The organism is Photobacterium sp. R1, from assembly GCF_054600795.1.
Genome location: NZ_BAAHZP010000024.1, coordinates 1 through 47,405, shown reverse-complemented (window position 1 = coordinate 47,405; position 47,405 = coordinate 1). Strand labels below are relative to the sequence as shown.

The following is a 47,405-nucleotide window of genomic DNA, read 5'->3' as shown; positions in this document are numbered from 1 at the left end:
GTTTTGTCATTGAACACCTCATTTACGGTGGAGACTTTACCACCTAATTTGGTGTCCGGGATCATTAAACCACTACAGTCTGTCCTTGTAACTAACAATGCCTGTCCCTGTAAAGTTCTTTATTCCTTTACTCTGTTGTAACATCAAACTATAGCTTCACGCTCTAAAGAACACAGGTCTGGGTCTTTTTCTTCTAGCAAATCTTCAAAACTTTCCCAGCCATTTTTCTCGATGTATTCAGCTTCGCTACTATGGATTGGCAACACCCAAACCATAACCGTGGAGGGTGAAGTTTCATCGTAACTATAAAAATCATCCTCAAAAAAAACTGGTATTGTGCAATATACGAACTCAAATCCAATTCTCTCGGCTAGTTCAGATGACAACGGAATTACTTCTCCACGAAGCACAGCCTTACCTCTTCCGAGTATGGCTTCGCAAAGCGACATGAGAAACGAAACCATCAAGCTTGGAACCGCAACAGTGTAGGCAGAAAAAACAAGCTCCTGCCTCACTTTTCGGGTGTTATTCATTCCCAGTACTTGATGACTCATACCCAGAGATAAAAAGGTTGAAACAGTCTCTCCCGGACAATCAAGAAAAGAAACTATCTGTATGCTTTCCTCACAAGCATTATCTTTCCAGCCTCTATCAATAGGACCTAAGTGATTTTCAACGTGTTGAATTAAAGACATTCATACTCCTACTGATTATCAGCTCTATTACAGCTAGAACACCGTAACCGTGTGTTTTTGTTGTATTCATCCAAAACTTGCTTACGATCCATACCTGTAAGGTCACGATCTTTCCACTTTGGCTGATGGTCATTATCCCAACCATCAGGACCATTTCGCTTTTCGCCCTTATACGGATCGCCTTTTACGTCCTTGCCACAAGTCGGACACCGTTTTGTACCTGATGTTGAACCACCTGCTGCATTGTCCCAAGAATCTTTTAAAGTCTGCTTCCTGAAGCTACCTGGTCTCTTTGTAACTTTATCTTCGACATTTTCAACCTTTTGTTCAACTTTTTCTACCTTTTCTACTGCTTTAGCGGTTGCATTTAAAACTTGCTTTGTTCGACGAAAGGTCATCAACTTTTCACCAACATAAACAACCCCCTTCACAGCATACATCCCAGCTCTTGTAATAGGTATACTAGTTGCGAGTGTAGCAGCGGCTTCCTGTCTTTCTTCAGGTGTCGAATTGTTTACCATTTGCTCATTGCCCCATCGGAAATGAGCTTCAGGCTCTGGAGACTTATTACGTTTGCCCGTATTTCTGTCTAAGCCATTCTTCTCTCTATTTCTTTCTCGTCGCTGGTCTTTTTCACCACCAAGATCCACACTTGATTGGCCTAAACCATCATCACTTGTTCCAGCCCCCTCAATATGCCTGAATCCTGTCGGATCAATATACTTCAGCGGGTTATTCCACGTATACGTATAGCGGTTGAAGCTGCCTGTGACATAAGGGGACTGCACCAGCGGATCTGCACTCAGGAAGCGGCCCAGTGCCTGATCGTACACCCGGCCATTCATGTGGATCAGGCCCACTTCTTCAATATGCTCGTGTCCGGTATAGCCCCGATTGGTCACCGCGTCCTGCACCACCGCTTGCGGGTTCGATTTCTCCTGCCACTGAACCGCACGCATCCGGCCCCAGACGTCGTAACTCCGGCGTGTGACAACCTCTCCATACCCATCGGTGATCATGTCAACGGAATTCAGCGCATCGTAATGCAGGTAGCGAACCTGTTTGTCTTCCAGTTGGTTCTCTGCATTTTTTACCTGGGTGTTCAGCGCGATCAATTTGCCATCGGCATAGATATAGTGCTGATGTTCAACCTTACCTGTTTTCGTGTCAGTGACCCGCTCGTAAAAATGACCGAAGTAAAACGTCTGCTTTCCATCGCTGGATGTTTTCAGATAACGCTGATGATCGGCATCATAAACGAACGTAACGGTGTGATGATCACGCGTGATCTTCACCGGTTTATTGAATGCGCTCCAGTCCACGGTACGCTCAGGCACCGTCGCACTGCCCGCCACAGCACGGACCATATTCCCGACACCATCGTACTGATACGTCAGACCATTGGCCTGCGTGACCGCATGGGGGCCGGCATTTTTCTGGTCGTAATTGTAATGGCCGATACCGGTTTTGCCCGTGATATTGCCCAGTTTGTCGTAATCAAAGATGAACGGACCGGCAAAATCCGGATGATTCGGACCATGTCTATCCGGTGTATCCAGCACAACACGATTACTGATGACCCGGTCTAAGCCGTCATAGGTATAGCTATCGGTAATGCCCAGCTCACTGTCATTCCGGTAGACCACATTATTGTGGTTATCGTACTGATAATGCAGAAAACGAACATTGCGGCCTTTGCCTGTCGCACCCGGCAAAGCTGAATGAAACAGTGTGTTTGCACGATGCGTGGTGATGAAGTCCGGACGGCCGGTGGCCGGGTTATGGCTGTAGGTATTCACCAGGCCATTCCCCAAGGTCTCCGACAAAGTGTGGTCAAATGCATCGGTATCACGCCGCTGCCAATAGTAAATAAAGGCCGGATTATCTGCTGAGGCTTCCAGTTCTGACTGCGTCAGAATGGTATTCAAATGGTCCGCCTGACCAAGCTGATCGGTGTTCGTACATTGACTGTCTTTACCATACTGTATCTGCTGACCACCCATCTGGTTTGCGTATGTACAGTACACACCGGTCAGATCCGCCACGCGTTCCGACAGAGCAATCAAATCATTGGCCAGATCCGCATAGAATTTGTAACGCTGTCCTGAAATCCGGGCGGCTTCTGAAAGGTCTTCTGCCGTAAAGAGCAACGCTTCGCGCGTTTCAGTATCCGCTTGCGCGACATAGATGTCCTGATTGCTCATTAAATCTTTCTGGCCGTTGTTGTCATAATCAGCCAGCAAGAAGTCATGAGAAGCCGTCAGCGGCAGTTTATCGAATTCCGCCTTGGAGAACGTATGAACCGAAGCATCATAATTGCGCTTCCCATCGCTGATACCCGCTAACTTGGTTTCCAGCTGGTAGACTGCATCGCCAAGGGTAATATCCAGCGGAACGCTCACTTCGTCATGCAAAATTACCCAGGTTGCCGGGCGTAAATAGCATTGTCCCTGACTGTCGCACCACTGTTTAAAGCGATATCCATCACCCAACAAGGCCGCAGAAGATGCATCCAACTGGTGAATATTGAGGGTTTTCTTTTGATACTCAGCGGCTTTGTTCTGAAAGAATGCTTCACGGGCAGCATACTTTTCTGCTGTCACCAGATACTGAGATGCCTGCGCTTTGGCCTGATTTAATAAATTCTTGATCTCTTCCCGGAAGCTCGCACTGGTAAAGACCTGATCTGCGTAAGTCTTCGGACTGCGCACCGCCGACATGTAGCCATAAGGGTTGTAAATATATTCAACCGCTAAGCGATCCAGCGTATTGTCTTTATCATTGATCTGGTTCACAAGTCCCACAGCGGAACTGTCGACACCATTCGGACGGACTTCCCGGCGAACGCGTTCATAGTCATCATAAAAATAATGGGTACTGAACTTTTCACCACCGGTCTGCACTGCAACCTCTTCGGTTAACCCGGCAGCGTTGTAATAATAGTCGGTCCGTTTACCGTACCCTTCAGATGAAGACAGCATGCCAATCGAACGGGTGTCATAAACCCAGTGTGATGTCTTGCCGCCTTCGGTCTGTTGAATTTTACGGCCCAGCGCATCGTATGCTGTCGTGGTCACAATGCCGTTGGCATCTTTCTGAACGATCTGTTCACCCAACGCATTGTAGGTATAAGTCCACGGGCCCAGATCCGGGTCAACCAGCATGCTTCGGTGGCCCAGATTGTCATAATAAACCCGGGTCTCATTCCCCTCGGCATCTGTCGTCGTGCGCAGCAGTCCGTCCGGATAATAGGTATACCTTTGCGAAGCCCCTTCCGGCTCATTTTTTTGCAGAATATGCCCCATCAGGTTTTGCACTGTGCTGTGCTGATATCCCCGGGCATCGGTCATGCTTGTCGTCCAACCGATATAAGTAGTTGTGAAAACTGCACGGCCGCCATGACTGGCCGGTTCCGACTTCTTCACCTCGCGGTTCAGGGCATCATAGTCAATGGTGACGAAGGGTGCCGGGGTCCGCTTCGACAGAAACTGCGGCCGCGTGACCTTCACCTTCCGACCATTGCGGTCCCATGTCGTATCCACCACAACCCACTGCCCGTTAAACGCACGATGCAGACGGCGGATTTCACGACCGGCATAATCATACTGAGTCGCCACCTCACCACCGGCAGCCGCTTTGGTCACCGTACAAGCCACCGTTTTCACGGTGCGATACGCACAGCCTTCATTCAGCTGATACGCATAAGCTACGGTGTTGCCGGTGCCCGGCAACGTCTCGGTTTTCAGGCGATTAAAGGCATCGTACACATAGCGTTGGGTACGCCCCTGCGGAGTGGTGGTTGAGAGCAGCACCCCATCATTGCTGTACGTCACCCTCGTTTCATGACCCAGCGCGTTGCGGAGCCGGTCAGCAAACCGTCCATGGCTGTCATAAACCGTTTCGGTTTCGCGGACTGGCACATCCGTCCCCGAGACCGATTCCCGGATCAGGTTCCCCCAGTTGTCATAACTGAACGCTTTCGTCAGCGATTTCCCCGCGCTGCCTGTCGCGAAACTGGCCTCATAATCACTCGACGTGGTGATCGACGTACTCACCAGGCCGCGGGAGGTATAGGTCAAGGTGTTGGTCACCGTACGCGTCAGGTCAGCCGTCACATCGGTCAGCGTGGTTGTGGTCGATTTCAGCGCACTGGCCTGCCAGTAGCGATCGCCGGCATTCGTAATGAGCTGTACCACGGTGCTGGCGCTGGATGCGAACTCTGCGTTGCCGTCACTGTCGGCATCTTTGTAAATAAAACTGCCGCCACAGGATTTCGGCGACGCCTTGTTAAAATCAGCCGCTGAAATATTGACCAGCTTGCCGCGGTAAGTGGTGACACCGGTTGAGCTTTTCGATGACGACGCGCCGTCATACCGGTAATAATTGTTGTATTTCTTCAGCAAAATCGGTGTGTCGATCTCCCCGTGAATCAGAATGATGTGATCACCGGGTTTAAAGTACGTTTTCCCATCGCTGCCGCAATACTGTTGCATTCCGGCCTGAAATGATGACAGCGTGTTATCGCTGACACCTGTCAGCGCTGTAAAATCATAAATCTGATGGCTTTGCAGCGTCCCGGCTGGCATATACGTATTCACAACACGCTGAGTAAAGTGCCCTGCATTGACATCAGTGCCGGTCAGGGTTGTGTTTTCTTCCGTAACATTGCCGAGGGCATCCACTTGCCGGGTGATCACTTCTTTTCGGGTGATCAGGGAAGCATCTTTCAGATCATATTGGATGGATTCTGATTGCTTGGCATAAACCTGATAATTTTGGCCTTTTTTCTCAGCGACATAAGTATTTTGGCTATACGAAACTTTCTGACCATCTTTCAGCACCGTCACGCTTTTCACTTTACCGGCTTTGATGCCATCGGTGTTTTCAAACTCGGTCACCCGGACCGTTTTGACATCTGCAACTTCTGTTTCAGTGATTTTTGCAAAACCGAGGAAGCCATAACCTTCCCGGTGAGATTTGGCCCCTTCATACACATAGTTGTAAGTGGTTTTCTCATAGCCTCGCGGCGCTTTAACCACGTCCGAGACTAAATACCGGCGTGGTGTGCTGTTCTCGACTGGGTAATGGAAATATTTCTGCTGCTTAAGAACAGATATGTCTGAAGCAGGCTTATAAGCCATGGTGTAGTCAACCCCGTACTCTTCAATTTTTTTAATTTTATCCTGAGCAAAAGGGATCGTTCTTTTTATATTTCTGGAATAGACGAAATCTGGCCATCCATCGCTATTTGTATCAACAACATTTGTCAGATTTTTAGCGTTTTCGATATACTGCGGCGTCAATTCACCAAAACCATTCTTCAATGATGTTGAAGACAGATAACCACCATGATTTAAAAATACCAAATCACGGTATAAGACATCCAAATAACCATCGGAATTATAGTCTGCTACTGATAAGCCATTGGGTGTGTAAGTGTAAGTTCTTTTCGTACATGCACTCCCGTCACTACCACCACACGTTGTATTTGTTATTTTGGTCACTCTGTAATGGTATTTTACAGAGAAAGTCTTATGGTGCTGGAAAGTCACGCCATTAAAAAAGTATATTTTAACATCTTGGTTGATATCTCGCTTCGCATAACGTTCATGAGAACCAAATTGATCACTGAATACCCGGGTATAATTTTTTTTAGAAATAATTAAATCAGGATATCCATCGTTATTTAAGTCCGCGACTTCTCTAATTTGTGCATCATCAGCTATCTTTTGTATAAATTTGCCATCTTTATACAGTTCAATTTTCCCATCAGTTTCTTTTAGATATTCATTATTTATTCCATTATTATCGAAATCATTAAATTGACATTCAGAACATTTCTCTTCAACTTTGTATATTCCATTACCATTTTTATCAAATGGATATTTACTTGAGCTTGCCCATGGCCAATGTTTTTCATTAATCGTACCAGTGAAAAACGGTTCACTTTTACCATTACCGACATGGTAAGCAAGCAAGGAACCAAATGGTTTTGTTCTATCCGTTACATTCTTGGGCCAAGCACAAAAGCTTCTGAATATAGGCTTATCATTTCCATCCCAGTCCGCCACTGCAAAGTCATGACAAGTTGCATCTTTCTGATTTGAATAAACATATGCCCAACCACTAACTTTTGATTTGGCATCTGAGTTGGTATAAACCGTTTTCCGATTAGTTGATAACGCAAGGATTTCAACATTTCCATCACGCTCCACGTCAAAAAACTTGTGTTCAACAACATCTCCAGGGAATATCGACTTTGTAGACTGATAAATAGGATGAACCTGCGATTGCCAGGTAAAAGTCACAGGCGTACTACAGATCCCATTGGCACACTGCTCAATCTTTGTCAGTAATGAACGCTGCGTGCCTTCTGACGATGTATATTTCAGCTGATAAGTTGTGTACTCCTGTTGGGTACTGTTTCTGGCGCCGCTACGTGTCACCACAGATTGAATGCGGTGTACCTGATTCAACCGGCTGCCTTTCAAATAAGAAAAGGTCTTGTCGCCCCGTCCTTCATAATTAATCTCGACAGAGCCACCTTCATAACTGACCTGAGTCAGTCTGTGGGTACCGCCCTTGCTATCTTCTGCATAGGTATAATCAATCGGGTTTGTCCGGGTTTTATCGACTGACTTGTTCAAAGCCCATTTGTAAACCTCATTTTTCCCGGGTAATTCAACGCGTGAATCTGTGGTCACCCCATACTCAAAAAGCTGGCCGGTTTTACTCCACACTTTGAAATAGGCAGGCCCGTTGCCTTGCTTCCCGACAGAGATAATCTTGCGGTAGTCGTTAATATGGGTCCGGTATTCGGTTTGATCCCCGCCCGGACTGCCCGAGATGGCGATCAAGCGTTCCCCATCAAGACAATATTGATCATTCGCATCGAAATTCACGCCGCCCCAAACGCCATCAATCGCCCGGTTCTTCCCGCAACGGTAAATCGCGGACAATCCTTTCAGCTGCCAGCCGACCCCCAACGGGCCATTGCCGCTGTTACTGCGATATTCAAAGCTGAGATTCGGTTGCTGTCCGGCACGCCCGGGCGCCACGGCTATAGGCAACGAATAGGAGGCTTCACCGCCCGAGGTCTGGTATTCACCACTGAGTACCAGGGTTTTCCCATTCCCGGAAGTCAGTGCCATTGCTTTTGCAGGCACAAGCCCCACCAGCATGCCGAGGAAGAAACAGGAGGTAATCGTCAAAGTTTTGACTTTTTGGCGGTTAATATATCCGTATGTCATGAGCATGGCCTGCAAATATTCGTTCTTATTGTTCTGATGGATTCGATGTCAGCACGTGATTCAACGCATCCAAACGTTGCTTCAGTGCATTTAATGCTTGTGCTTTTTCTGTATCCAGGACCACATCGGATGCCTGAATATTTTTCTGAGAAAACTGATCCAATTCACCTTTCAGTAAAGGTAAATTCGGTGCGTCCTGATTCACCAGCCCGTAAGCAACCGTCTGTTGTAACTGTTGTACCGGAGAAGGATAATTTGCTGTTTCACTGAGGATTGAAGCCGGTTTATCAGAGACAGGATGAGATTCTGTGACATTAACTGGTTTATTATTCTGTACTTTATCAGGCTGAACTAAATCAGCTGATAATACAAGATAACCCATCACGAACATCATTATCCCCAGAACAATAATTACCATTCTGATTATTTTCTTGGAATGACGTCTCACTTGATTCCCTCAGGATATATTGAAATTCAAATATGGCATTACCAAATGGTCGAGACCGATTCAATACGTATTCATAACGAATCAGTAATGAATATAAAATCTGGCTATGATTGATCAGGCGTATATTATACATTTCTAAGCAATAAACAATCAGTTGCAACCCATATTAACTAAAATGTGCTTCAAAGCACAAAATCACCACCTCTTTCATCGTGTTCTTGACTGATAATAAGTGAAATCCGGCGTTGAATCGTTTTATTCAATCATCTTATTTGTCTTTACAGATAAAAAGATATCACTTCACTTCAGGCTGCTTGTATCCAGCAAGAAGACATCACAGTCAATGAGTCCCGTTCGAACATCCTCATGTCTGGCGAAATTCGAAATACAAAAAAGCCCTGCATCGCAGGGCTCTCATTATTATTTCTTGATTTCTTGTGATTCACTCACACATGCTGACCGGCGACAAAGCCAGAACTCCAGGCCCACTGGAAGTTATAACCGCCCAGCCAGCCGCTGACGTCCATCACTTCGCCGACGAAATATAATCCCGGCACCGTTTTGACTGCCATGGTTTTCGACGACAGGCCATCGGTATCTACGCCGCCAAGGGTGACTTCAGCGGTGCGGTAACCTTCGGTACCGTTCGGGGCAATTCGCCACTGATGGAAATAATCGTGAAGTGCCTGCACCTCTTTCGGGTTCAGTTGCTTGAGTGGCTTGTCTTCAATATCACCACGTTCAAGCATGGCTTCGATCAGACGTTTCGGTAGCAGTCGGGACAGAGAATTCTTCAGGCTCTGGTTCGGATGCTTGTCGCGCATAGCCTGCAGGGTCTCATCCAGACTCAGCGTCGGCAGCAAATCAATCGAGACCGCCTGCCCCGGTTTCCAGTAAGACGAAATCTGCAAAATCGCCGGGCCAGACAGGCCACGATGCGTAAAGAGAATGTTTTCTTTAAAACTGGTGCCATCTTCTGCGGTGACGACCGCTGGCACCGCAATCCCGGAAAGATCGGCAAAAGCGTCTTTATCTTCCACATGCAGCGTGAACGGCACCAGCCCGGCCGTGGTTGGTACCATCTTCAGGCCAAACTGTTCCGCGACCTGATACCCGAAAGGCGTCGCTCCCAGTTTCGGCATCGACAGACCGCCGGTCGCGATCACCAGAGATTCACAGTGCACAATGTCAGTATTGAGCATCAGGGTGAAACCGTCTTCGGTTTTCGCAATGTCATGCACATCACAGCGATAACGTTGTTGTACCGTAGGCAGGTCGCATTCTTTGAGCAGCATCTCCACAATGTCTTTGGCAGAATCCAGACAGAACAGCTGGCCATGGTCACGCTCTTCATAGGCAATCTCATATTTAGACACCATGGCGATGAAATCCCACTGGGTATACTGGGCCAGTGCAGACTTGGCAAAATGCGGGTTGCGGCAGACATAGTTCCCGGCCGTCACATCGTAGTTGGTGAAGTTGCAGCGACCACCACCGGAGATCAGGATTTTCCGGCCCGGCTTCTTCCCGTGTTCCACGACTAAGACAGAGCGCCCGCGCTTACCCGCCTCAGCGGCACACATCAGCCCGGCGGCACCAGCGCCAATCACCACTACATCAAACTTCTCTGCCATTGTCTTTCCTGCTCTGCGACCTGTGCGTAAACCAAAGAAAAAGGATGCGGTAACCCATCTGGTTACCAGGCATCCTTTTCTAGTGCGCGTATTTTACTCATCTGTCGCCGGAATACCAATCTCAGAAAGCGGGTGGCAGAAGTCAGATACCGAGATAGGCGACCACGAAGATGGTAATCAGGAAAACCATCAGGCTGGTGCTGGCGAGAACAAACAGCTTGCGTACCTTTTCGCACTTGGCCATGAATATTTCATCATGATGCTTCTGGTACTGCTGACTGCGGATATAGTGGAAGAGCCGGATCTGCTTGTTCACATTCCCCTGAGAGGAGAAAAAGCCCCGGCCGTCAACCTGCTGATATAAGAGCGGATCGCATTCACGCATGACCACCAGCAAGGTTTTCAGCGTACTGACGTAACGAGAAATGTTGATAATGGCCACTAAAAACAGTGCCATGAGGATTGCATCGCCACTAAACATAGTACCCCCCCGAACAACGGCTATTGTTCAATGCTGGCCGGGATAAGCCGGGAGCTGCAATCCACAGCGGCGAACTTTCGGAGAGGAACGCCGCCGTGATCCCCTGTGCCTGTCAGCCGGCCTGCTGACCCATGACAGAGCTGGATTCCTGCTTCGCCATGGCGGCAAGATCTTTATCGATGAAGAACAGAGCTTTACCGTCTTCACCAACCAGTTCGATCTTGTCCAGAATACCTTTGAACAGTTTCTCTTCTTCGTGTTGTTCTGCAACATACCACTGCAAGAAGTTAAAGGTTGAGTAGTCCTGAGTGGTGAAAGCGACATGCGCCAGCTTATTAATACATCCAGTGATCAGACGCTCATGTTCGTAAGTGGCGCGGAACACTTCACCCAGAGAACCAAACTCATGCTGCGGTGCTTCAATGCTGCCCAGAATCGGCATCGCACCCGTCTCGCTTACATAGGTAAACAAACGCTGCATATGTTGCATTTCTTCTGCCGCATGCATGCGGAGAAACTCTGCCGCTCCTTCAAAGCCCTTATCTTCACACCAGGCACTCATCTGCAAGTACAGGTTTGATGAAAAGAACTCCAAGTTGATTTGTTCGTTCAGTTTATCAACCATTGCTTGAGCTAGCATCGCACTACTCCTTTCCTAATCAAGTGTAATCAACACATTGTCACTATGCATAACTGAGTTTGCAACTCACCTGACAAGGTATCATGCTTATCCTGACGGCAAATCATAAAAAAGCTAAAAAGATCCAACTGCTTGGCTACAGAGCTCGCAGAATTTTCCGTCGGTGTACGCAATGAGATCAGCACAGCATTTTTCCCGAATACGCCATGCTAGCATACAAAAAACATACAGGAGAGCAGGTTATGACCTATCAACATATTTTGGTTGCGGTTGATTTATCTGAAGACAGTCACATTCTGGTCAGCAAAGGCGCAGCACTGGCGCGGACACTCAATGCCAAGCTGTCGTTGATCCACATTGATACCAACTATGCCGAACTCTACACCGGTCTGATTGATATCAATCTGGCTGAAGCTCAGTTCCGTATGGCCGATAACGCAAAGGAACAGCTGCAGGAGCTGGCTAAAAAAGCAGAACATCCGGTCACGCATACCTTTGTCGGCAGCGGTGATCTGAGCGATGAAATCTGCAATATCATCAAAGAGTCGGATGTTGACCTGATGATCTGCGGCCACCATCAGGATTTCTGGAGCAAAATCCTCTCCTCCACCAAGCAACTGATCAACCACACCCCGGTTGACCTGCTAATGGTCCCGCTGCACTAAATCTTTTCTCTGGCTGACGACTGTGAGCGTCAGCCAGTCTCCCGCAACATCAGACCAGCCCACCCATTGGCTCAGCACTGATTTCGGTTACACTAGGCGGCCGAAATTCAAAGGACACTGTCAAATGGGATACTTAACTGCGATAACGCTGCTGTGGGCGTTTTCTTTCAGCCTGATTGGAGTCTATCTGGCCGGACAGGTCGATGCCTGGTTCTCCGTCCTCACCCGGGTCGCTCTGGCTGCACTGGTCTTTCTGCCATTTCTGCGTCGCCAGCACCTGACACTGAGACTGTCGCTCAAGCTGATGGTCGTCGGGGCTTTCCAGCTCGGGATCATGTACTGCTTCTACTATCAGTCTTTCCTCTATCTGACGGTTCCGGAAGTACTGCTGTTCACCATCTTTACGCCGATTTACGTCACCCTGATTTACGACCTGCTTCAGCGCCGCTTCTCGGCCTGGTATTTGGTCACTGCGGTCATTGCGGTACTGGGTGCTGCGGTGATCAAGTTTGAAGGCATTAACGAAAACTTCATTCTCGGTTTCCTGATTGTTCAGGGGGCAAACCTGTGTTTCGCCATCGGCCAGGTGGGCTACAAGGTGATTATGGAAAAAGAACAAGCCGATCTGCCTCAGCATACTGTTTTCGGTCTGTTCTATCTCGGTGCAGCCTGTATTGCCCTGCCGATGTTTCTGATATTCGGCAACATGGAAAAACTGCCGACCACCAACACTCAGTGGAGTATCCTGATCTATCTGGGGATTGTGGCTTCAGGCCTGGGATATTTTATCTGGAACAAGGGGGCAACCCTGGTCAATGCCGGGGCGCTGGCCATCATGAATAATGCACTGGTGCCTGCGGGTCTGATCGTCAACATCGTGATCTGGAACCGGGATGTCGACTATCCTCGTCTGCTCATCGGGGGTGCGATTATTCTGCTGTCACTGTGGATCAATGAGACCTGGGTGAAACGCCGGGTCGCTGCAGCACATGCCTGATCAGCATTGCTGAAATACAAAACCACCTCGCCATCGGCATTGGTTTCGTGAGAACAATAGAAAGCCCCTGCGATTGAGGTAATCACAGGGGCTTTTTTATTCCGACTGAACGAATCAGATAAAGGCGTAAGCATCCGCGAACATCCGCTCACGGTCTGCACCTTTTTCAGCGGTGAATAGTTCGCGGGCGGCGCCAGCCATTTCAAAACGGCCACAGATATAAATATCGTACGCAGACAGGCTGACAAAATCCTCGCTGACAGCTTCCAGTACGTTCCCAAGCTTGCCCTGCCAGCCTTCAGGGGCAGTTTCAACCACAGGGACATAAGTCAGGTTCGCATGTTTGGCTGCCAGCTCGACCAGCTCATCATGAGCATACAGCTGACATTCATCACGACCGCCCCAGTAAACAAAAATCGGCTGTGTCAGCCCGCGGCTCAGGCAGTTATCCAGCAAACTCCGCACATAAGAAAAGCCGGTTCCACCGGCAATCATCAGCAAGGGTTTGGTGCTGTCTTCACGCAGCCAGGCATCACCCATCGGCGCTTCAATGTCAAACAGCTGGCCGTCTTCCATGGCCTGACGCATGGCCTCCACCACCTCAATGGCAAACGGGTTATGATCCGCCGCACCAATGTGCAGCTCCAGCTCCTGGCCACGGCAAGGACTGCTGGCAATGGAAAACGGACGCTTATCCTTTTCACCCATGACCGCCAGCAGATACTGGCCAGCCTTAAAATCTACCGCCTGCTGAGGCTTCAGCAGGATACGGTAGGTATTGCATGCCAGTGACTCGACTGACTTCACTTCACATTGAATCGACATTCTGTTCCTCGTTATCCATAGTCAGTACCAGATCGCTGCGGGCCATCGCCAGGCAAGGGAAAATCCATCCGGCAGCCTGCTCTTTCCCGGTCAGCATCGGCGCCAGCTGATAGGCCACCTCGCCCGACAGTTTACGACACAGGCAGCTGGCGCAGGCCCCGACCTGACAGCGGTGGGGAAAGGCAAGTCCCGCCCGGCGTGCCGCACTCAAGAGGGTTTCTTCCTCACCAGCATCGAAGTCAACCTGTTCTGGCAACAGTCTGATCCGGTACGTTGTCATGACTTGTTTTCTCTGGCTGCTATTTCGCCAGAATTCCCAGCTCATCCCAGAGAGTATCCACCTTCGCAACCACTTCCGGGTCCTTCACGATAGGCGTGCCCCATTCGCGCTGAGTCTCACCTTCCCATTTGTTCGTCGCATCCAGCCCCATTTTGGAGCCCAGTCCGACCACAGGCGACGCAAAGTCCAGCGAGTCAATCGGGGTGTTTTCAATCATCACCGTATCCCGCGCCGGATCCATCCGGGTGGTAATGGCCCAGATCACATCGTTCCAGTCACGAGCATTGACATCATCATCACAGACAATCACGAACTTGGTGTACATAAACTGGCGCAGGAAGGACCATACGCCCATCATCACCCGCTTGGCGTGACCCGGATACTGCTTCTTCATCGTCACTACAGCCATACGGTACGAACACCCTTCCGGCGGCAGATAGAAATCGACAATTTCCGGGAACTGCTTTTGCAGGATCGGTACGAATACTTCATTCAGCGCCACGCCCAATACCGCAGGCTCATCCGGCGGACGGCCAGTGTACGTGCTGTGATAAATCGGGTCTTTGCGCATGGTGACATGGGTGACGGTAAATACGTGGTGGCGCTCCACCTCATTGTAATAACCAGTATGATCCCCATACGGCCCTTCATCCGCATACTCGTTGGGATCAATATAGCCTTCCAGCACGATTTCTGCGCTGGCAGGCACGTCCAGATCATTACTGATGCTCTTCACGACTTCCGTTTTGCTGCCCCGCAGCAGACCCGCAAACGCGTACTCTGACAAGGTATCCGGCACCGGGGTCACCGCACCGAGAATGGTGGCAGGATCAGCACCAAAGGCGACCGATACCGGGAATTTTTCGCCCGGATGCGCCTGCATGAATTCCCGCAAATCCAGTGCGCCGCCGCGGTGAGCGAGCCAGCGCATGATCACTTTGTTCTTGCTCAGTTTCTGCTGACGATAGATCCCGAGATTCTGGCGTTTCTTTTCCGGACCACGAGTGATGGTCAGACCCCAGGTCATCAGTGGTGCCACATCCCCCGGCCAGCAGCTCATCACCGGGATCTTATCCAGGTCAACCTCATCGCCCTGCCAGACAATCTGCTGGCACGGTGCTTTGCTCAGCCGCTTGGCCGGCATATTCAGCACTTGTTTAAAGACCGGCAGTTTATCGATGGCATCGCGGAATCCCTTTGGCGGCTCCGGCTCTTTCAGATAGGCCAGCAGCTTGCCGACTTCCCGCAGCTCCAGCACATCTTCGCGGCCCATCCCCATGGCCACCCGCTCTGCGGTGCCGAACAGGTTTGCCAGCACAGGCATGTCGTAACCCGCCGGATTTTCAAACAATAATGCCGGGCCGCCCGCACGCAGGGTACGGTCACAGATTTCCGTCATCTCATACCGGGGATCGATCGGCTGCTTGATACGCTTGAGTTGCCCACGCTCTTCCAAGTAGGCAATGAAGTCGCGCAGATCGTTGAATTTCATTCCTGCACCCTATCTGTCAATTCGCCCGGCCCATTCAGCAGACCGGGATGAAAATAGGACACATTATATACGTCTCATGACCAAGATGCTTGTTTCGTGGGAAATTATTGACCGTTCGTTATTTCAATACGCCAGAGCCACTAAGGTGCTGATGCGGACAAGGCCGTTTCAAGGTTTCGCTTCAGGGTATAACTTTTCGATCCGGCCGCCAGCTTGGCTAACCAGCCGGAATGGCCCTGACTGACCAGCTGGCTGGCCACCAGCCCGCCATCTTCCGGCTCCGACAGCTTACTGAGCAGAAAAACCTCCACCCGACTCGGTAGTGGTTTCAGCGTAGCGAGTGCCTGGTATGCCTGATCCTTCAGCGACGGATTCCGTGTCGCTTCAATCAGCTGGGTAATGGCTGCCGGCTTAGGCAGCAGATCAATTAAGCGATTGAGTTCTGCGCGACTGTAACGATCGGTCCGGCGTCGCCAGAGTTGCTCATATAATCCCTGATCACCGCTGATTTCTGCCAGCCGGGACAACAGGCCATTATCCGGCAACCATAACAGATGCCGGTCAGACAGGAATTGATCGGCCAGGTAACGTACGCCGGATTCAGACAGCTCAGATAACTGAGCCAGTGCAATATCGCGCCGAGTCCGCTGGATGTTCAGTTCATCCCCCAGCCAATCGGTCAGCACCAGCGTGCCGGCTTCAACCTCGCGGACAAAACGCTGCGCCAGTTGTTCACTTTCCCAGTGTTGCAGTAATTGCCGGGCCTGAGGGCCGTAGTTGAAAGCAGATCGGGTTACCGTATAGCCGTCGCCCTGCTCTGTCAGGGTAAACCGGGGATTGCGGGAGGCCAGTGTTTCCAGCCAGCCAATCTTTTGTTCATCCAGTTGCTTGAGGCTTTGCGCGTAATCCACCAGCGCAGCACGAAGGGCTTCCTGTTCCAGCACAGGAAAATCGGTCAGCTGTTGATCCAGCCGGGAAATCTCACTTTCACGGTAGAGGTTTTTGAGCGGTTTCAGTTCAGATGTGATAGCTTCAGTCACCTGCCGGTATTCCCGCTGACTGATTTCATCAGCCTGAACAGGTAAGGCAAGCCAAGCCATCCACAACCCGAGCCACATGCCCCATCCTTGTCGCATGTCGTTATCCTCAGTGCCATCACCGGCACGTGTTATCGTCAGATAAGTTATGAGAGCCGCCATCCTGGCAGGCCTGCTCCGTTGTGAGTCACAACCATTCATACCGCATGAATTGAATGCTGTATAAAACAGTTTGATGAATATTATCAGCAATAAAAAACGCCACACAAGGTGGCGTTTTTGTGAACTGTGATGTGAAGCCAGAGATATCAGGATTTCTGGCGACGCATGGCCTCGAAGAACTCGTCGTTGGTCTTGGTCATCGACAGTTTGTCGATCAAAAATTCCATACTGTCCGTTTCGTTCATCGGGTGAACAATCTTACGCAGGATCCACATCTTCTGCAGCTCATCCGGCTTCGCCAGCAGCTCTTCACGACGGGTACCTGAGCGGTTGAAGTCAATCGCCGGGAAGACACGCTTCTCAGCAATCTTACGGGACAGGTGCAGTTCCATGTTACCTGTACCTTTAAATTCTTCGTAAATCACTTCATCCATCTTCGAACCGGTATCCACCAGCGCAGTCGCGATGATGGTCAGGCTGCCGCCCTCTTCAACATTCCGGGCCGCACCGAAGAAACGCTTCGGACGATGCAGGGCGTTTGCATCCACACCACCGGTCAGAACTTTACCGGAAGATGGCACCACGGTGTTGTAGGCACGTGCCAGACGCGTGATGGAATCCAGCAGGATCACCACGTCTTTTTTGTGCTCAACCAGACGCTTGGCCTTTTCGATCACCATTTCTGCAACCTGAACGTGACGGGAAGCTGGTTCATCGAACGTTGAAGCAACCACTTCGCCTTTGACCAGACGCTGCATTTCGGTGACTTCCTCAGGACGTTCGTCAATCAGCAGCACCATCAGCTCACACTCAGGGTGATTGTAGGCAATGCTCTGCGCAATGTTTTGCAGCAGCATGGTTTTACCCGCTTTCGGCGGTGCCACAATCAGACCACGCTGACCTTTACCAATCGGTGAGGCCAGATCCAGAACACGTGCGGTGATATCTTCAGTAGAACCGTTACCGCGTTCCATACGCATACGGTCGTTTGCATGCAGCGGGGTCAGGTTTTCGAACAGGATCTTGTTGCGGGCGTTGTCAGGTTTATCGTGGTTAACTTCGTTGACTTTCAGCAGGGCAAAGTAGCGTTCGCCGTCTTTTGGTGGTCGGATTTTACCTGAAATGGTATCACCGGTACGCAGGTTGAAGCGGCGAATCTGGCTTGGCGAGACATAGATGTCATCCGGGCCGGCCAGGTAAGAGCTGTCTGCGCTGCGGAGGAAGCCAAAACCGTCTTGCAGAATTTCCAGAACCCCGTCGCCGAATATGTCCTCACCACTTTTCGCGTGTTGTTTGAGAATGGCGAAGATAATGTCCTGTTTTCTCAAACGCGCCAGGTTTTCGAGTCCTAAGCTTTCGCCGAGCGCAACCAACTTGGAAATAGGCTGGTTCTTCAGTTCTGTAAGATTCATAGTGGTGGGTTTCTTGTCAGTCAAATTAGGGGTTCTATAGGTTAATTGAGAAAAGCTTTGACCAATGGGGCTGGTCAAGAAATGAACTGTCGTATAATTTACGTGCAATAACTTAGCACTAAAGCCAGCGTCCGTCTAGTACGCTGAAAAGTCACCGCGCACAATAAAGTATTGTACGCGGCACAGGTCTCAATTCTGCTAATTACAGATTAGCGTCCAGAAACTCTTTCAATTGCGTCTTAGACAGCGCGCCCACTTTGGTCGCTGCCACTGCGCCGTCCTTGAACAGCAGCAGGGTCGGAATACCGCGGATACCGAACTTCGGTGGCGTCGCAGCATTGTGATCAATGTTCAGCTTACCAATCGTCAGTTTGCCTTCGTATTCTTCTGCGATTTCGTCAAGAATAGGCGCGATCATCTTACATGGTCCGCACCACTCGGCCCAAAAATCGACTAAAACAGGGCCTGCAGCGTTAATCACATCGTTATCAAAACTTGCGTCTGTCAGCTGCACAATCTTGTCGCTCATCTTCCACTCCAATGGTTGATTTTCAACGCTGATTCTATTTTAACCAGCAAATCGATGCCCTATTTGAATTGAATACGTTTCGTATTGCAACCCTAAGCTGATATTCTATACGAATGAAGACGACTCATATCACAGAGCAAAAATTTGCCGACCTGGGGCTACACCCTCAGGTTTTACAAGGGCTGGAAGAGAAAGGGTTCCATTATTGTACCCCAATCCAGGCCCAGGCATTGCCGGTAGTGCTCTCCGGCCGTGACATTGCCGGTCAGGCGCAGACAGGGACTGGCAAGACCCTGGCTTTCCTGACGGCCACCTTTAACCATCTGATGCTGACGCCAGCACCTGAGGAGAGAAAGACCAATCAGCCCCGTGCAATCATTATGGCACCTACACGGGAACTGGCAATTCAGATATACAACGATGCTGCGCCACTGCTGAATAGCACCGGCCTGACCGCAGGTCTGGCTTACGGTGGCGAAGCGTATGAAAAACAGAAACAGCACCTGGAAAACGGCGTCGACATTCTGATCGGCACCTGTGGCCGGATCATCGACTTTTTCAAACAGCGCGTGATTGACCTGAAAGGCATTCAGGTGGTGGTTCTGGATGAAGCCGACCGGATGTTCGATCTGGGCTTTATCAAAGATATCCGCTTCCTGTTCCGCCAGATGCCAAACCCGAAAGCACGCCGGAACATGCTGTTCTCTGCAACGCTGTCTTACCGGGTGAAAGAGCTGGCGTTCGAGCACATGAACACCCCGGAAAACGTTGTCGTTGAGCCGGATCAAAAAACCGGTCACCGCATTCAGGAAGAACTGTTTTATCCGTCAAATCAGGACAAAATGCCCCTGCTGCAGACGCTGATTGAAGAAGACTGGCCAGATCGTGCAATTATTTTTGCCAACACCAAGCACAGCTGTGAAAACATCTGGGCACACCTGGAAGCCGATAATCACCGCGTCGGACTGCTGACCGGCGACGTGCCGCAGAAAAAACGCGTGCGCATTCTGGAACAGTTTACCCAGGGCGAGGTCGACATTCTGGTGGCGACTGATGTGGCTGCACGAGGTCTGCATATTCCTCAGGTAACGCATGTGTTCAACTACGATCTGCCTGACGATGCCGAAGACTACGTACACCGGATTGGCCGGACGGGCCGTGCAGGAGCCAGTGGTCATTCCATCAGCTTTGCCTGTGAAGCCTATTCGCATAATCTGCTCGCGATTGAAACTTATATCGAGCATACCATTCCACGTTCGAATTACGACCCAAGTGCAATGCTGGAAGACCTGCCGCCGCCGGTCAAAGTTCAGCGCGCACCGCGTCAGGGCAGCCGTCGCAGCAGTGGATCCCGTCAGGGTCAAGGACAACAGGGACGTCAGCGGAGCCGCCGCCGTTCTCCACAGAAAACGCAGTAACTGAAGAAGACGCTATGGAAAGTTGTGTCGTATCCCCACTGTATGCAGCCATCGATCTGGGCTCTAACAGTTTCCACATGTGGATCGTGCGTGAAGTGGCCGGCAGTGTGCATACTCTGGCGAAAATCAAACGCAAAGTCCGCCTGGCAGCTGGCCTGAACAGCCAGAATGAACTGAGTCAGGAAGCCATGCAGCGCGGCTGGGAGTGCCTGTCACTTTTTGCTGAACGCCTGCAGGATATCCCGGCCGAGCGGATCCGGATTGTAGGCACGGCTGCGCTGCGCACAGCTGTGAATGCTGACGACTTTCTTTCCAGAGCTACGGCTATCCTCAATCATCCGATCGACATCATTCCGGGAGAAGAGGAAGCCCGCATCATCTATCAGGGTGTCGCACATACATCCGGCGGACTGGGTAAGCGACTGGTGGTCGACATCGGTGGCGCCAGTACCGAAGTGATTATCGGCGAAGGCTTTGAAGCCCGGGCGCTGACCAGCCTGAAGATCGGCTGTGTCACCTGGCTGGAAGGCTATTTCAAAGACCGCCACCTGACGACCGAAAACTTCAGTGCCGCAATTCAGGCAGCCAAAGAAGCGATCGCGCCCATCGTCGAGCCTTACCGTGACCTGAGCTGGGATCATTGTGTCGGTGCCAGTGGCACCGTACAGGCACTCCAGGAAATCATGGTTGCTCAGGGCATGGACGAGCTGATTACGCTGTCCAAACTGAAAAGACTGCAGCGTCAGGCGATGCAGTACGAGCGCCTGGAAGATCTGGATATTGAAGGTCTGACGCTCGAGCGCGCACTGGTCTTTCCGAGTGGTCTTTCCATTCTGATCGCCCTGTTTGAAACCCTGGAAATCCAGACCATGACGCTGGCCGGCGGTGCCCTGCGCGAAGGTATGGTGTACGACATGATGAGCCGGCAGATGCGCCACGATGACGTGCGTACCCGCACGCTCAGCAGTCTTCAGTATCGTTTCCAGATTGATGCCGAACATGCCGCCACGGTGGCAGAAACAGCCATGACCCTGCTGGATGACTGCCAGCCCCTGTGGCAAACCGATGCCCAGACCCGCTCGCTGCTCCATGCCAGTGCCATGCTGCACGAAATCGGCACCGGGATTGGCTTCAAGCAAAGCGGCGACCACGCCGCCTACCTGATTCAGCATCTGGATCTGCCGGGGTTTACCCGCGCCCAGAAACACCTGCTGGGGGAAATGCTACGCCGTTACCGCGACAACCTGACCAGCCTGCCGGAGCAACATGCCCTGCCGGCCGCGAATGCAGTCCGGATTCTGCGCCTGCTGCGGCTGGCCGTGATCCTCTGCCACCGCCGCGACAGTCAGCACCAGCCACCGGCCCGTCTGTCTGTTGACGACAGTCAGCTCACTCTGGAATTACCGCAAAGCTGGCTGGCAGCCAACCCGCTGACCGATGCTGAATTGCATCAGGAAGCACACCGCCAGACCGATCTGGGCTGGCCGCTGCACATCAGTCAGACCAGTTGATCAACATCGTCTGACTCACATGAAAAAAGGCTCCCGAGGGAGCCTTTTCAGTTTCAGCACAGCAGTGCTTAGCCAGTAATACCGCTGTGACGCAGTAATGCATCAATTTTCGGCTCCCGGCCGCGGAAGCGTTTGAACAGATCCATCGGCTCTTCACTGCCGCCGCGTTCCAGCACGCAGTCCAGGAAGTCGGCGCCGGTCTGCACATTGAAGATCCCTTCTTCCTCGAAACGGGAATACGCATCAGACGACAACACCTCAGCCCACAGGTAGCTGTAGTAACCGGCACTGTAGCCCCCGGCAAAAATGTGGCTGAAGCTGTGCGGGAAACGTCCCCATTCCGGACTTGGTACCACAGAGACCTTCTGCTTGATAGACGCCAGCGTATCCAGCACCTGTGCGCCGATTTCCGGATCGTAATTAGTGTACAGACTGAAATCGAACAGGCCGAATTCCAGCTGACGCAGCATGCCCATCGCCGACTGGAAGTTCTTGGCTGCCAGCATTTTTTCCAGCAGTTCAGACGGCAGTGGCTCTCCGGTTTGATAGTGACCGGAAATGAAGGCCAGCGCCTCTTCTTCCCAGCACCAGTTTTCCAGGAACTGGCTTGGCAGCTCAACCGCATCCCAAGGCACGCCATTGATGCCGGAGACTGCTGATTCATTCACCTTCGTCAGCATATGATGAATGCCGTGGCCGGTTTCATGGAACAGAGTCACCACCTCATCATGGGTAAACAGCGCCGGTTTATCACCGATCGGCTTGTTAAAGTTGCAGGTCAGGTAAGCCACCGGACGCTGCAGGCTGCCGTCCTCACGCACACGGCGCACGATGCACTCATCCATCCAGGCTCCGCCGCGCTTGTGCTCTCGGGCGTAGAGATCCAGATAGAAGCTGCCGCGCAGCTCGCCGCTGGCATCAAAGATATCGTAGAAACGTACGCTCGGGTCCCAGACATCCACGCCTTCACGCTCAGTCACGGTCATGCCGAAGACACGCTTGAGCACTTCGAACAGTCCGGACACCACTTTGTGTTCAGGGAAATAAGGACGCAGCTGCTCATCAGAAATGCTGTAACGATGCTGCTTCAGTTTTTCGGCATAGTAAGCAATATCCCAGGGTTCCAGTGCTTCTGCGCCGAATTCCTCCCGGGCAAAATCACGCAGCTCAGCCACTTCCCGCTCTCCCTGAGGTTTCGCACGGGCAGCCAGATCGTTCAGAAAGCCCAGCACCTGCTCGGTCGATTCGGCCATCTTGGTCGCCAGTGATTTTTCACTGTAGGTATTGAAACCCAGCAGGCGTGCCAGTTCATGACTGAGCTTGAGTTTCTCTGCGATGATCTCGCTGTTGTCCCACTGACCGGCGTTCGGACCCCGATCTGAAGCACGGGTGACGAATGCTTCATACATCTCGCGACGCAGTTCGCGGTTGTCTCCGTAAGTCATCACCGGCAGGTAAGACGGGATCTCCAGTGTCAGCAGATAACCGGTTTCACCTTTGGCTTCCGCCGCAGCTGCAGCGGCCTGCAAGGCTGACTCAGGCATCCCGGCTAACTCTTTTTCATCTTTGACCAGCTTGGTCCATCCCATGGTCGCATCCAGCACATTGTTGCTGAAAGTGGAGGACAACTCAGACAAACGCTTGCTGATTTCACCATAGCGATGCTGTTCTGCCGCAGGCAGGCCAATGCCCGACAGCTCAAATTCTTTCAGTGCATCCGTGATCGCTTTTTGTCTTGCTTTCGACAGTTCAGCAAATGACTCGCTCTGACGAATACTTTTATAAGCTTCATACAGGCCTTTGTGCTGTCCCAGCCAGGTGCTGTATTCCGACAGCATCGGCAGGCAGCTTTCATAGGCTTCACGCAGTTCCGGGCTGTTCTTCACCCCGTTGAGGTGACCGACCGGCGACCAGATACGGCCCAGGCGATCATCCGCCTCCGCCAGTGGCGCACAGATACTGTCCCAGCTCGGCGTCTCACCGCTGGCCAGAACTTCTTCTACCTTGGCCCGGCAGTCTTTGATGGCCTGCTCAACGGCAGGAAAGATGTGTTCGGGTTTGATTTGTGAAAACGGCGGCAGATCCGTCATGGTCAGTAATGGGTTCGACATCAGCGTATCCTTTTTGAAGTGATTCCAGAATAAATGCGTCTGAACGACGCCTTTTTCAATCCCTTAGCGCAATTTTGGCGGGCTGCATCCTCTATTTTAGTGGCAAGCTTTGTGAACAGGCCACATACACGCTGGATATTCCGACTGATTCGGCGATAATAGCGCCCTTCACCGACTATCACAGAGTGACCCATGCTGAGTTATCGCCACAGTTTCCACGCTGGCAACCATGCCGACGTGCTCAAGCACATCGTCCAGAGCCTTATCCTTGATGCCCTCAAGCAAAAGGACAAAGCCTTTGTCTATCACGACACCCATTCCGGGGTCGGCCGCTATGATCTGCAGGACGAGCGCAGCGAGAAAACCGGTGAGTTCCTGCAGGGCATTGCCCGCCTGTGGCAGCGCGACGACCTGCCCGCCGAGCTGGCTTCTTATCTGGATGCAATCCGGGTCCTAAATCAAGGTGAATCCCTGCGATACTATCCGGGTTCACCGAAAGTGGCCCGGGCACAAATCCGCGAGCAGGACCGCATGGTACTGACTGAGCTGCACCCGACCGATTTTCCGTTGCTGTTGCAGGAATTCCGCGGCGACCGTCAGGTCCGCATTTATAAAGAAGACGGCTTTGCCCGCCTGAAAGCCAGCCTGCCACCGAAAGAACGTCGCGGACTGGTGCTGATCGACCCGCCGTATGAGCTCAAACACGAGTACATGGACGTGGTGAAAGCCATTGGCGAAAGTGTCAAACGCTGGGCAAACGGCACCTATGCCATCTGGTATCCGGTGGTTTACCGCAGCAACATCGACGCCATGCTGGAAGGGCTGGAAGCACTCGGGATCCGTAAAATCCTGCAAATCGAGCTGGGTGTGGAGCCAGATACCGAAGAGCGCGGCATGACCGCCTCGGGCATGATTGTCATCAACCCGCCCTGGAAGCTGGAAAGCCAGATGGAAACCCTGCTGCCTTGGCTGCAATCCGTGATTGCCCCGACGCGCGGCCACACCACCCTGCGCTGGGTGGTGCCGGAGTAATCAGCAATCACACACCAACCGGTGACCAACCACACTTTCCGGTCACCGGTCTCCTTTCCCTGAAAGCACATCCCAGGCGTCCATTTCGCCGCACCTAGCATCTGACGGTGACTTAGGTATACACTGTCCGCCAGCTAAGATTCCACAGCATAGAGAGAAAAGTCATGGCAACGCATTTTGATTACATCTGTATTGGCGGCGGCAGCGGCGGGATTGCATCGGCAAACCGCGCAGCAATGTACGGCGCGAAAGTCGCGCTGATTGAAGCCAAAGCCCTGGGCGGGACCTGTGTCAACGTCGGCTGTGTGCCGAAAAAAGTGATGTGGCACGGCGCTCAGATTGCAGAAGCCATGCATCTGTATGCCAAAGACTACGGCTTTGATGTGGAAGTGAAAAACTTCAACTGGTCTACCCTGGTTGAAAGCCGGGAAGCCTACATCGGCCGTATCCACCAGGCGTATGAAAACGTCCTGGGCAATAACAAAATTGAAGTCATTCACGGCTTTGCCAAGTTCGTTGATGCCAAAACCGTCGAAGTGAACGGTCAGCAGTATACCGCCGACCACATCCTGATCGCCGTGGGCGGTGAGCCGACTATTCCGAACATTCCGGGCGCCGAGCACGGCATCGATTCCAACGGTTTCTTCGAGCTGAACGCACAGCCAAAACGTACCGCCGTGATCGGTGCTGGCTACATTGCCGTTGAGATCGCCGGTGTGCTGCATGCGCTGGGCACCGACACCCACCTGTTCGTCCGTAAAGAATCGCCGCTGCGCAGCTTCGACCCGATGATTGTCGAAACGCTGGTGGAAGTGATGAACAATGAAGGCCCGACGCTGCACACCCATTCTGTGCCAAAAGAAGTAGTGAAAGAAGCCGACGGCAGCATCACCCTGCACTTCGAAAACGGCGAGTCTCATAACACCGACCTGCTGATCTGGGCCATCGGCCGTAACCCGGTTACCCACAAAATCAATCTGGAAGCGACCGGCGTTGCAACCACTGACAAAGGCTACATCAAGGTTGACGAATACCAGCAGACCAACGTGCCGGGCATCTACTGCGTGGGCGACATCATGGAAGGCGGTATCGAGCTGACGCCGGTGGCTGTCAAAGCAGGCCGTCAGCTGTCTGAGCGACTGTTTAACAACAAGCCGGACGCCAAGATGGATTACAAGCTGGTGCCAACCGTGGTGTTCAGTCACCCGCCAATCGGCACCATCGGCCTGACCGAGCCGGAAGCCATCGCTCAGTACGGCGAAGACAACGTGAAAGTGTACAAATCCGGCTTCACCGCCATGTACACCGCCGTTACCAGCAACCGCCAACCATGTAAGATGAAACTGGTGTGCGCCGGCCCGGAAGAAACCGTGGTCGGCCTGCACGGCATCGGCTATACCGTCGATGAAATGATCCAGGGCTTCGGCGTCGCCATGAAGATGGGCGCAACCAAAGCCGACTTCGACAGCGTGGTTGCCATCCACCCAACCGGCTCGGAAGAGTTTGTGACCATGCGTTAAGCGCCTGTGTACTTTCATTGAGGCCGCTGCTCCTGCGGCCTCGGTTTCAATGAGACTGTCCCAAACTTAAAACTGAATGAAACCGTCACGCCATGTCACGTCCATAGCAATAGCTCCATGGATGAACTGACAAAACCTGCGATTTATGTTATTCAGGTTGCTTATAAAAATCAGCCGGGTTTCAAGCACTTCCATGACACTGCCAGACATCAGTCAGCTTCTTTCAGAATACCGTAAAGTACAGCCAAACCGGGCCACCGGGGGCATCTATGCAATTGCAGGATTTGATTATCAGCTCCGTCTGTATGTTGCCGAACTGACCGAAGCGCTGGCCAAGAAACCCGATGATGTCCGCCAGGCCGGACAGGTATTTCTGGAAGCTCTGTCTGACCATGCCTCACAAACGGATGATCAACATCTCATCTGTATTCAGGCCAAACGCACCCTGACCAAAGAGACCCTCAAAAGTGCAGCCATAGACATTGATGCCATTGAAACCTTTCTGGCACAGCACTACCCCGGTATTCAGTCTCAGGTCAGCTTTGGGGTTGTCGCCGCCTTCGGAGATGATCCCACACTGGACTGGAGCCACCTGAGTCAGAAGCATGCCACCCGAAGAACAATCGATCGTCTGCTGACAGAGAAGCGACTGGAACAGCCACGGCTGGAGCCGGATCCGGAGTGGCGTGCCATTACCACAGCCTGGGCGCATCTTGATCAGCCTTACGAGTTTATCCGGTATGCGCTGGATCGTGCCCTGACCAGAAACACCTCACCGGAAGATGCACAGCATATCCGAAACGATATCTGTGAACGCTTCACGGCCTTGCGCGGTACAGGCACAACCGTGGGACAAATGTTATCTCCAGAGGATTTTCAGACGTCACCAACCACCAGCAACCGCCTTGATATCGGCCAGCAGATCACTCTGGCACGATTACGTGATCAGCAATATATGCCGCGGCCTCAGCCGCTCGCCAACCTGCTGAGCTGTCTTGCTGCACAACAGGAACAAAGCCAGCACACCTTCAGTCCGGAAGCTCATGTGTTCTGGATTTCCGGGCGATCCGGCGCTGGTAAAAGTGTCTTGCTCGTACAGACAATTGAACAGCTGGTGAAAGACGGACACCGGGTCCTCTGGCTCAGCGGCGCTTCTGAACATTTGGAGCCTGCGCTGCGTGAGATTGCCAATGCGCCGGAAGCCCAGCGTCCGGATTTCATTGCCATCGATGACCTGTACGACCGGGATGCCCGTACCCGCATTGATATCGCTCGCTTAGGGACCTTCATCGATGAATCGGAGCATCAGCACTGGCCCATGATCCTGACCTGCGGTCCGCAGGAATTTGCCGATGCGTTTGAGGAAGACTCCCGTTACCGGGGGTTCCGCGTTCACCGAGAAACCGTTCAGCCCGTCGCCGCCGATGAAGCCAGTCAGCTGGCAGACTGGTATCACACCCGAACCGGGAAAAAACCCGTGCTGGGTTCAGCATTTCAGCAGACCCGAGAGGCGGACGGCGGCCTGTTTATTTCACTGGCAATGGAACTGGTGCAAGGGGATTTACGCAATTTCGCTCACCGCTTTGCCGAGCGTGTCAGAGTCAATCAGCTAGAGGCGGCATTACAATTACCCCTCGCTCTGAACCGATTGTACATGCGTGCCCCTTTCGACTGGCTCACCAAAGACGACCGGGAAAAACTGGCGACCCTGAATGCAGAGGGTGATTTCAAACTGCTGGAGCCCGGTGAAGCCGGAGAGATCGTTCGCCTGACCCACCCTCATCTGGGTGATGCGCTCTATCTGGCCTTGCGTAAACCCGGCAATGCTATGGCCTATACCAACGATCTGGTCAACATTTTTCGACGGGCACTTGAGGAACAGAACCACAGCATTGTCTCTCAGCTTTTACGGCTGTTCTCCTCTCCCCGCGAAGCAATGATCGCCGAACGTCTGAGCATTATTGATGATGTTCAGCTCGCCAGAGAGTGCGCGCAGGTTTGGCTGTCTTGCCAGACACAGTGCCGGTTTGACCCAGACCCAGCCGCCGACATTGCCACCAGCTGGGCCTGCTGGGCCTGCCGATCATCTGAAATCAGAACGCAGCTTGGCGGTCACCTGCTTGAGGACGCCCTGGCAAAAACCACCGGCGCGCTCAAGGTCTGGTCCGGTAACTGGCAGCGTCTGGAAGGCTGTTACCCGCATCACCCTAGTTTGATTCAGTGGGCCAAAGCGCATCTGGGCCAGGAACAGTACATTTCTCACCCCACCTGGTCTTTTGTCTGGGAGTACTGTCTGCAAGCTGAATCACAGCAGCGCGTGTGGAGCGATCTGGGACTGAACTGGCTGCAACTGCACTTACGGCGGCCAGACTGGCACTTTGTCTGGAAAAAACTGCTGCCGTCAGACGAAAACGCCGACTGGCAAACAGAACCCGCCCTTTTGTTAGGGTTACGCCGCTTGAACGCTGAGCAGGATGGTCCTGCCTGGGCCTATGTCTTACAGGATCTCTTTCGTTTTACCGCCGCACGTCCGGATAAATTTGCCGAACTGGTCTCACTGGCGCAAGCCTGGCTGCAAGACCGGGAAGAACGCAGTGAATGGCCATATATCTGGCAGGCCTTACTGAAGCACGCCGCAACCAATCCGACACACCTCTCGCAAACAGATCTGCTGAATCTGGGTATCGACTGGCTGCAAGGCCGGGAAGCACGTTCTGAATGGCCATATATCTGGCAATTACTGCTGGCTCAAGCAACTGAATATCCAACCGTTTTACCACCAGTAGACCTGCTGAATCAGGGCATCGTCTGGCTGCAAGGCCGGGAAGCACGTTCTGAATGGCCATATATCTGGCAATTACTGCTGGCTCAAGCAACTGAGTATCCAACCGTTTTACCACCAGCAGACCTGCTGAATCTGGGCATCACCTGGCTACAGGGCCGGGAAGACCGCACCGAATGGAACTTTGTCTGGCAAGCCTTGCTGAAGCACACAGCAACATGTCCGGCAGCGATCTCACACACAGACTTGCTGAATCTGGGTGCTGCCTGGCTGCAGGACCGCGAAGAACGCGCTGAGTGGGCATTTATCTGGCAACAACTTCTGGATAAAGCAACGTTATATCCAGATGTTTTACCGCAAGCAGAGCTGCTGAATCAGGGCATCGCCTGGCTGCAGGGCCGGGAAGAACGTGCTGAGTGGGCGTTTATTTGGAAAACCCTGCTGAATCAAGCGCAAACAGAATCGGCACTCCACATTCAGGAAAAACTGCTCACGCAGGGTCTCGTATGGCTCAAAGGACGCGACAGCCGCTCTGAGTGGAACTTCATCTGGCAAACCTTACTGGAAATGGCAGATGTATTCCCGAATGTCATTCCGAGAATGACCCTGTTCAATCAAGGGATTATCTGGCTGAAAGGACAAAAAGATCGCCCTGAGTGGAATTTCATCTGGCAAGCCTTACTCAAACAAGCTGAAAAATTCCCGAAAGATTTCTCGCAAACCGATCTGATCCATCAGGGCAACAACTGGCTTCCGGGCCGAGAGGACCGCTGCGAATGGCCCCACGTCTGGCAGGCCGTGTTCAGACACATCCATGAATTACCTGAGCACAGATTGCAGGAAACGCTGCTGAATCAGGGGCTGAACTGGCTCCCGGGCCATGAAACACAGCCGGACTGGGCGCATCTCTGGCAAGATTTACTGAGGAAAGCCGAGACTTTCCCGACAATCATCCCGCAACTGGATCTGCTGCATCAGGGTACAGCGTGGTTATGCCTGAACACACATCTGGCACAACCTGAGGCCAGCTGGTGTATTGAAATGATGTTAGACATGCAGCATCAGGAGCCAACGTTTCTGGCGGTGGCATCGCAATGGATGCTCAGTGAAATGGAGCAACAGCCCTGGACGGTGAATGCCGTCAAGTTTATTGCGCTGGTTCCCAGACACCCCACCTCAGCAATACTGGCAAACGAACTCAACCAACGGATCAGTCTGTCTGTGAACAAAAGTATCTGGCGCAAATGCGAACCACTGATCGCGCCTTTGTCACATCATCAAACAGCACTCAGCGCTCCCATTCGTCAGGTCATCAATACCCTGATGTCACGGCACCGGGCACCGGTCTGGACGCAAGCCCAAACCATCATGGCCGAAAAACAGCAAGTTCATGGCCGGGTCACCGTCATCAAGAAAGCCTACGCCAGAGTTGAATTAGACCTGGGCCTGCTGGCAATCTGGCCCAAGGAAAATGAAGAGTCCCGACAAACCGTCGGGATGAGAGGCTCTTTCTACATTTCAGAGATGCTGCCAGAAAAAGGGCGGCTCATTTTAAGCCTGAGCTTACCAGAAACGATTCAGGCCGGAACATCCACAGAAGGAATTGTGACGGGACATCCCCATTTCGGCCTTTTTGTCCAGATTGGCTCCCGGCAAGGTCTGTTGCACCATTCGAAATCCCGGAATATTAATCAGTTGAAATCCAACTACCCTGTCGGGAGCAAGATTCAGGTCGAAATAGTGAGTATCAATCCAAAAGGGTTGAAGTTAAGGCCCGCAGATCCCGCACTCCAAGCCATTGAAGCCGCAATGACGCTGAATATCGGAGACCGCTTTCAGGGGATCATTACCAACCGGATGGATTACGGCTGCTTTGTGAATATCGGGGATTTTACCGGCTTGCTTCACCGCAGCAAACTGCCTGCAACCACAGCGGCGCAAACTGATTTTGATGAAGGACAGACGGTCGAAGTTGAAATTGATGATATCAGGCAAGACGGCAAAATCTCACTGAGTCTGGTCTGAGCAAACAATCAAAGGAAAACGGCTAGACTGAATGTGCCGTTTTCATACTTCCCAGTGACCCATCTTGCCATACAAGAAACACCAAAACTGCCTAAATCAAAATCCATTGTTCGATTGTATTGGCACTCGGCTTCCTGCGGATACAAGGATAAGGAAGCCGAAAAATCATCGGTGGTCCACCATTACACCAAAGACAAGTCTGCTGTCTCTGCCCGAATCGACTGTTCCAGATAACGCCTGAGCAACGCCTGGTTAAAAACCGGTTCATGAATGTGGCTGCCTTGCAGGAAACGCTTCACGTTGCGGCAGTCCCACTGATAGGTTTTCTGATACAGCTCAACCGTCGACTGTCCCTGATACACCCGATCTTTGAACATGCTGAGCAGCGGATAGAGCGGCGTCTCAGGTTCCGATTCCCACAACGCCAGCCAGTTTCGGTAAGGCAAGACCTGAAAATCGGTGCCGCAGGCTTCCCCCAAACGACGGAAGAATTCCGGAAGCTTCAGGTTGTTCATTGCTTCATGAACCAGATTAAACTTCAGCGACAGTGCTTCCGGGTTCCGGCTGATATGTGCAATGACAGCGGCCATGTAATCCACCGTGGTCAGGCCCTCATGAAAATCTCTCAAATCCGGCACACAACCGGTCTTCAGACAGGTTTTTACCAAGCGTCCCCACCACTGATAATCTGCAGTCACCCCGGTTTGGCTGTGCGTCGTCGCATAACCCAGCCGAAAGGTCATCAGCGGCAGTCCCTGTGCCGCGGCCAGATCCGCGACCTTTTCCATCACCCATTTACTGCGCACATAACCGATATCCTTCGCCACTGCCGGCAGATTCTGGTCGATGTCATCCGCTTCATACATCACGGTTTTGCCGGTGAATAGGTGTCCCCAGCTGTAAACCGAAACCGTCGACAGCAAAATCAGAGGCTTGGTTCTTACGCTCGATGCAAACCGGATGACTTCTTTCAGCCCCTGCACATTGTCATGCCTCATGTAAGAATACGGCTGGATGAAATTCACGGCACTGGCCGAGTGATACACCAGATCCACCTGCTGACATAAGGCTTGATATTGCTCTGAGTCCATTGAGAAATCAGGTTCAGCCAGATCACCCGCAACAGCCTGAATCCGCCGTCGCTGGGGTTCTGTCAGTTCGATCCGGTACTGCGTCAGGACAGAGAGCAGCCGGGCCATCGCAGTTTCAGCGGACGTCGCCCGCACCAGGCAGACAATCTGACTGGCGGTCGTTCGCAGCAATTTCGCCAGCAGATGAGAGCCGACAAAACCCGTCGCTCCGGTCAGCAGGATGCTCTGAGGTGCGATGATCTGCTTCAGCTCAAACATCGGATTGATCTGCACATCCGATGGCAACTTCACGTCCTGATGCAGTTCACGGACGGGCTCGCTGTCCACTTCCGATGGCGTGGCGCCTGCTCTGCGGGCCATAGCATGCGCCAGCTGCTGTAAGGTCGGAAAATCGTAGATATCCCTGACGTAGGTCTGAACCCCCAGCCGGTTGCTGATCAGCGTCGCCAGCTGCACGGCCTGTAAAGAGTCGCCCCCGACATCCAGAAAAGCATCGCCGGACAAAAACGTCCGGTTCCCAAGCAGTTCGCACCAGATCGCAGCAATCTGAGCCTCCGCCTCAGACAGATGAGACGTGTTAGCCTCTGCTTGTTCCAGTTGTGCGAGGTATTGATTCAGCAGTTGTTGCTTGTCGATTTTGCCATTGGAAGTCAACGGGAAATGCATCACCGGTACAATCGCGGCAGGCTGAAAATATTCAGGCAGCGACTTGTCAATCTGTTGCCGGACCAAGGCAATCAGCGCGGAACTCTCTTTAGTGTCAGCAAGCAGAAACACCAGGATTTTCTTCAGAGCGGGATTACCCGCATGGGCAACTAGGGCAACCGCCTGTTTGACCTCTTCCAGCTCCTGAATCACCCCTTCCAGCTCGCCCAGTTCAATCCGGTTGCCACGGATTTTGACCTGATCATCCAGCCGGCCTAGATACTGAATCCGTCCATCCGGCAACATGCGTGCCCGGTCGCCGCTGCGGTACAACCGCTGATCGGACACCCGGAGCAGCCGGACAAACTTCTCTGCGGTCAGTTCAGGGGCATTCAGGTAACCCGCGGCCAAACCAGGACCGGCAATGCAAAGCTCTCCCGACTGACCGGCTTTGACTTCCTGTTGGTCGGTGTCGAGAATGAAAACTTCAGCGCCTGCGATCGGCCGGCCAATTGACTCCGGCTGTTGCAAACTGCGGCACGGCACCTGCTGGCAGGTTGCAAAAATTGTCGCTTCGGTCGGACCGTAATAATCAATCAGGGTGTAATTCACCCCGGATAAATCCACCGGACTGAGTTTTTCACCGGCCGTAAACAGATAACGCAGCACCAGATGCTCTGGCTGAGGCTGCGAAACGATCGCCTCGATATAGACCGTCGGCACAAAAGCATGCGTGATTTGCTGATCCGCGAAAAACTGCAACAACTGATCAGGCTGCTGACGAATCGCTGGCTCCGGAATAAACAGGGTCGCCCCGGAAGTCAGTGCCGACCAAATTTCCCACTGAGACACATCGAAGCTGATCCCGGCAATCCATGGCATCCGGGCGGCTGCCGTCATGTCAAAATGCGTGTTATGCCAGGCAACCACATTCTGTAAAGCCGAATGTGGGATCATCACACCTTTCGGACTGCCTGTGGTACCTGAAGTGAAAATGATATAAGCCAGATCATCCGGGCTGATGTCACTTTTCTCGTGTTCCTGACTCATCATTTCTTTTGCTGTTTCTATATTGACGAAACAGTAAGGCACAAAGTCTGACGTCAATTCTGAAAATAAATCCGTGGTCAGAACAACGGTTGCATTCACCTGTTCAAGAATATCCTGAATTCGCCGTTGCGGATAAGAGGCATCCACCGGAATATAACTTGCCCCCGCTTTCATGACAGCCAGAATACCAATGATTAAATTGGGCGTTCGCTGCGCAATAATGGGAACCATCTGACCGGCTCGCACGCCTTTTGCTTTTAAAAAGTAACAAAGCTGATCACTGAATTCATGAAGCTGCTGAAAGGTGAGCTGCTGATTTTGATACACCACCGCTGTTTTATCTTTATTTTCAGATAATTGCTGATAAAACCCATCCAACACAGTCCTAGCCATAATAAGCACCTGAAAGATTTCGCAAAAATGCACAGACAGAGATTAAAACCAGCCCTCTTCTTCTCTGCCGCCCCATTTGTATATCAAAACCTATGTATAGCCGCTGATTCATTTGAAAGCGTGATTCACAGCCGAAAACCAGAAAACATCCAGACCGAACAAAAATAAAAAAATTGACTTTAACAGACGAATATTTTTCAGATCGATATAAAAATAATTGAATAAATATAAAACATAAAATCACTCAATCTCATTTTGTTTATGCATCTCCTTTTTTATTTCACAGAATAAAATGGTTCGTCTTTATTATTCTTCCCGGGGTGAATTGTTTCTCATACCTTTCTCCGCGCCTCCCGTCTCAGAAAAACAAACCGGGTCGGGTCGTGACCTGATCCGCCCGGCAGATTACAATCACTGACATTCTCCCCGGACAATCACTTGCAGGCAAAACCATGGCCCATCAGCTCGATGCACTGGATCTCAATCTCATGCGCTTACTCAAAGCCGTGGTCGACCATCGAAGTATTAAAGTTGCTGCGATGCATCTGGGCATGTCGCAACCCAGTGCCAGCCGGGGCATTGCACGCTTAAAAGCGACGCTGAACGACCCTTTGTTTGTGCGGAAACCGCACGGCGTAGAGCCTTCTCCCATGGCATTACGGCTGGCGGAAGAATTTGACAACATTCTGGCCCCCATCGATAAAGTGCTGAAAGAGTTTGAAGACTTCAGTGCCGGGGCATACGACGGCCATTTGTCACTGGTGATTGACCCCTACCTGCTGGACGAACAGGGCCAGCAATTATTGCGCGTCTGCCATCAGGCATTTCCGAAGGCAACTTTTACCTTTTCCAACTGGAACAGCTACAGTCAGGACGAAATGCTTGAAGGTCAGCACGACTACTGCATTCTGGACCAGGAGACCGAGCTGCCAAAAGATCTCTATATGCGGCCGCTCTTTACAGAAAAGCGGATGATTGTGGCACGGAAGTACCACCCAACATTATCGCAACATAAAGACGTCAACGAATGGGAAACTGTCGCTCAGTTGCCCATCATTTCCCTGCCCGCGCCCGCCTCATACAACCCGCTGTGTACCGTCGAATCGGAATATCAGCGTATGGGCTATCAGCCAAATGTTCTGCTGAAAACCTATAACCTGCGGGTCGCGGCACAGATGCTGCTGGATACCGACGCCATTATGTACTCGAGTCAGAGCACCATCCGGTTGTTTCCTGAACTGGCCACCTACCCGATGCCGACGGTTAACCGCGAATTCAGTGATTTTGTGATTTCCGGTGGATTCTTACAGTCCAACCGCAATCACCCGCTCCATCAGCATTTGCATCGTGTGATAAAGAAATGCTTTCAGGCCGGTCCCAGCCGACCAAAGTGATATTCATAATTGAATATCTCATATACCTGTCCACCCGACAGACCAACAGCTAACCTTGCCTTGTATTGCAAAGCATTGCCCGTCATTCATACCTCAGACTTTTCTTTGTCTCGACCAGCCTTATGACCCGGCAATCCTTTGCTATCCATTTATGTTCATTCATTGGCAGGTATAGCATGTTTATTGCACGAATCTTTCTGCTGCTGGCAATTACCTCTGAGGTCGCCGGCACCAGCACGATGACTTTCATTGGTCAGCAACACTCACTCTGGGGCTACGGAGTCATGTATTTGCTGATCACTGTGTCCTATTACTTTCTCTCTTTAGCTGCCAAGAAAATTGCGATTGGCGTAGCGTATGCCGTATGGGAGGGGCTGGGAATCGCACTGATCACGCTGGCATCCCTACTGCTGTTTGACGCCGATTTAAATCCGCAGGAACTGCTTGGACTGGGCCTGGCGGTGGTAGGGATTGTGATGGTCACGCTGGGCGAGCAACAACAGAGTTCAGACAAGGCCATCGCCGAAGAACGCCCTCAGTCTCACACGTCCTCAGGGAGTTGGTCATGAATCAGTTTTTTACTCTGTCATTTGGTTTTGTTGTGCTGGCAGCTGTCGTGGATATTGCAGCCAATATGGCGCTCACCCGCTCCGACGGATTCAAACACCGGATTTGGGGAGCCACTTCTATTGTGCTGGTCCTCACTGCATTTACCCTGCTGGCCCAGGCTGTCAGAGAGATTGATCTGGCGGTTGCTTATGCGTCATGGGGTGCCATCGGAATTCTGGGCACAGCCATCGGCGGTTCGGTGCTATTCAAACAACGGCTGACGCCGCTGGGATGGACCGGCATCTTTGTCGTCATTGCTGCAGTGGTGGTTATGAAAACGGCCTGACCGGTCAGGGCAACAACGAGTAATCTCTCCGCTGCAAAACAAAAAGCCAGAGGTTATTCCTCTGGCTTTTTTAGCTGCTTCCCAACAGTTATGTTGCTTACAAACCCTGCTCACGCATCTCCAGAGCACCCACATATCACCTGAGAGAAAGCTTCCGGACCAGACACATTAAGGCTGAACCGCGGTGACATAAGGGTCCCAGTTAATTTCGGCGATACATGTATCATCTTTAAAGACCTTAACCCAGAATGTATACGCGGCTTTTTGTTTTGCCCCTGGATTTGGACGACCTGGCAACGTCGCTTCAGCCTGAACATATGGCTGGTAAGCTGTTTGGCGTTGATAAGAAAGATGTACTTCATCACTCATTGGAATCGCATCGCTTTCGTACACAAAGACTTGGGTATTTCCCTGATACGCGGTCCAGTCTTTAATCAGCGTGCTGTCATTCCACTCATGTTCCGCATCAATCAGCACTGAATAATGGTGGCCATCCTCAGACTCAATCACTTTCGGAAAAGCTGCCCAGCGCATAATGTCGCCATTACTCACCAAAATACTTAACTCATAAGAACCTTGCGAGTTATCTATCACAATATCCGAATCAGCAAACATTTGGACGGCCTGATACCCCTGCGCACCGTGTTCAACGGCTTCACAGTCAATAACGATTTCTACTTTGTGAATTGTCGACATAGGAAGTTTCCTTGTTGTTTCTGAAAATAATTTCCATTTTGAGAGCACGTCGATACTGCCACTCGTGGTTTCAAATACACCGGAAACTGTAAATAAAGAAAGCGTTGAATGTTGCTCAAGTTACTACTTCAATGAAGTCTCTCTCCATTGCCTATGAGACTAGTCAAGATTTCAGTGAGATCGAATTTCATGCATGAAAAGACACAATAAATTGTCGTTGCATTTCATGGCTTTATTTTTTGGTTGTTATTTTCTGTCCTTTTTACGATTCACCACACACTCTCATGTAATTAATTTCTTGGTTACATAAAAAAACCCGTCAAACTTGTGACGAGTTTTTTCAGAACAGAGAGCCACCTTACATGGTGAAAGCAAACTGCAGGGCTGCGCCGTAGTTGTTGTCCTGACCATATTGCAGCGCCAGATCAACCGCCATCACCCCAAACGGACTCAGACCCAGACCGGCACTCATGGTGTCTTTCGCAGAATCGGTCAGACTCAGGCTGTAACCGGCACGCATCTGTATCCAGTCCCAACCGTTCAGTTCCATCCCGAAGCGGGCATACTGAGTCGCCAGATCGAACTCTTTGAAGTATTTCTGCTCGTTCAGATCGACATCCGCGGCTGCGGTAAACCAGCTGTTGCTGTAAGCCACACCCAGGGTGTACTTCGGCTCAACCACCAGTGTTTTGGCCGTAAACTTCTCAGTTTTGCCTGCAGGGGACACCGGAGTATTGGTTTCCAGCTCCTGTTTGAACAGGTTGCGGCCGCTGAAGCCCACCGTAACAGCAGGGATTGGCTGATAAGCCAGACCGAAATCCAGGTTAAAAGCGGTGTCATCGCGATATTCTTCCTGGAAATCAAAGTCACTGTCGTCGAACTGACTGACCGTGTTCTGGAAACTCACAGCAATCAGTTGCTGAATTTTCGGTGATACCCCGACAGATACGCGCTGCTCCGGCAGGGAAACCATCGGCAAATCAAACGACTTACCCATTGCCAGACCCACATCCACAATACCACCAGCAACACCCAGTACATCAGACTGCAGGTTATCCATATCCGGCGGGTTCGAACCGTCCACGCCAGCCAGATCAGCCGGGTCGATATTCGCTTTTGCCAGACTGACAATCTGCGCCTGTGTAAAGAGGCTCATGCTCAGATAACGGTTCGGAACCGCCACGGCTGCACCGACACTGATATCAGCTTTCAGCTTCCCTTCATCCATTGCCATCAGCGCCGCTTTCCACTTATCGACCAGAGCGTCTGAGACCGGTGAACCGTTGCTGCTATTAATGGCCGCTTCCAGCTGATCATTCACTTTCTGGAAATCGTCCACTTTCTGATTCAAGTCATCCGGATCATGCACGCTGATCCCAACAGCTGGCAGAAGCACGCCAAAATCATCGTTCTGTTTGTAATGGGCAACCAGCGCCGGGTTATAAAAGCCAGCGGTCAGATAACTCGCTGAAGCAACCCCCGTGCCTCCCATCCCAACACTTCGTGCGTCAGCTCCGTTAACAGCGGCCTGACTCGAAAAAGTGCTCACTGAAAGTGCTGCCGCAACAGCCAGTGAAAGTCCCTGCAATTGTATTTTCATCATGTCTGGTAACTACTTGCTGTGAGTATGTCAAAAAAGTAATAAAGAGAGGTCATTATATAAGCAGAAGCCTGCTAAACAATGACAAAATCCCGGACAGTGAGGTTGTCCCAAAAACTTATTGAGCAACAACACAACAGCAGAATGTAATGCAAGATCTATCGTTGTTAAACGTGAGTTACTTATCATAACCTCTAATTTACAATGAATAATTAGACGATCCTTTCAGCAAAGTATTCCATTGCAGCAATAAAAAATGTAACCTGCGTTTGAATAATATTACCAATAACTGCATGTTCATGCTGGCCCCATTCACTTAGCCATCATAAAAACACGTTGTATCAGTTACTTAAAGGTCAATTATGTCAGAACAAGTGATAACTGGCGCAAAAACTCATAAAGCGCCTTGGCTCATGTTTATTCTGCCGTCTCTCATTGGTGTCCTGCTCTTTATGGCGCCTCTCAGTATCAATGGCGAAATTACGATCCCGATTGCCCTGATGGCCAAAGCCATTCAGAGCCTGTTTGAAGGCAGCCTGACGGCGATTGTCACAACCGTCATTACCATGACAGCATTGTGCTCAGTCTTGGTCCGCCTGACCAAGCCTCGCTTTATTGAACGCAAACCTTTTCTTGCCAACCTGTTTAAACCAAGCCTGCCTTGGTTCATCGTTCAATTAATGGGTGCAGTCTTTGCGAACCTGACGTTCTTCGAAGTCGGTCCGGCTGAGATTTACAATGGCAATACAGGCGGTCTGGTCCTGAACGACCTGCTGCCGGTTCTCTTTGCTGTATTCCTGTGTGCAGGTTTCTTCCTGCCGCTGCTGACCAACTTCGGTCTGCTGGAATTTTTCGGTGCGATGCTGACCAAAATCATGCGTCCGCTCTTTAAGCTGCCAGGCCGTTCAGCCATCGACTGTATGGCTTCCTGGCTGGCGGACGGCAGTGTGGGTGTACTGCTGACCAGCAAACAGTATGAAGAAGGCTTTTATACCAAGCGTGAAGCGGCCGTGATCGGAACTACCTTCTCCGCCGTCTCCATTACCTTCAGCCTGGTGGTCATTGCACAGGTGAAACTGGAGCACATGTTCCTGCCATTCTATGCCACGGTCTGTCTGGCCGGTGTAGTTGCAGCGATTGTTGTGCCACGTTTACCACCACTGAGCCGCAAGCGTGATGAATACGTGTGCGGTACTGCTGCACCGGAAAACATGGATGCGCTGCCAGACGGCCACACGGTGATGAGCTACGGCCTGGAAAAAGCGTTTGAGCGTGCCGAGAAAGTCACCAGCATGCGCAAAGTGGTCAATGATGGTGTGAAAGCAGCGGTTGATATGGTCTTCGGCGTTCTGCCTGTGGTCATGGCGATTGGTACGCTGGCACTGGTGATTGCTGAGTACACTCCTGTCTTCAACTGGCTGGGCAAACCATTCATCCCGCTGCTGGAACTGCTGCAAATTCCTGAAGCGGCTGAAGCCTCAAAAACGATTGTGGTTGGCTTTGCGGACATGTTCCTGCCTGCAATTCTGGCAGCCGATATCCAGAGCGATCTGACGCGCTTTGTGATTGCCGCCCTGTCGGTCACCCAGCTGATTTATATGTCTGAAATCGGTGCTCTGCTTCTGGGCAGTAAGATCCCGGTCAAAGCCTGGGAACTGTTCGCCATTTTCATCCTGCGGACCCTGGTTACCCTGCCGGTTATCGCACTGATGGCACACCTGATTTTCTAATCAGACCCGGACTTCAGAACACATCAAAAGCGGCTGACCTCAGCCGCTTTTTTTTATGCCCTGTGCCCGTCATTGCAGCTTACGGGTTGTGTTCCCATGGCGCCACAATCCGCTTGAAAGCATTTCAGTTTGTTCTGCTGCACCACAAGCTGGGTAGCGCCCAACGCAGCAACAGCTGCCCCTCCTATTTCCCTGCCCAGGCATCTAACCTTTTCATCAGCCATCTAGTCGAACCTCACTGCTTCTGTCACACCGCACTGCAGGCTACAACTTATATATCCAGTTCAATCACCGACGCCGGGCAAACTATTGTCCCTAGCTCAGTGCTTATTCTCATATCCTTATCTTCATGCCTGTGTTCCATCCGGCGAACACCAGTACGATGATGGATATGGCGCACTGATGCTTTTAAGCCCGTACCGGCTTGCTCAGGCAACGCCCTGATTCTCTGAGTCCGCAGATACATACGCCTTGCCGATTCAACAAATACATCCGCTTCCGGGGAAGCTCAATTTGATAGGGTGACACCAATGCTGTCGTCGTACCCAAACCCAGAGAAACTGAGAACAGTTTCAGCAGCCAGAAGAAGCTAGTCCGATGAAACGACCGGTATAAAAAAGCCCCTGCTGAGCAGGGGCTGGAGGAAGGAAAAATCGGAGGTAAAGTTTAGCCTTTGTAAACTTTCGGGTTGAAGACATCCCGCAGCCAGTCACCCAGCAGGTTAATCACCAGAACCAGCGTCACCAGCACAATGCCCGGGAAGGCCGTAATCCACCAAGAGCCGGAGAAGATGTAGTTGAAACCGATGCTGATTAAGGAACCCAGCGATGGCTGATCCACCGGCATGCCCAGTCCCAGGAAGGACAGCGCCGCTTCCGACATGATGGCATTTGCCACTTGAACCGTGGAAATCACCAAAATAGGTGACAGACAGTTCGGCAGAATATGACGGAACATGATACGCGGCGATTTCAGGCCCATCACCCGAGACGCTTCCACGTACTCTTTCTTCTTCTCGGCCAGAACCGATGCACGAACAGTCCGCGCATACTGCGGCCATTCCGCAATCCCGATGATCACCACCAGCATCACAATCGCGTACTGGCTGTAGAAATCACTGCCGAAACTGGCTTTGAAAATCGCCGAGACAATGATGGCCACCATCATGGTTGAGAACGACAGCTGAACATCCGCAATCCGCATCAAGAAACTGTCAATCCGGCCGCCAAAGTAACCGGCACACAGGCCGACGATAATGCCGATAAACAGCTGCAGTGCGACAGCAAACAATCCAATCGCCAGTGAGATCCGCAAGCCATACATAATGGTCGACAGAATATCGCGGCCCTGATCGTCGGTCCCAAGCAGGAAGCGGGCATCCCCCATGTCCATCCAGGACGGCGCCAGCTCGGCATCCATAATGTCGATACTGTTCAGATCGTACGGATTCGTCGGCGAAATCAATGGGGCAAATACAGCCGCCAGCACAAAGAGCATGAACACCGCAAAGCTGCCCATCGCCACTTTGTCTTTCTTAAAGAAATAAATGAAATCCGAGTGCATAAAACGCTGCCAGCGTGAAGGCGCGTCGGTCGTCTTAGTCGTCATGATTACGCTCCTTTGCCAGTCAGGTTCACAGTTGGGTTGATCAGACCATACAGCAGGTCGACCAGGGTGTTGGTCACCACGAAAATCAGACCCACAAAGATGACGTAGGCAGTAATCAATGGCGTATCAACCCGGTTGACCGCTTCCAGGAACAGGAAGCCTGTGCCCGGCCACTGGAACACCGTTTCCGTCAGAATGGTGTAAGCCACCATGGTACCAATCTGGACACCGCCGACAGTGATGACCGGCAGCATGGTGTTTTTCAGCGCGTGCTGATAGTACACCTTGTTTTGCGCCAGACCCTTGGCACGGGCAAATTTCACGTACTCGGTACTCAGCGCTTCCAGCATTTCAGAACGGACCAGACGGATAAAGAGCGGCAGCATAATCGAGGCCAGCGAGATACTCGGCAGGATCAGGTGCGCCAAACCATCCAGGGTAAAGAAACCGGAGTTCCATCCCAGCAGGTTCGCCGTTTCACCCCGTCCGAATGAAGGCAGCCAGCCTAGTTCAATCGAGAAAACATACATCAGCATAATGGCCGTCAGGAACACCGGGACCGATATCCCCACGATACTGAAGCCCATGATCACTTTCGTCAGGGCGCTGTTCGGATGTATGGCCGAATAGACCCCAAGCGGGATCGAGACCACCACAATAATTAATGACGCAGCAAACACCAGCTCCAGGGTTGCGACCAGTTTATCGAGGATGACGTCCACCACAGGACGCTTAAAGAAATAAGAGTTGCCTAAATCCCCGTGTACGGCTTTTGAAATAAAGCGTCCATACTTCACCATAAAGGGATCATTGAGGCCCATTTCAGTCCGCAGCGCATCACGCTCGGCTTCCGACACAGACTGCCCCACCAGCTCACGCAGCGGGTCGCCTAAATTGTCCTGGATAGCAAACGCCACCAGACTGATCACAAACATCACTACCAGTGCCTGCACCAGGCGCTTGACCAAAAACGTAAACATTCCTTGCCTCTTTCGACTTCCATAAGGAGGCCCCGGCTGATGCCGGAGCCTGAGTTACGGAGGGGATTACTTGATCACCAGATCGCCCAGGAACGGGGTGTCCATACCATTCACAATCGGTTTGATGTCCACATTCTTCTTGGCTGCCCAGGATGGGTCCTGCCAGTACAGAGGGACAAAGGCAGCATCGTTATACAGAATCTCTTCAACTTTCTTCAGCATTGCGCTGCGTTTTTCCAGATCTGTCTCGGTGTTTGCCGCTTCGACCAGTTTATCCACTTCTGAGTTTGAGTAATGACCGCAGTTGTACTGACCTTTACCGGTTTCAGCATTTCGCGTCATGGTCAGGAACTCAGTAAAGTTCGCTGAATCTTCTGTATCCGGGTGCCAGCCGATCATCAGCATTCCTGCTTCACACTTATCAAACTCAGGCCAGTATTGCGCCTTCGGCATGGTTTGCAGGTCGACTTTGATCTTGATTTTCGCCAGCATCGCCGCCACAGCCTGAGCGACTTTCTCGTCGTTCACATAACGGTTGTTTGGCGCAATCATCGTAATTGAGAAGCCATTTTCATAACCGGCTTCTTTCATCAGCTGCTGGGCTTTTTTCAGGTCATAACGCGGTTTCAGAGACTCATTATAGCCCGCATAACCCACCGGGCTCTGCTGAGCCGCAGGCGTTGCCGAACCTTTCATGATTTTCTTCGCGATCCCTTCATTGTTTACGGCATAAACAATGGCCTGACGAACACGGGCATCACGCAGCGGCTCTGCAACTTTCTGGTTCATCTGGAACGTAATCACACGGGTACCCGGCATGGTCACCAGATCCAGCTTGTTGTTGCTCTGGATACGCTGATAATCGTTTGGCGATACCGGCGCAATCATGTCTACGTCGCCAGACAGCAGGGCTGCAACCCGGGTCGCATCTTCTTTGATTGGACGCAGGGTGATGTGGTCGACGTTGCCTTCACTGTCTTTGTCCCAGTAATCGGCATAACGCTCAAACTCAACTTTCACGCCCTGTTCGCGGCTGACCACTTTGAAAGGACCGGTCCCTGAAATATGCGTTGAGGCAAAGGTCGAACCGTTTTTCTTCAGCTCAGCTTTGTCTTTTCCATCTGCGGTTTTACCGGTGTAGAACTTGCTGTCCATTGGGAAAACATACGTCATCACGTTTTCGATCAATGGATAAGTCCCATCCGTCACCACGTCCACTGTGTGTGCATCGACTTTCTTGATTTCCACGATCGGGGTAAAAATCCCTTTGAAGTCGGCCGAAGTTTTCAGACGATTGAAAGTCCAGACAACGTCATCTGCGGTAAAGTCATTCCCGGAGTGGAATTTCACGCCTTCACGCAGCTTGAAACGCATGGTGGTGTCGTTTACACGCTCCCAGGATGTTGCCAGGCGCGGTTCGAATTCCATCGACTGAGTAAAACGGATCAGTGGATCAAAAGTCATGTGAGAAAGTTGCAGCGTACCGCCGGACAGTTGCTCATGCGGGTCCATAGACACAGGGTCCGCATCATAAGCCAGATTCAGATTCGCGGCGGCAGCACCGAAGCTCAGACCAGCAGCCATTAAAGCAACGGCTAACTTGCTCTTGAAGGTTTTCATTCGCATAGCTCCTTTATGCAGGGAGTGAACTCCCAGATGGTTATGTTTGCTTATTATTGATTTAGGTAAGCAACAAAAGCCCGGCTCCCGAAACAGAGCCATGCCGGCCACTACATTAGCGGCCGGCGGGCAAACTGAATAACTGTCAGGCCAGCTTCAGACCTTCCTGACTCATTCCCTTAAATTCAGGCATCAGCGAAATCAATTGCTGACTGTACTCATGCTGTGGCGATGTAAACAGCTGCTCTGTCGGAGCTACCTCCAGCAGAGTCCCTTTCTGCATCACACCAATACGGTCACACATCTGGCGGATCACCGGCAGGTCGTGACTGATAAACAACATCGTCAGGTTCAGTTCATCCTGCAGATCTTTCAGCAGGTTCAGGATTTGAGCCTGCACCGAAACATCCAGCGCTGAGGTTGGTTCGTCGCAAATCAGCAGGCGCGGACGGGTTGCCAGTGCACGGGCAATTGAAATCCGCTGACGCTGACCGCCTGAGAATTCATGGGGATACTTCACACCCGATGCACGGCCCAGACCGACATGATCCAGCAGGTCCGCGACAATCTGCCGCACCTGGCCTTCGCTGTCCGCCAGTTTATGGAAACGGATCGGCTCGGCAATAATATCGAAAATCTTCATCCGCGGGTTCATAGACGAATACGGGTTCTGGAACACCATCTGCATCTGACGGCGCAATGGACGACGTTCGTTCTCATTTTTCAGCGCGGTCAGGTCAATGCCTTCAAACACGACTTTGCCCGAATTCGGCGGATACAAACCGGCAATCACCCGGGCAATGGTCGATTTACCGGAACCTGACTCACCCACCAGACCAAAGGTTTCCCCTTCAAAGACTTCAAAGCTGACATTGTTGGACGCCTGAACATACTCCCGGCGGCTTTCGAAGAAAGAATCTTTGGTCACAAAACGCAGATTGACGTTTTCAACCTGAAGCAGCGCTCCCGTGTACTTACGCTGGTCTTCGCTCTGTCCCAGCCAGTGATTTTTCACGTCCAGCTGAGTCGTTTCACCGGCTTCTTCGATATAATTCACCAGCGGGAAGCGATCGAGTTTGATATCCGAGCGCGGTACTGCAGAAATCAGGCTTTTGGTGTAAGGATGGTTCGGATGACCCAACACTTGTGCTGTCGGACCAATTTCAACCAGATCACCCCGGTACATTACAGCGACACGGTCCGTGACATTCGAGACCACGCCCATATCGTGCGTGACCAGCATACAGCCCACATTTTTCTTCACGCACAGCTCACGGATCAGATTCAGAATCTGATCCTGAATCGACACATCCAGTGCGGTCGTCGGTTCATCGGCAATAATCAGGTCCGGTTCACCAGCAAGCGCAATGGCAATCACCACCCGCTGACGCATCCCGCCGGAAAACTGGTGCGGATACTGTTTAATACGAACTTCAGGTTGCGGAATACCCACCTGCTCCATCAGCGTGATGGCGCGGCGCACAGCCTCTTCTTTGCTGACTTTGAGGTTGGTAATGATTGTTTCCGTCAGCTGGCGCTCTACCGTGAATAACGGGTTCAGAGAGGTCATCGGGTCCTGAAAAATGAAACCGATTTTGGCACCACGGACCCGACGCATGGCTTCAGGGCTCAGACCTGAAATCTTCTCGCCATCGAGGTAGACATCGCCGCTGGCAATTTTACCCGGAGGGCTCAGCAGATCGATCACGGCATTCCCCACGGTCGACTTACCCGCCCCGGACTCACCCACCACGCCAACAATTTCACCGCGATCAATCGTAAATGACAGCGACTTGACCGCAGCGTGGACACCGTGACGTGACGGATATTCAATACGAAGGTTTTTAACTTCCAATAATGCCATGTTCAGACCTCAACAACCTGGCAGTGTGCCTGCCCGCCTGCAATTGCTTCCATTCAAATGCGCCAATTAAAAAACCGGCCACGTTAAGTGCCATCAATCTGGCAAACATTTCACGAAAAATCAACATTTCATGCTACAAAACTGTACTACAGCACAAAACAAGCATAAATAATCACTAGTTGCATAGCTAAAAATAAACATACAACCTAGAAATTCACTACGATAAACCTAGCTAAACATAGAACAAAATCGATATCGCACATAAAAATGCGCATATTTATGCGACATCAACCACCATGGCACCCTGAATAAAAAACCACACATTGTTAAACATGTCATTAACATGCCCAGACGTTAGACCAGAGCGCTGAGAAAGACTGGTATAAGCCGCCACAAAAATAGCCGCTTCCAAAATTTCACACCGACATCTAAGACCCTGACAGCACAGAAAAACATGAATAAATAACTGTGACTGCATATCCCGATCCAAGAGAACCACAAAGCGACGAAAGACAAACGACAGAAGAATGAAAGAAAGGCAAAAAGAGAACAAAACAGCATGGTCATCAACTTCATACGGCGACTACCCCGGTTCAATCAGCAAGGCACAGATGTTTTGTATTCAAAGCAGGTACAAAAAACGTTCAATCAGCGGGTTTTCAAAAGGCATGGTAGCGTGAGAGGAAGCGCAGCGGGCATTTTCACACATCAGACTTCGTACCTGACCAGTAAAGTCAGCGAGTCCCGTACATCAGAAAATACCGCCCATCGGAAAACAACAGATACAAAAAAGCCCGCTCATTGAGCGGGCTTTCGAAAGTGGTCGGTGAAGAGGGATTCGAACCCCCGACCCTCTGGTCCCAAACCAGATGCGCTACCAAACTGCGCTATTC

30 protein-coding genes and 1 pseudogene are annotated in these 47,405 nt (G+C 51.5%); 11 read left to right on the top strand and 20 right to left on the bottom strand.

Features of this window, described 5'->3' with window-relative positions:
• Window positions 1-143: 143 nt before the first annotated feature.
• The 6 genes from ACYP03_RS23325 to ftnA all read right to left on the bottom strand — a co-directional run bounded on the left by ACYP03_RS23325 (window position 144) and on the right by ftnA (window position 11,148).
• Window positions 144-695: a suppressor of fused domain protein gene (locus ACYP03_RS23325; protein ID WP_459782278.1), complete on the bottom strand. Its 552-nt coding sequence runs from the start codon at window positions 693-695 to the stop codon at window positions 144-146.
• 8 nt (window positions 696-703) lie between these two features.
• Complete coding sequence (locus tag ACYP03_RS23320; RefSeq protein WP_459782277.1) at window positions 704-7,945, bottom strand: RHS repeat-associated core domain-containing protein; 7,242 nt, start codon at window positions 7,943-7,945, stop codon at window positions 704-706.
• 25 nt (window positions 7,946-7,970) lie between these two features.
• A complete protein-coding gene (locus ACYP03_RS23315; RefSeq protein WP_459782276.1) occupies window positions 7,971-8,363 on the bottom strand; it encodes a hypothetical protein in 393 nt (130 codons plus the stop codon).
• Window positions 8,364-8,839: 476 nt separating this feature from the next.
• Window positions 8,840-10,027, bottom strand: a complete 1,188-nt coding sequence (locus ACYP03_RS23310; RefSeq protein ID WP_459782275.1) for a BaiN/RdsA family NAD(P)/FAD-dependent oxidoreductase — start codon at window positions 10,025-10,027, stop codon at window positions 8,840-8,842.
• A 142-nt stretch (window positions 10,028-10,169) separates the two neighbouring features.
• Window positions 10,170-10,508 carry a universal stress protein UspB gene (gene uspB, locus ACYP03_RS23305; protein WP_248144575.1) on the bottom strand — a complete coding sequence of 113 codons (339 nt, stop codon included), beginning with the start codon at window positions 10,506-10,508 and terminating at the stop codon, window positions 10,170-10,172.
• A 112-nt stretch (window positions 10,509-10,620) separates the two neighbouring features.
• The gene (ftnA, locus tag ACYP03_RS23300) at window positions 10,621-11,148 is read right to left on the bottom strand and encodes a non-heme ferritin (protein ID WP_248144576.1); all 528 of its coding nucleotides are present in this window, start codon (window positions 11,146-11,148) and stop codon (window positions 10,621-10,623) included.
• A 242-nt stretch (window positions 11,149-11,390) separates the two neighbouring features.
• Between ftnA and ACYP03_RS23295 the strand changes: the two genes are divergently transcribed.
• Window positions 11,391-11,813 (top strand): universal stress protein, encoded by a 423-nt coding sequence (locus ACYP03_RS23295; protein ID WP_248144577.1) that lies wholly within the window; start codon window positions 11,391-11,393, stop codon window positions 11,811-11,813.
• A gap of 124 nt (window positions 11,814-11,937) precedes the next feature.
• Window positions 11,938-12,810, top strand: a complete 873-nt coding sequence (locus ACYP03_RS23290; protein ID WP_248144578.1) for a carboxylate/amino acid/amine transporter — start codon at window positions 11,938-11,940, stop codon at window positions 12,808-12,810.
• A gap of 114 nt (window positions 12,811-12,924) precedes the next feature.
• On the opposite strand, the gene fre is transcribed toward ACYP03_RS23290, so the two are convergent.
• The 6 genes and pseudogenes from fre to trxA form a co-directional block, all read right to left on the bottom strand.
• Window positions 12,925-13,635: an NAD(P)H-flavin reductase gene (fre, locus tag ACYP03_RS23285; RefSeq protein ID WP_459782274.1), complete on the bottom strand. Its 711-nt coding sequence runs from the start codon at window positions 13,633-13,635 to the stop codon at window positions 12,925-12,927.
• Complete coding sequence (locus ACYP03_RS23280; protein ID WP_459782273.1) at window positions 13,619-13,960, bottom strand: 2Fe-2S iron-sulfur cluster-binding protein; 342 nt, start codon at window positions 13,958-13,960, stop codon at window positions 13,619-13,621. The genes fre and ACYP03_RS23280 overlap by 17 nt, the downstream gene beginning before the upstream one ends.
• Before the next feature lie 7 nt (window positions 13,961-13,967).
• Window positions 13,968-15,407 (bottom strand): annotated as a pseudogene (gene ubiD / locus ACYP03_RS23275) (4-hydroxy-3-polyprenylbenzoate decarboxylase); the annotation flags it as partial.
• Between the two features lie 140 nt (window positions 15,408-15,547).
• Window positions 15,548-16,606, bottom strand: coding sequence for a hypothetical protein (locus tag ACYP03_RS23270; RefSeq protein ID WP_459782272.1), 1,059 nt, complete (start codon window positions 16,604-16,606; stop codon window positions 15,548-15,550).
• A 146-nt stretch (window positions 16,607-16,752) separates the two neighbouring features.
• A complete protein-coding gene (gene rho / locus ACYP03_RS23265) occupies window positions 16,753-18,018 on the bottom strand; it encodes a transcription termination factor Rho (protein ID WP_036750450.1) in 1,266 nt (421 codons plus the stop codon).
• 202 nt (window positions 18,019-18,220) lie between these two features.
• The gene (trxA, locus tag ACYP03_RS23260; RefSeq protein WP_248144583.1) at window positions 18,221-18,547 is read right to left on the bottom strand and encodes a thioredoxin TrxA; all 327 of its coding nucleotides are present in this window, start codon (window positions 18,545-18,547) and stop codon (window positions 18,221-18,223) included.
• A gap of 113 nt (window positions 18,548-18,660) precedes the next feature.
• On the opposite strand from trxA, the gene rhlB reads away from it, so the two are divergent.
• Window positions 18,661-19,965, top strand: coding sequence for an ATP-dependent RNA helicase RhlB (gene rhlB / locus ACYP03_RS23255; RefSeq protein WP_248144584.1), 1,305 nt, complete (start codon window positions 18,661-18,663; stop codon window positions 19,963-19,965).
• Window positions 19,966-19,979: 14 nt separating this feature from the next.
• Window positions 19,980-21,476, top strand: a complete 1,497-nt coding sequence (gppA, locus tag ACYP03_RS23250) for a guanosine-5'-triphosphate,3'-diphosphate diphosphatase (protein ID WP_248144585.1) — start codon at window positions 19,980-19,982, stop codon at window positions 21,474-21,476.
• Between the two features lie 68 nt (window positions 21,477-21,544).
• On the opposite strand, the gene prlC is transcribed toward gppA, so the two are convergent.
• Window positions 21,545-23,587 carry an oligopeptidase A gene (gene prlC, locus ACYP03_RS23245; protein ID WP_459782271.1) on the bottom strand — a complete coding sequence of 681 codons (2,043 nt, stop codon included), beginning with the start codon at window positions 23,585-23,587 and terminating at the stop codon, window positions 21,545-21,547.
• A gap of 192 nt (window positions 23,588-23,779) precedes the next feature.
• Here prlC and ACYP03_RS23240 point away from each other — a divergent pair, with 192 nt between their 5' ends.
• From ACYP03_RS23240 to ACYP03_RS23230, 3 genes are all read left to right on the top strand, one after another.
• The gene (locus ACYP03_RS23240) at window positions 23,780-24,619 is read left to right on the top strand and encodes a 23S rRNA (adenine(2030)-N(6))-methyltransferase RlmJ (protein WP_459782270.1); all 840 of its coding nucleotides are present in this window, start codon (window positions 23,780-23,782) and stop codon (window positions 24,617-24,619) included.
• A gap of 164 nt (window positions 24,620-24,783) precedes the next feature.
• Complete coding sequence (gene gorA, locus ACYP03_RS23235) at window positions 24,784-26,139, top strand: glutathione-disulfide reductase (RefSeq protein WP_248144588.1); 1,356 nt, start codon at window positions 24,784-24,786, stop codon at window positions 26,137-26,139.
• Between the two features lie 193 nt (window positions 26,140-26,332).
• Window positions 26,333-30,946: a S1 RNA-binding domain-containing protein gene (locus tag ACYP03_RS23230; RefSeq protein ID WP_459782269.1), complete on the top strand. Its 4,614-nt coding sequence runs from the start codon at window positions 26,333-26,335 to the stop codon at window positions 30,944-30,946.
• 182 nt (window positions 30,947-31,128) lie between these two features.
• On the opposite strand, the gene ACYP03_RS23225 is transcribed toward ACYP03_RS23230, so the two are convergent.
• Window positions 31,129-34,125, bottom strand: coding sequence for an amino acid adenylation domain-containing protein (locus ACYP03_RS23225; protein ID WP_459782268.1), 2,997 nt, complete (start codon window positions 34,123-34,125; stop codon window positions 31,129-31,131).
• Between the two features lie 452 nt (window positions 34,126-34,577).
• Between ACYP03_RS23225 and ACYP03_RS23220 the strand changes: the two genes are divergently transcribed.
• The 3 genes from ACYP03_RS23220 (at window position 34,578) to mdtI (ending at window position 36,414) form a co-directional block, all read left to right on the top strand.
• On the top strand, window positions 34,578-35,519 hold the full coding sequence (locus tag ACYP03_RS23220; protein WP_459782267.1) for a LysR family transcriptional regulator: 942 nt from the start codon (window positions 34,578-34,580) through the stop codon (window positions 35,517-35,519).
• 176 nt (window positions 35,520-35,695) lie between these two features.
• Window positions 35,696-36,088 (top strand): SMR family transporter, encoded by a 393-nt coding sequence (locus ACYP03_RS23215; protein ID WP_248144591.1) that lies wholly within the window; start codon window positions 35,696-35,698, stop codon window positions 36,086-36,088.
• The gene (gene mdtI, locus ACYP03_RS23210; protein ID WP_248144592.1) at window positions 36,085-36,414 is read left to right on the top strand and encodes a multidrug/spermidine efflux SMR transporter subunit MdtI; all 330 of its coding nucleotides are present in this window, start codon (window positions 36,085-36,087) and stop codon (window positions 36,412-36,414) included. Before ACYP03_RS23215 ends, mdtI begins: the two co-directional genes overlap by 4 nt.
• Window positions 36,415-36,582: 168 nt before the next feature.
• Here mdtI and ACYP03_RS23205 read toward each other — a convergent pair whose 3' ends face one another.
• Window positions 36,583-37,110, bottom strand: coding sequence for an AidA/PixA family protein (locus ACYP03_RS23205; RefSeq protein ID WP_459782265.1), 528 nt, complete (start codon window positions 37,108-37,110; stop codon window positions 36,583-36,585).
• Window positions 37,111-37,468: 358 nt separating this feature from the next.
• Complete coding sequence (locus tag ACYP03_RS23200; protein WP_248144594.1) at window positions 37,469-38,713, bottom strand: conjugal transfer protein TraF; 1,245 nt, start codon at window positions 38,711-38,713, stop codon at window positions 37,469-37,471.
• 410 nt (window positions 38,714-39,123) lie between these two features.
• On the opposite strand from ACYP03_RS23200, the gene ACYP03_RS23195 reads away from it, so the two are divergent.
• A complete protein-coding gene (locus tag ACYP03_RS23195) occupies window positions 39,124-40,440 on the top strand; it encodes a YjiH family protein (RefSeq protein ID WP_248144609.1) in 1,317 nt (438 codons plus the stop codon).
• Window positions 40,441-41,106: 666 nt separating this feature from the next.
• Here the strand turns inward: ACYP03_RS23195 and ACYP03_RS23190 are convergent.
• From ACYP03_RS23190 to ACYP03_RS23175, 4 genes are all read right to left on the bottom strand, one after another.
• Complete coding sequence (locus ACYP03_RS23190; RefSeq protein ID WP_248144595.1) at window positions 41,107-42,048, bottom strand: ABC transporter permease; 942 nt, start codon at window positions 42,046-42,048, stop codon at window positions 41,107-41,109.
• Between the two features lie 2 nt (window positions 42,049-42,050).
• A complete protein-coding gene (locus ACYP03_RS23185) occupies window positions 42,051-43,028 on the bottom strand; it encodes an ABC transporter permease (RefSeq protein WP_248144596.1) in 978 nt (325 codons plus the stop codon).
• Between the two features lie 66 nt (window positions 43,029-43,094).
• A complete protein-coding gene (locus ACYP03_RS23180) occupies window positions 43,095-44,648 on the bottom strand; it encodes an ABC transporter substrate-binding protein (protein WP_248144597.1) in 1,554 nt (517 codons plus the stop codon).
• A 145-nt stretch (window positions 44,649-44,793) separates the two neighbouring features.
• Window positions 44,794-46,512 (bottom strand): ABC transporter ATP-binding protein, encoded by a 1,719-nt coding sequence (locus ACYP03_RS23175; protein WP_248144598.1) that lies wholly within the window; start codon window positions 46,510-46,512, stop codon window positions 44,794-44,796.
• Window positions 46,513-47,405 lie beyond the last annotated feature (893 nt).

Excerpts from the sequence above, each read along its gene's own strand:
- ACYP03_RS23325 (WP_459782278.1), bottom strand. The coding sequence starts at position 695 with ATGTCTTTAATTCAACACGTTGAAAATCACTTAGGTCCTATTGATAGA.
- ACYP03_RS23320 (WP_459782277.1), bottom strand. The coding sequence starts at position 7,945 with ATGACATACGGATATATTAACCGCCAAAAAGTCAAAACTTTGACGATT.
- ACYP03_RS23315 (WP_459782276.1), bottom strand. The coding sequence starts at position 8,363 with ATGGTAATTATTGTTCTGGGGATAATGATGTTCGTGATGGGTTATCTT.
- ACYP03_RS23310 (WP_459782275.1), bottom strand. The coding sequence starts at position 10,027 with ATGGCAGAGAAGTTTGATGTAGTGGTGATTGGCGCTGGTGCCGCCGGG.
- uspB (WP_248144575.1), bottom strand. The coding sequence starts at position 10,508 with ATGTTTAGTGGCGATGCAATCCTCATGGCACTGTTTTTAGTGGCCATT.
- ftnA (WP_248144576.1), bottom strand. The coding sequence starts at position 11,148 with ATGCTAGCTCAAGCAATGGTTGATAAACTGAACGAACAAATCAACTTG.
- ACYP03_RS23295 (WP_248144577.1), top strand. The coding sequence starts at position 11,391 with ATGACCTATCAACATATTTTGGTTGCGGTTGATTTATCTGAAGACAGT.
- ACYP03_RS23290 (WP_248144578.1), top strand. The coding sequence starts at position 11,938 with ATGGGATACTTAACTGCGATAACGCTGCTGTGGGCGTTTTCTTTCAGC.
- fre (WP_459782274.1), bottom strand. The coding sequence starts at position 13,635 with ATGTCGATTCAATGTGAAGTGAAGTCAGTCGAGTCACTGGCATGCAAT.
- ACYP03_RS23280 (WP_459782273.1), bottom strand. The coding sequence starts at position 13,960 with ATGAGCTGGGAATTCTGGCGAAATAGCAGCCAGAGAAAACAAGTCATG.
- ACYP03_RS23270 (WP_459782272.1), bottom strand. The coding sequence starts at position 16,606 with ATGGCGGCTCTCATAACTTATCTGACGATAACACGTGCCGGTGATGGC.
- rho (WP_036750450.1), bottom strand. The coding sequence starts at position 18,018 with ATGAATCTTACAGAACTGAAGAACCAGCCTATTTCCAAGTTGGTTGCG.
- trxA (WP_248144583.1), bottom strand. The coding sequence starts at position 18,547 with ATGAGCGACAAGATTGTGCAGCTGACAGACGCAAGTTTTGATAACGAT.
- rhlB (WP_248144584.1), top strand. The coding sequence starts at position 18,661 with ATGAAGACGACTCATATCACAGAGCAAAAATTTGCCGACCTGGGGCTA.
- gppA (WP_248144585.1), top strand. The coding sequence starts at position 19,980 with ATGGAAAGTTGTGTCGTATCCCCACTGTATGCAGCCATCGATCTGGGC.
- prlC (WP_459782271.1), bottom strand. The coding sequence starts at position 23,587 with ATGTCGAACCCATTACTGACCATGACGGATCTGCCGCCGTTTTCACAA.
- ACYP03_RS23240 (WP_459782270.1), top strand. The coding sequence starts at position 23,780 with ATGCTGAGTTATCGCCACAGTTTCCACGCTGGCAACCATGCCGACGTG.
- gorA (WP_248144588.1), top strand. The coding sequence starts at position 24,784 with ATGGCAACGCATTTTGATTACATCTGTATTGGCGGCGGCAGCGGCGGG.
- ACYP03_RS23230 (WP_459782269.1), top strand. The coding sequence starts at position 26,333 with ATGACACTGCCAGACATCAGTCAGCTTCTTTCAGAATACCGTAAAGTA.
- ACYP03_RS23225 (WP_459782268.1), bottom strand. The coding sequence starts at position 34,125 with ATGGCTAGGACTGTGTTGGATGGGTTTTATCAGCAATTATCTGAAAAT.
- ACYP03_RS23220 (WP_459782267.1), top strand. The coding sequence starts at position 34,578 with ATGGCCCATCAGCTCGATGCACTGGATCTCAATCTCATGCGCTTACTC.
- ACYP03_RS23215 (WP_248144591.1), top strand. The coding sequence starts at position 35,696 with ATGTTTATTGCACGAATCTTTCTGCTGCTGGCAATTACCTCTGAGGTC.
- mdtI (WP_248144592.1), top strand. The coding sequence starts at position 36,085 with ATGAATCAGTTTTTTACTCTGTCATTTGGTTTTGTTGTGCTGGCAGCT.
- ACYP03_RS23205 (WP_459782265.1), bottom strand. The coding sequence starts at position 37,110 with ATGTCGACAATTCACAAAGTAGAAATCGTTATTGACTGTGAAGCCGTT.
- ACYP03_RS23200 (WP_248144594.1), bottom strand. The coding sequence starts at position 38,713 with ATGATGAAAATACAATTGCAGGGACTTTCACTGGCTGTTGCGGCAGCA.
- ACYP03_RS23195 (WP_248144609.1), top strand. The coding sequence starts at position 39,124 with ATGTTTATTCTGCCGTCTCTCATTGGTGTCCTGCTCTTTATGGCGCCT.
- ACYP03_RS23190 (WP_248144595.1), bottom strand. The coding sequence starts at position 42,048 with ATGACGACTAAGACGACCGACGCGCCTTCACGCTGGCAGCGTTTTATG.
- ACYP03_RS23185 (WP_248144596.1), bottom strand. The coding sequence starts at position 43,028 with ATGTTTACGTTTTTGGTCAAGCGCCTGGTGCAGGCACTGGTAGTGATG.
- ACYP03_RS23180 (WP_248144597.1), bottom strand. The coding sequence starts at position 44,648 with ATGAAAACCTTCAAGAGCAAGTTAGCCGTTGCTTTAATGGCTGCTGGT.
- ACYP03_RS23175 (WP_248144598.1), bottom strand. The coding sequence starts at position 46,512 with ATGGCATTATTGGAAGTTAAAAACCTTCGTATTGAATATCCGTCACGT.